Raw genomic sequence first — 57,671 nt, 5'->3', positions numbered from 1 at the left:
CTGGTGACTGCAAGTTGTCGTATCGCCTTTCGCTACTTGAGTCCCCAAAGGGACCAAGGACGAGAAATTGCGGAGAAAATAGCCTTGGCTAGCCAGCTTGCGCAGGCTGATCCTTACCGAGCAGCTACTCATAATAAAGGGATTTTTAACGGTATCGATGCCATTTTAATCGCCACGGGTAATGACTGGCGTGCCATCGAAGCTGGGGCCCATGCCTTTGCCAGTCGAGATGGACGCTATCAAGGTCTCAGTCAATGGACGCTGGACATGGAAAGAGAAGAATTGGTCGGTGAGATGACACTACCCATGCCGGTAGCGACCAAGGGTGGCTCAATCGGACTCAACCCACGTGTAGCCCTCAGTCATGAACTACTGGGAAATCCTTCAGCTAAGGAATTAGCTCAGATTATCGTGTCCATCGGTCTTGCCCAAAACTTTGCGGCCCTCAAAGCCTTGGTCAGTACGGGCATCCAGCAAGGCCACATGAAATTACAGGCCAAATCCTTAGCTCTCCTAGCAGGTGCTAGTGAGTCCGAGGTAGCTCCCCTCGTTGAGCGCCTCATCGCAGATAAAACCTTTAACTTAGAGACAGCCCAGCGCTATCTGAAAAGTTTACGATCATAAAAAACTCAGACGAATTCGTCTGAGTTTTCTTGTGTTTATACTCAATGAAAATCCAAAAGCAAACTAGGAAACTAGCCGCAGGCTGCTCAAAACACTGTTTTGAGGTTGCAGATGGAAGCTGACATGGTTTAAAGAGATTTTCGAAGAGTATTAAATACTTTTTCCTGGTAATAGGGTGACGGGTAAGAAGTAACCAGTTGTCGCTACTTCCTTGCCTTCAATCTTCTGCAAGAGGAGATCGACAGTGAGTTGGGCAATCTCTTTCATAGGTTGCTTAATCGTTGTCAGGTGAGGATAGTAGTTCTCGATAAAGTAAGTTCCATCATAGCCGATGACCTTGAGCTCATCAGGAACAGAAATTCCCAGCTCTTGAGCGATTTTGATCACTAGAATAGCTGTCAAATCATCCGAAGCAAAAATCGCATCTGGTTTCTGATGGGTCAAGATATTCTTGATTTCCATTTCTTTTCGGACGGGAGAAAAGTCACTCGAAACATTGATAATAGGCGCTTTTGGGAGTACAGAGGCAAATCCAGCATGGCGCAGTCCAGTCGGTGAGTTGGAATTGTCATTTCCTGTAATCATGATGATAGACCGAGCGCCTGTCTTGACCAAGGTTTGGGCTGCGAGGACCCCGCCACCGTAGTTATCAGAGGAGACGACAGGGATGTCTGGAGACAAGTTTCGGTCAAAGGAAATGATCGGTGCTGTCACACGATTGTAGTCTTCGATTCCCAAGTTGTGACTTCCAGAAATGATACCATCGACCTGGTTGGCCTCCAGCATTTCAATGTACTCCCGTTCTTTTTCAGAGTCATGTTCGCTGTTACAGATGATGGTCTTGTAGCCATTCTTGAAGAGTTGGTGTTCCAACTTGTCAATCAACTCCGCATAAAAGACATGACTGATGTTTGGAAAAATAAGTCCAATCAACTTGGCAGATTTTCCTTGGAGGCTTCGAGCCAGATTGTTGGGTTTGTAGCCCAATTCTCGCATGGCTTCATTAACCTTTTGGATGGTTTTCTCAGATAGATAACCCTTTTTATTGATGACCCGTGAGACGGTAGTGGGGCTGACGCCTGCAAGTTTTGCGACATCAGTTAGTTTTGCGACCATAATCTAATTCATAGTAAGTTCCAGTTGGGTTTCCAGACTTGATCAGGATACCATTTTGGTCTGCATGTGGGAAGACACGACCAGAAAATACTTTTTCTCCTTTATTGATGAAAATTTCAAAGACTGACTTGTCGATGAAGATAGTGGCAGTAGTAGCTTGGTTATCGATAGGGCAAGAACGAGTCGTACCAAATTCTTGGGCGTACTGTTCACCAGCCTGACTACGATCCACTGTCACCTGTCCATTGACAAGGTCAAAGTTGATTGAAAGCCCCTTGCCTTCTTTATCAGCAAGTAAGACAATCTCGCTTTGGCTATTGGCCTCCAAGTTGAGCTCGAGTTCATAGGTGTTATTGGTTTGAGTACGATTTGAGAAGACCTCTTCAGAAGCACGAAGTTCTTTGACGGCTGCGACAGGATATTGGTAGAGTTTGCCATCTTTGATAGTGAGTTCTTTGACCAATGAGAAGGTTCCTTGGTGGTCAAAACGGTCAGATGGGTAAGAAACATCTGGTAACCCAAGCCAACTTACTGCTAGTGCACGTCCATCTGGAGCGTTGAATGCTTGAGTTGCATAGGCTTCAAAGCCATAGTCTAGATTTTGCAATGGAGACACATCTACCATTTCGGCATTTTCAGGATCAAAGGAAGCACCGATTTTGTACATGTTTGGATAGATATTATCATAGTCTAGAACACCCTTATCCAATCCTTGTGGACAGTAGAGAAGGACAGGGTGCTCCCCTACAAAGACTAGATTTGGACATTCCATCATGTAGGCAGTGCGGTCATTAGCAAAGTCAAGGTCGCCAACTGCTTGCCAGTTTGTGTAATCATTGTCCACAGCCTTGTAGAGACGGACGAAGCCTTTTTTCTCTAAGTCCTGTCCACCGACGATAGCATAATATTGTCCCTTAAAGTTGAAAATTTGTGGGTCACGGAAGTGGTCAGTAGAGTCTGCTGGCTGGTCAATCAAGATCTTGTCAATCTTTGTAATCTTGCCATCCTTGTCCATCAAAGCGCCAATCTGGTATGGGTGACGGATCCAGTTTTCATCACGGACATTTCCTGTATAGAATAGGAACAACTGATCGCCAAACTGCATGGCAGAACCAGAGTAGGCACCGTGGCTATCAAATGGAGTATCTGGCAAAACTTTGACTCCAGTTTCTGTAAAGTGCACCAAATCATCACTTTCAAGCTGCACCCAAGACTTCAACCCATGGGCTGCACCAAAGGGGAAGTTCTGGTAAAAGAGAATCCATTTGCCATCAAAATAAGAAAAGCCATTTGGATCATTGAGAAGCCCCATTTTAGGCTCAACATGGTAACGAGTATGCCAAGGAGATTGTGCCATCTTTTCCTTGATTTGCTTGACTTCATCATTTGTCCAGTCTTCGTAGCGTCTGTAACGACGCTCAGTTGTCCATTCCATTTTATCTTTCCTCCATAAGTTCTATTCTATTATTAATAGTAAACGTTTTCGGCAAAAAAAGCAAGCCTTTTATGTTAAAAAAGAGAAAAATATGTCAAACGATTGCCAAAAATCAAGTAAAGGAAATCTGGCAAATTTTCACGAAAATATGAAAGAAAATGTAAATAAAAACCTTTATTCCTCAAGTATAAAGATATTTTTTTGAGGAAAAAGAGAATTTCCCTCAAAAACGAGCAAAAATAATCAGAGAAAAAAGAAAGGGTTTAAAAATTTCTGCAAAACGCTTGACATATTTTTGAAAGATGATAAAATAATACTCGTAGGGCGAGTAAAATCGCTTTCAAATAAGAACAAATTTTTTTATAAGGAGATTTTTGCAAATGACCAATACAGAAATTGCAAAAAAAGTCATCGAAGCCTTAGGTGGACGTGAGAACGTTAACAGTGTTGCGCACTGTGCGACTCGCCTCCGTGTGATGGTTAAAGATGAAGCGAAAATTAACAAAGATGCTATCGAGAACTTGGAAAAAGTTCAAGGTGCTTTCTTTAACTCAGGTCAATACCAAATCATCTTTGGTACTGGTACAGTAAACAAGATGTACGATGAAGTCGTAGCTCTTGGGTTGCCAACATCTTCTAAAGAAGATATGAAAGCAGAAGCTGCAAAACAAGGAAATTGGTTCCAACGTGCCATCCGTACTTTCGGTGACGTCTTCGTTCCAATCATTCCAGTTATCGTAGCAACTGGTCTCTTCATGGGTGTGCGTGGTCTCTTGACTGCTCTTGGAATGACACTTCCAGAAGATGTGACAACTTATACTCAGATCTTGACAGACACTGCCTTTATTATCTTGCCAGGTTTGGTTGTTTGGTCAACTTTCCGTGTATTCGGTGGTAACCCAGCTGTTGGTATCGTTCTTGGTATGATGCTCGTTTCTGATTCACTTCCAAATGCCTGGGCTGTTGCGTCTGGTGGTGAAGTAACTGCAATGCAGTTCTTCGGATTTATCCCAGTTGTAGGTTTGCAAGGTTCAGTTCTTCCAGCCTTCATCATCGGGGTTGTCGGAGCTAAGTTTGAAAAAGCAGTTCGTAAGGTTGTTCCAGATGTCTTGGATCTCTTGGTGACGCCATTCGTGACACTTTTGGTGATGTCTATCCTTGGACTCTTTGTCATCGGACCAGTCTTCCATGTTGTTGAGAACTACATCCTTATCGGTACAAAAGCGATTCTTGGCTTGCCATTTGGTCTTGGTGGTTTCTTGATTGGTGGGGTTCACCAATTGATTGTCGTATCAGGTGTACACCACATCTTCAACTTGCTTGAAGTGCAATTGCTTGCTGCCGATCATGCCAACCCATTCAACGCCATTATCACTGCAGCTATGACAGCTCAAGGGGCTGCAACTGTTGCCGTTGGTGTTAAAACGAAGAATCCTAAACTGAAAACACTTGCTTTCCCAGCTGCTCTTTCTGCCTTCCTCGGTATTACAGAGCCTGCTATCTTCGGGGTGAACTTGCGTTTCCGTAAACCATTCTTCCTTTCATTGATTGCTGGTGCTATCGGTGGTGGACTGGCTTCAATCCTTGGTCTTGCTGGTACTGGTAATGGTATCACCATCATCCCTGGTACAATGTTGTACATTGGTAACGGTCAATTATTCCAATACATCCTTATGGTAGCTGTATCATTCGTTCTTGGTTTTGCACTTACTTACATGTTTGGTTACGAGGACGAAGAAGAAGTTGCTAGTGAAGTAGCGACAGAACGTTTGGTTCAAGAAGAAACAACTGGTAACATTCCAGTAGCTCCTCAAAATGAAACAATCCAAACTCCAATCGTTGGGGACGTAGTTGCCCTTGAGAATGTTGATGACCCAGTCTTTTCAAGTGGTGCAATGGGACAAGGGATTGCAGTGAAACCAAGCCAAGGCGTGGTTTACGCACCAGCTGATGCAGAAGTATCAATCGCCTTTGCTACAGGACATGCTTACGGTTTGAAGACAGCAAACGGAGCTGAAATCTTGATCCACGTTGGTATCGACACGGTGACTATGAACGGTGAAGGCTTTGAACAAAAAGTTGCTCAAGGCGACAAGGTCAAAGCTGGTGATGTTCTCGGAACCTTTGACTCAAACAAAATCGCTGCTGCAGGTCTTGACGACACAACAATGGTTATCGTAACCAACACAGCAGACTACGCTTCTGTGACACCAGTCGCAAGCGGTTCAGTTGTCAAGGGTGACGCTATCATCGAAGTGAAAGCCTAGTCCTCTTCGAAAATCAGATTTAAAAATAAAACGAACAAATATTATGTTTGTTCGTTTTTACTTGGATGGTAAGATTTACAGAGGAAAATCTAAAATATTGAGAAATCTAGCCCTTTAAAATGTGCTATAATAGAGAAAACAAAGATAAGAGGTTTATCATGACAAAATTATATGGAAGCTTAGAAGCGGGCGGTACAAAGTTTGTCTGTGCTGTCGGTGATGAAAACTTTAATGTTGTGGAAAAAACACAATTTCCAACAACAACTCCTATCGAGACTATCGATAAAACCATCGAGTTCTTTTCAAAATTCGATAATCTTGCTGGTCTTGCTGTCGGTTCATTTGGTCCGATCGATATCGACAAAAACTCAAAAACCTATGGCTTTATCACAACGACTCCAAAACCTCACTGGGCAAATGTAGACCTACTTGGGGCTCTCCGTCGTGCCCTCAACGTACCCATGTATTTCACCACAGACGTAAATAGCTCTGCCTATGGTGAAGTCGTTGCCCGTAACAATGCTGGTGGCCGTATCGAAAACTTGGTTTACTACACGATCGGTACAGGGATCGGTGCAGGTGTTATCCAACGTGGTGAGTTTATCGGTGGTGTCGGTCACCCTGAGATGGGTCACTACTATGTGGCTAAACACCCAATGGATGTAGAAAAAGAATTTAACGGTGTTTGCCCTTTCCACAAGGGCTGTTTGGAAGGCTTTGCGGCTGGACCAAGTCTAGAAGCTCGTACAGGTGTTCGTGGCGAAAACATCGAACTCAACAGCTCTGTCTGGGATGTTCAAGCCTACTATATCGCTCAGGCTGCGGTCAATGCTACTGTGACTTTCCGCCCAGACGTCATCGTCTTTGGTGGTGGGGTTATGGCCCAACAACACATGCTGGACCGTGTACGTGAGAAATTCACTGCTCTTCTAAATGGTTACCTACCAGTACCAGACGTGCGTGACTATATCGTGACTCCAGCAGTCGCAGGCAATGGTTCTGCCACACTTGGGAACTTTGTCCTTGCTAAGAGTGTCGCAAAATAAAACAAAGAAAATATCCGCTTGGGCAACCAAACGGATGTTTTGTTTGAAGACAATTTTTTTGAGCCTTTCCTTAAGTGATTATGGACGGTAGCGACTTTCTTCGAAATTCCATATCGAAACTTTGAGCCTACTGTCTCAAAGTTTCCCAACACCTGAAACCATGAGATTTCAGGTGTTTTTATCACGGCGGAAAGGCTAGGTTAGTCCTCGATTCACTATCGAAAAGTTGGCATGATTTCCATACCAAAGTATATTTAGTATCAGGCTATTTTCTATTATCAAAACATCTGCCAGAAGAAATCAATAATATAGGTCAAACCATAAGTATAAACCACTAGGGTAAAGGGCTTGGTCAGAATGATGATAATCATATAGCGCTTGAAGGTCATCTTGGTCAGGGCAGCCAGCATACAGAGAAAGTCAGCTGGACTGACAGGCCAGATCATCATAAAGATAAAGAACCGCTCGAAACGATTGCCCTTATCTAGCCAACCGATATACTTGTCATAGGTGCGCTTGCTGACGACGGACTGGACAAAGGCAGCTCCATAGAGACGCACCAGGTAAAAGATAATGGCACAGCCAATCACGATGCCGATATAGTTATAGATGGTTCCGATGATGTGGCCGTAAATAAAGACCCCAGCCACTGAGGTCAAAGCTCCCGGAATGATCGGAACGACGGTTTGTAGGATCTGTAAAAAGATAAAGAGTGGTGGCCCCCAAACCCCAGCTTGCTGGATAAAGGCTGATAGGGTTTCCTTGGACTGTAAAACACCTGCTTGATAGGCCCAAATACAGAAAATCAAGGTGCCGACTCCCCCGACGATAGATGAGATATTGATGACTTGCTGTAGAAGGGGAGAAACAGCTTTCATTTGCTTATCCTGTGACATGTAAACTCCTCATAGATAGTATGATACTACTATATCATATTTTGGGAAGAAAAACTATCTGGATTATCTGACTGGTGAAATAAGTATGGTAAAATGAGAATAAGAAAGTGACGGTATAGAATGAGGGGTATCATGTTAGATTTAAACTTTAAAGGAAGCTGGCGCCAATATCAAAAACAGGTCTTGGATCGTTTTCAGGACTATCAAGCAGACGGTCATGTTCATCTAGTGGCTGCCCCAGGGTCTGGAAAGACCACCATTGGTATCGAGCTAATCGCTCGTTTTGGCAACCCAGCCCTCATCTTAGTTCCGACTGTCACCATTCGTGAACAATGGGTGGAGAGGATTCAAACAGCCTTTTTAGAGAACGAACAGAAGATTTCAGACCTCGTTTCCCAAAACTTAAAGGAGATGAGGCCCCTAACGATTGTGACCTATCAGGCTTTTCATAGTGCCATAAACCAATTACAATCACAAGAAGATGGTGAAGCAGAGGATTTCGTGGGGTTTGATTTGCTTGCAAGTCTAAGAGCTCAGAAAGTTGCGACTCTTTGCTTGGATGAATGCCACCATCTGCGCAATGAATGGTGGAAAAGTCTGGAAGCCTTTCGCAAGCAGTATGAACAGCTGCAAGTCATCTCCCTGACAGCCACACCACCATATGACAGCGAGCCAGAACTCTGGGAACGCTATATCCGAATGTGCGGGGAGATCGATCAAGAAATCACGGTACCCGAACTAGTCAAGGAAGACACTCTTTGCCCTCATCAGGATTTTGTCTATGTGTGTTCACCAACAGCTGAAGAGTCGGAACGTCTCAAGCGGTTTGAGGAGACTAAGTGGGACTATATTCATCACCTTATAGTTGATCCTGATTTTCAAACATTTGTAGTAGGTTCTAAGGTCCTCAAAGGGGATATTTCATCTGATTTTCTCTTAGAAGATCCCAAGTATTTGTCCGCTATGTTGATTTATATGCATTCTCAGGGATTAACGATTCCTTCCTCTTTGCAAAATTTACTGGGGACTCAGAAGCTTCCACCGTTGACCTCCTACTGGTTGGAGATACTATTGCAGAGCATGCTCTATCAGACACCAGATTGGTATGAGGATCTAGATGGATATAGGAAAAAGTTAGAGGCTGACTTGAAGGCGCGCGGGTTGGTGGAAAAACGTCAGGTTTATCTGGTTAAGTCTAAGGCTTCTGATCAGCTTTTAACTCAATCTCTGGGGAAATTGTCTGCCATCGCCGATATCTTCTGGACAGAGTATGAAAGTCTAGGTCAGGAACTGAGACAGTTAGTACTAGCTGACTATATTCGCAAGGATTTTGCTACTTATCTGGGAGATGATCAGGCGACCATTTCTCAGTTGGGGGTTCTCCCTTATTTTGAAAGCATTCGTCGAAAAGCTCAGGAGCAAGAGATACTGGTGTCTTTGGCTGTCTTGTCAGGTAGTGTCATTATTTTGCCTACCGATGTGGCATCAGAGTTGAAGGAGCTCTTGCCTCAGGTTCCTCTTAGTTTCTCATCTATTGGTCACTTAGATCAAAAAGATTATGTGCAGGTTGGTTTTCCAAGCTCAGCTAAGGGAATCGTAGCGACAGTGACGGAGCTTTTTCAACGAGGGCGGATTCAAGTCCTAGTCGGAACCAAATCTCTCCTCGGAGAGGGTTGGGATGCTCCTTGTGTTAATTCCCTAATCCTCGGAAGCTTTGTGGGGAGCTTTATGCTGAGTAACCAGATGCGCGGGCGTGCCATTCGTATCTGGCCGGGACATGCAGAAAAGACCAGTAACATCTGGCATCTGGTAGCCGTTCAAGCGCAAGCACTTATCACTCTTCCTGGTGAGGAGCCTAGACCAGAGAGCAATCAAGATCTGCAGACCTTGTCGAGACGGATGGAGCATTTTCTTGGATTGGCTTATAATCAGGAGAGTATTGAGACCGGTTTGGATCGCTTGGATTTTCCAAAGCCCCCTTTTAAGAAAAAGCAAATTAGTGAGTACAATGAGCGAGTTAAGAGTCTCTCCAAGGATCGAGCAGACTTGAGAAAAAAATGGCAGGAAGCTCTTGTCGTAGCGGATCAGTTCGAGATAGTTACAGAAGTCGCAACCCCCAAAAAGAAAATCCCAGTCATGCTCTTGCTTGATGCATTAAAATGGGTCCGCATGTCATTGCTCTTGTTAGCAGTGGATTTGTTGGTTTTGCTATTTAGAATGAGACTGATCGGTGTTTGGTGGCTTACGGCAGCCTGTCTCCTCTTTTTTGCCTTTGCATCTTGGCGTTACCTCTGCTATAAGAGTCCCTATAAACGATTGCAGTCTCTGGGTGAGCAGATCCGAAAGGCTCTGCTAGATTTGGGGCACCTAACGGACGATCAATCCTGTGTTCGGGTAGAGGAGGATAAGGAAAATTATATGATTTTTGCCTATCTCAAGGGAGGAAGCATGAGAGACAAGGAGTTGTTTGCTCAGACTGTGGGAGAGTTCTTTGCTCCAGTGGACAACCAGCGCTATCTCTTGAAGGCGGAGAAAGTCCGAGAAGGCCAGTCACCTTACTATGCTGTTCCTAGTCTTTTTGACAAGCGTAAGGAAGAAGCACAGAAATTCCTTGACTTTCTGATGCCAACTATTGGACGTTATCACCTCGTCTACACACGGACAGAGGCTGGACGGAAAATCCTTCTTGAAGCTCGTATCCAAGCTCTCTCTAACAAAAACGACCGTATCTTGACTAAGAAGAAGGTTAAAAGCCGGTTGGAGTAGGGGAGGTAGCTATTCGAAGTTTCGAAGACATAGACCTCCTAAAGTTTAGATGTATTCTAATCTTCGAATGATAAGAAATACATAAATTTATGAGTATTCTAAGCTTCGAATAGTCTATATGAGAAAGTTTTGAGGTCTTCGAACTTTCGAATAGCCGTCTTTCCTAAAGTTTATATGTATTCTAAAGCTAGAAAAGTTAAAATCTAAAAATAATAAGAGTCTCTATCTGATAGATGGGATGTGTGTCCAGTCAGATAGGGATTTTCTGTTTCTGAAATGATTGATTTATCCTGTAAAAGTAAGAAATATACTGAAAAAGTGCTGTTGGGATGATAAAGTAGACAGTTGAGCGGAAGTGGGACAAATCTTTTAAAGTAACTGTTAGAATGGATTTGTCAACTTAAAGAAAGAATTCCTTATTTAATGGAAATAGAAAGGTTATCAATATGATAAAAACATTTACCATCCGCCCGCTAAGCTACACCAATTTTACCAACCGTGAGTTTGAAAGTCTCATGGTAGATACGGGTCAACTACTAGAAGTCTTTGCCAAGACACATAAGGACGAGCCTATGTATGGCAGGCATCTCGATTCCTTCAAGAGCAAGCTAGCAGACTTTCAAGGCAAACTAGCTATTGTAGAAAAGAAAGAGGCGACGAACCTGACCGAAGTCGATCGCAATCGTGATAGTGCCCTAGTCGGTCTCTTTACTCTTCATCGAGGATTTGCTAAGATCAAGGAGACCAAACTCAAAGAAGCCCATGAGACCTTGAAACCAGTCTTTGCAAAGTACAAGGATATCACCAAGCATAGCAATGATGTGGAAACGGCAGAAATCAAGAGTCTGCTCAAAACTCTAAGCGAAGAACCCTACCAGACAGCAGTGACCAGTCTAGGACTGACACCTATGCTGACGGCAGTGATCAGTGCGCAGGAAGACTATGATCAGGTGGAAAGTCAGGCGCGTGCGCATAAGTCTGCCAAGGAAGTTGGCAAGACCAGACAAGTCCGTACCGAATTAACTAGTATCTACGACCTCTTTATGCGCTATACCGCAGCCAGTGCAGAAGCCTATCCTGAAAAGGAACACCTAACCAAACTCCTTAAAGACCTCAATACAATCCGAGATAGTAAACGACGATTGACTGGTTCAGGTAAGAAGGATAAGAAAGTTAAAGTAGAAGAAACTACACAAGTAGCAGGATAAAAACAAACGTCTTTAGATATATTATTATCTAAAGGCGTTTTTTGGTGGATTCGTGATATAATTTTTATAAAAGTAGGCGCTATGAAATATTTTGTTTTTTAGAAAGAAATACTATGGATGATAGATTTATTACATTAAAGCACATTGATACTTCAGTAGCAGCTAAAAATGTTGCTAAATTACTTGAAGAAAATAAAAATTATTTCTTAAATGGGAACTGGGGTTCTGGAAAAACAGAATTTCTAGTTGAAGTTGGTAAGAATACTAATAAAAAATTAGTTACGATAGACTTTTGGAGATTAAGCGATAACCGCTCAACGATTGAAATTGTTTTTTCAAAATTACACCCGTTTGTATATAGCTTTTTAAGGATTTTCATAGTTTTATGTGTCGCAGTTTCTATCTTAATGACTAATGTAGTTGATTTGGGTTTAAGTTCTTTTTTTGAATCTTTTTGTGTTAAATTAATTATTGGGAGTATTGTTTTATTAGTAGCAATCTATCAATTTTTTAAAATCAAATCAGATGGTTTTTACAGTTGTTTACTAACTTCTAAATGTCTGTCATTATCTCGGAAAGTATTAGTTATTGATGATTTTGATCGAATGTCTAACAAACAACAAGAGGAGAGTTATAAAATTTTTAGCTTGCTTAATGGCAAGATTCCAATTGTTTTTGTTGGAGATATTGAGAAAGTGCATCTTAACGACAATAATTTTCTTTCTAAAATAATTGATAGAAGGATAGAGCTACCATTTGTTCTTCACCCATCAAATATTTGGCAAGATTATTTTGAGTTGTTAAGTAAAAAACTCAATACGAGTTTGTCAGATGATTTTTGGAGAAGGTTTAGCTTTGAAAACAGAAACTTGCGAGATCGTAATCATTTTAATGACTATGTCAATCAAGAATTCTTTTCAAGGGAGAAGTTTGAACATGTTCAAGAAGAACAGCAACTTTGGATTATCTATGCTTATCTTTTTTATCCTGAATTATATAAACAACTATTAAAGAACGAAGAAATAAAAGTTAAGGATGATGAAGAAACAAGTTTTACAGAGATTTTCAAGTTTGGACGAAGCATACAGGAAATATTATCTGACATTCAGCAATCAGACCATAACCAATATCCACCGAACTATAAAAAGAATAAACCAGCCTATTTTCTCTATGAAGAACCTCTAAATCATACAAAAGAGGAATTTAATACATTACTTGAAACAGACAGTAATGAATTATCCAGAGAACTAAGAGGGGCAAACTATAACAAAGATTTTTATCAATATCTCTCAAGCGAATATAAATCTTTTTCTGAAATTCAGAAAGCTAAACTACTACGTATTACTATACAGGAATCTCTGAAATCTTATAATAGCTCTGCAATGGACTATATTGTTGAAGAAAAATTGAATGAAGAAATCCCTAGATATGAGAGAAATACTCCTTTAAGCAAGGAAACAATAGCTAGGATTGTAAATTTTTGGGAAACTATTCTTAGAAAAGAAGGTTTAGACCAGTCTGAAATCATTTATTTTATGGAAAAGCATAGAGTACTTAGCTTCCATGATTTGGGACTTCACTATACAAAATTAGAGATTAATAATGAAAATTTTGCCAAGCTAAATCGGAAAGATTTCTTCCTATTGACCTATCTAAGTGCGGTTAATAAATTTGGGCAATTTAAGACTTGGGATAGTAGTATATGGCATGCAATAGATAGTTTTGGAGATAAGGAATTTTTGTCATTTTGGAAATTTCAAAGCATTCTTTCTAGTGATGATAATTATTTTGATTTTGATATTGTTTCATCAAATAAGACCTATATTCTTTGGGTTGCTAGATATGAATTTGAACCTCCACATAAATTGGAGAATTATATGGAGGATGTTATTGAAAAGATTCGTCCGAAACTTGAGCAGCTGAAATCAAAAGGATTTACGTTTGTAGAAAAAATAGATGGAGAACATAGACGTAGAGATTAGGATTTTAAAATTTGGGAATTTTTTCTACTTCATTGCTTATTTTTATCGTTATACTAAAGTTAATTTTTAGTTGTGAAAATATGATAAAATAGAAAAGATAATACATTAATTAAGGAAAGTAAAAATGGCAAGTAAAGAAAATGCAGAACGCAAGGAGCTGCATCGTAAAATTTGGGCTATTGCGGACGATGTGCGTGGGGCTGTAGACGGTTGGGATTTTAAACAATATATCCTAGGAATTCTGTTCTATCGTTTTATTTCAGAGCATATGGCAGACTATTTTGACCATGCTGAGCATGAGGCTGGTGATTTAGAATTCCGTTATGCTGACTTAAGTGACCAAGAAGCTGAGCAAGATTTTAAACCGGGGACAGTTGAGGATAAGGGATTCTTTATCCTTCCGAGTCAACTATTTGAAAATGTTGTCGAGAACGCTTCACAAAATGAAAATTTAAACGAAGAATTGGCCAATATTTTCCAAGATATTGAGAAGTCAGCGATTGGATTTAAGTCAGAGGATGATATCAAAGGTCTGTTTGATAACTTGGATACACGAAGCAACATCCTTGGTGGAACTGTTCCAGAAAAAAATAAGCGGCTTTCTGATATCCTTAACGGTATCAATAGTATTAACTTTGGTAACTTTGAGGAAAATGATATCGATGCCTTTGGGGATGCTTATGAGTTCTTGATTTCCAACTATGCCAGTAACGCAGGGAAAAGCGGGGGTGAATTTTTCACACCACAGACAGTATCTAAACTGTTAGCTCGACTAGTCATGGTCGGTAAGGACAAGATTAATAAGGTCTATGACCCAACATGTGGTTCAGGCTCTCTCCTTCTTCAAATGAAAAAACAATACGAAGATCATATCCTAGAGGATGGATTCTTTGGTCAAGAAATCAACATGACCAACTATAACTTGGCTCGTATGAATATGTTCTTGCACAATATCAACTACAATAACTTTGATATTAAGCGAGGAGATACTCTTTTAAATCCTCAGCATTTGGAAGAAAAGCCTTTTGATGCAATCGTTTCTAACCCTCCGTATTCTGTCAAATGGGTGGGAGATGGAGATCCAACTCTGATAAACGATGACCGTTTTGCGCCAGCAGGGAAACTAGCTCCTAAGTCAAAAGCAGACTTTGCTTTTATCATGCATAGTCTCAATCATTTGTCCAATAAAGGTCGGGCAGCTATTGTGTGTTTCCCAGGCATTTTCTATCGTGGTGGTGCTGAAAAGACCATTCGTCAGTATCTAGTAGATAACAACTTTGTTGAAGCAGTAATTTCCCTTCCAGACAATCTCTTCTTTGGAACTTCTATTGCGACTACGATCTTAGTTCTGGCGAAGAATAAACTTGAAAATAAAACACTCTTTATTGATGCGAGTAAAGAATTCAAAAAAGAGACCAACAACAATGTCTTGACCGATAGCAATATCGAGCATATTGTTGAATTGTTCACTAATTATCAAAATGTTGACTATAAATCTACTCTTGTTGATAATGATGTGATTGGTTCAGAGCAAGATTATAACCTCTCTGTATCAACCTATGTCGAACAAGAAGACACGCGTGAGAAGATTGATATTGATGTGCTCAATAAAGAAATTGCAGAGACTGTTGCCAAGATTGACCACTTGCGTGCAGAGATAGACAAGATTGTAGAGGAACTTAGCCATGGCAAATGATGTGATTCTCTATAGAACAGATGATGGCAAATCCGCTATTGAGCTTCACTTGGATAATGGAACGGTCTGGCTGACCCAACAAGAACTAGCTGAGCTCTTTCAAACTTCCAAGCAAAACATTAGTAAACATATCAAGGCAATATTTGAGGATGGTGAATTAGATGAAACAGTGGTTGTCAACTATCAGTTGATAACCACTCGTCACGGTGCAATAGCTGGGAAAACTCAGTCGAAAAAAGTCGCCTACTATAATCTGGATATGATTTTGGCGATTGGCTACCGTGTGCGTTCCCCTCGTGGAATCCAGTTTAGACACTATGCTTCGACAGTCTTGAAAGAATATCTGATTAAGGGCTTCGCTATGGATGATGAGCGCTTGAAAAACTTGGGTGGAGGCTCTTACTTCAAAGAACTCCTTGAGAGAATCCGAGACATCCGCTCGAGTGAAAAAGTTTTTTATCGTCAGGTTTTAGATCTTTTCGCGACATCTAGTGACTACAATGCAAATTCACCAGAGGCAAAGAAATTTTTTGCGACAGTTCAAAACAAGATGCATTATGCCATTCACCACAATACTGCGAGTGAACTCATCTATAACCGTGTCGATAGCGAAAAGGAGTTTATGGGCTTGACCACTTTTAAGGGAGACCTTCCTACTCTATCTGAAGCAAAAGTTGCCAAGAACTATCTAACAGAAAAGGAACTCCGTGGGCTTAATCAGCTTGTATCAGGATATCTAGATTTTGCTGAAAGACAGGCACAGCGAGAAGAAGTCATGACCATGGCAGACTGGGTGACTCACGTAGATCGTATCCTTCAGGCTACTGGCGAAGATTTGCTGGACAATAGTGGTTCTATTTCTCGTGAACAGATGAAGCAGAAGGTGGATAAGGAGTATAAGGGCTACCAAGCCAAGACCCTCAGTCAAGTTGAAAAAGATTACCTCAAGGAAATCAAAAGCATTGAAAATCTAGCAAAGGAAGGAGGGAACTGATGAACATTCTAGAAGAAATCCAGAACTGTTCCGTTGAGTGGAAAGAGTTGGGGGAAGTGTGTGAAATTGTCAGGGGTGTGAGAATAACAAAAAAGGAACTTATAGAAAAAGGCTTTCCTGTCGTTAGTGGGGGCACTAGTTTTATGGGGTACACTAATAAGTACAACAGGGAAGCAAATACGATAACTATTGCTCAATATGGAACAGCTGGTTATGTTGATTGGCAGTCGGAAAAGTTCTGGGCAAATGATGTATGTTTCTCAGTTTATCCCCTAAAATCCATCTTGAATAGATTCTTGTATTATTTTTTAAAGAATAAACAGGATTATTTATATGAAATATCAAATAGAACAGCAGTCCCTTATTCAATTTCAAAAGAAAAAATATTAAGGATAAAAATTCCCATTCTCCCTCTAGAAATTCAAGAAAAAATCGTGCAAATACTTGACAAAATGACTGAATATGTTACAGAATTGACCTCAGAATTGACCTCACGTAAAAAGCAATATTCTTTTTATCGAGATAAACTCTTATCATTTGAGGATGAGGTTTATCAGGTTGAGTGGAAGAAGTTGAGCGAATGTCTTAAAAAAGGTAAAGGAACTAAAATTACAGCTAGTCAGATGAAATTACTTCATAAAGATGGTGCGCCAATCCGTATCTTTGCAGGAGGAAAGACTTACGCTGATGTGAACTATGGAGATATTCCTGATAAAGATATTCATACTGAAGAAGCAATTGTTGTAAAATCTCGAGGAATTATTGATTTTGAATACTGTACAAAACCATTTAGTTTTAAAAATGAATTTTGGTCATACAGTTCAGACAATGAAAATATCAATTTAAGATATATTTATCATTACTTAGTTCATAATAAAGAACATTTTCAAAACATCGCTAATAATATGCAGATGCCACAAATTTCTAGTAATGATACTGAAAAATTCAAAATCCCAGTTCCTTCTCTTGAAATCCAATCTCGTATTGTTCAAGTTCTGGATAACTTTGATATGGTTTGTAATGACCTCAACATCGGACTACCCAAGGAGATTGAACTACGCCAAAAACAGTACGAATATTTTAGAGAAAAACTCTTGACATTCGTCGCCGAAGGCGAGTACACTGAGAGTAGAGTAGAGGAGTGGGACAACTCCGCTCTTATCAAACTTTTACAGTGGGTATTTGCTCCAATTCGAGTGAAGTTGGGACAAGTTGTCAATTTACAACGCGGGAAACGTCTTGTGAGACAACAATTAGCTACTAAAGGAAGTTTTCCAGTTTATCAAAACAGTTTGGCGCCCTTAGGATATTATACTGAATCAAACAGAGTGAAAAATACTAGCTTTGTAATTTGTGCAGGGGCGGCTGGTGAAATTGGGTATAGCGCTATGGACTTTTGGGCAGCAGATGATGTCTACACATTAGAGACGTCAGATAATATTTCTGATAAATTTATGTACTATGTCTTGTTAAGTAAGCAAGATAGACTCAAATCACAGGTTCGAAAGGCCAGTATTCCGAGATTATCTAAGGATGCTATTGATAAAATTACTTTTTACTTACCATCCATTACAGAACAAGAAAGAATCGTCTATATTCTTGACAATTTTAACACCCTAACCAACTCTCTTTCTGAGGGCCTTCCAAAGGAAATTGAACTAAGACAGAAACAGTATGAATACTGGAGAGAACAATTATTAAACTTCACTAGATAAATTCTTGAAGCATTTTGAGAAAGAATCTCAATTAATACAATAAAAGGAAACATACTATGGTTGATTATTCAAAAATACATGAAGTAATTGCGGAAACAAATGAAGGGATTCTCTTGGCTGAGTATCAACCAGAGTATCGCACAGATAGAGAATATCAGTCTGAGGCAGACTTGGAAAATCAGCTGATATCTGATCTGGTTAATAGCCTAAACTATGAGCGACTAGATATTCATACGCCTGCCGAACTCTTAGCCAATGCCAAGGTGCAAATAGAAAAACTTAATAAGGTGACTTTTTCGGATGTTGAGTGGAATCGCTTTGTAATGGAGTATTTAGACTGTCCCAATGAAGGGTTAGTTGAAAAAACTCGAAAAATCCAAGAAAATCATATTTATGACTTTGTCTTTGATGATGGGCGAATTAAAAATATTTTCATCCTTGATAAGAAAAACATTCATAACAACAGCATGCAGGTCATCAACCAAGTGACCCAAGTGGGTAGCCACACTAACCGTTATGATGTTACTATTTTAGTGAATGGTCTTCCGTTAGTTCAGATTGAATTGAAAAGACGAGGGGTTAGTCTGCAAGAAGCCTTTAATCAGGTTCACCGTTATAGTAAGGAAAGCTTCAATAGCGAAAATTCTTTATACAAATACATTCAGATTTTTGTCATTTCTAATGGCACTTATACACGCTATTTTGCCAATACAACAGCTCAAAATAAAAATCATTATGAGTTCACCTGCGAATGGGCGGACCGCAAAAATAAAACAATCCACGACCTAGAAGACTTTACTGTTACATTTTTGAGCAAGCGAGTCCTTTTGGAAGTTTTGACCAAGTATTGTGTTTTTGATGCTGATAATACCTTGCTCATTATGCGCCCTTATCAGATAGCAGCAACTGAGAGTATCTTGCGCAAGATTCATTCTTCCAATGAAATGAAGAACTTTGGCACTATCAATGCTTGTGGCTATATCTGGCATACAACGGGGTCAGGAAAAACTTTGACCAGCTTTAAGACTGCGCGCTTGGCAACAGAGTTGGACTACATTGACAAAGTGATTTTTGTGGTTGATAGAAAAGACCTTGACTATCAGACCATGAAGGAGTATCAAAAATTCCAGCCAAATTCAGTCAATGGTAGCAATAATACAAAAGAACTCCAACGAAGTATCGAAGAAAAGGATGATCGAATCGTTGTCACAACCATTCAAAAGTTAAACAAGTTTATAACAGCAAATCCAAATCATGAAATCTATAATAAAAAATGTGTTTTAATCTTTGATGAATGTCACCGTTCCCAGTTTGGGAAGGCGCAAAAGCGGATTAAGAAGGCCTTTAAACAGTACGCCTTGTTTGGATTTACAGGAACACCGATTTTCCCAGAAAATAGCTTGACGGGTGAAACGACACAAGAAGTTTTTGGAGAACAACTTCATAACTACGTTATCACAGATGCTATTCGAGATAAAAAAGTATTGAAGTTCAAGGTTGACTATAACTATATCAAGCCTGAAATCAATAAATATAGAGAAGCAGAAAAAGCAGTTGGTCAAGAGCTTGATGAGAAGAAACTCAAAAAGATGGAGAAGGAACTACTTCTCCATCCAGAACGGATAGCAACCATCACAGAGTACCTGTTGAGAGTTTATAACGACAAGACGCGTCGGAGTAAATATTACACTCATAAACAAAAGAAGATGCAAGGTTTTAACGCCATGCTGGCTGTACAAAGTATTGAAGCAGCAAAGTTATACTATGACGAACTCCAGAGACAACAAGCAACTTTACCAGAAGCTAAACGCTTGAAAGTTGCAACCATCTTTAGCTTCGCACCCAATGAAGAACAGTCAGCTTATGGGGAAATTCAAGATGAAGAGCTCGAACTGCAAGATACAGCCATGCCTCAATCTTCTAAAGAGTTTCTGGAAAAAGCGATTGATGACTATAATCGAATGTTCAAGACTAATTTCTCAACTGATGGGAAAGAGTTCCAAAATTACTATCGAGACCTTTCTAAGAGAGTTAAGTCTAAAGAAGTGGATCTTCTGATTGTAGTGGGTATGTTCTTGACGGGATTTGATGCTCCAACCATGAATACTCTCTTTGTCGATAAAAACCTACGTTATCATGGTTTGATTCAGGCATTCTCGAGAACCAATCGAATTTTTAATAAGGTTAAACCTTTTGGGAATATTGTTTGTTTCCGTGATTTAGAAAAGGCTACGCAAGAAGCTATTAAAACTTTTGGGGATACCAACAAACTTGAAATCATCTTAGAAAAAAGCTTTAGTGAATACATGGATGGTTTCGTCGATCAAGTAACGGGTATCGAGGTCAAAGGATATACTGCGGTTTGTCAGGAAATTCTGGAAAAATTCCCAAATCCGCAGGAAATTGAAACAGAGCATGAGAAAAAAGAGTTTGTTAAGCTCTTTGGTGAGTTGCTGAAGCTTGATAATGTTCTTCGAAATTATGACGAATTCCAAGAAATAGACAAACCTATTTCTGAAGGTTATCTTCAGGATTTAAGAAGTGCTTATGTGGAAATTCGAGATGAATTTTTGAACCTTAAAAACTATGAAAAGACCAAAGATCTAGATGTTGACCTTTCAGATGTTGAATTTGAAATTGAATTACTAAAAACAGATGAGATTAACCTAGACTATATTTTGGCATTGATTGTTGAAAAATCGAAGAATTCTGAGTCTAAGGAAGTAATGAAAGCAGAAGTTAGTCGTGTGATTCGTTCTAGTATCGATATTCGTGCGAAAGAAGAGTTGGTTATTGGATTTATCAATGATACCGATTTGCAAAAATTGCAAGACCATGATGAGATTATCAATGCATTCTATGAATATGGTAAGGAGCGCAAGAAAATTGCGATTCACGACCTAGCTGAATCTGAGAAACTTGTAGCTGATTATCAATTATTCATCGACAAATCAATTCAACGAGGTTATGCTGAAAACAGTGGGACTGATTTGGATTCGATTATTCCACCAACTTCTCGTAGACAGGGAGCGCGTGAACGGAAAAAGCAAGAGGTTTTACGTAAGATTCAGTTGCTAGTAGAGACATATTCAGGTATTTAAGGATTGTCAAACAAGGTTTATTAGAAAAATCAGGCTCTACAAAAAACACTCTTTATTCGCTCATTTTTTAGATACAACTTTGTTTCCATATTTCTTGGAAACGGATAGAAAACAAGGAGAAACATGGAACAAACTAATCAAAAATCTCAGTGCCAGCAACTCTGGGCTAGGAACAAATACCTCGTTTTGAGTCATTCCAGCAATATTTACAATGAGATTCGCCAGTACTTGAAGAATGAACAAGTGGAGCTGAGTCTGGTTCAAGAGATGATTGACCGCGCCTGTCAAATCCCAGAACACAGGGGTCAGGTTTGCAATGCTTTTCAGCATATATGGGGCTATTTCAAAAAGAAAGCGACAGATGCTGAGCGCAGGGACTACATGCTCTTGCTGGATCGCTACCGCTTTGGTCAGGCTTCTAAGGAAGACTTAATCGCTAAGACCCGAGACTTGCTGGATCGCTATCCCAGTGCCTATTTGCAACATTCGACTTTACTGAAAGGAGACTCCCATGAGACTTTGGCATGAGGCTTTGATTTCACAACTTCCCCGTCCTCAACTCTTGGGGCAACATCGAGAGTGCTGTGCCCTGCGTGGCAATGGCTGGGGCAGAAAGCATGCGACAGTGGACTATGTCTTTACCCACTCGCCCTATCGTCTCTATGCCTACCATGACTTGATCATGAAGGAGATGGCTAACCGAGGCTACAATGTTAGTCCAGAATGGCTGGACAAGAACTACCGTGGGAAAATTTGCCCTGCTTATGAAGACTTAGCAGAGGAGAAGCTAGGCAAGCCTATCTATAGTGAGCATGATGCAGGATACTATGAGGAGTGCTTAGATAATCTCCGAGAGAAAGGCATTGAGCTGGAGTAAGAGTCAGGATTAGCTCCACATTATAACTCTTCTCGTAATTTTTTCGAATAATAAATTCGAATAATAAAGATGAGACTTTTAGAATGATTCTGAAGGTCTTTTTTTATGAGTGTTAAGATTTACTTTTAATAACTTTTGAGTTATAATGAAATTAGAAAGAGGTTGCTTGGTGCATACGATTTACTTCTATAAGGACAAAAATGGAAATGAGCCAGTCTTAGATTATATGAGAGAATTGGCTTGTCAGAAAAGTAAGGATAGCCGCATCAAACTCAATAAAGTAAACGACTATATCGAGTTGCTTAGTCAGCATGGTACGAGCGCTGGCCAACCCTATATCAAACATTTGGAAGATGAGATTTGGGAACTAAGACCTCTTAGGGATAGGATATTATTTGTGGCTTGGGTTGATGGGAGTTTTGTTCTTTTACATCATTTTGTTAAAAAGACTCAAAAGACTCCTAGAAGAGAAATTGAAAAAGCCAAGCGTGAACTGAAGGACTTAAAAGAAAGAGGGTTAAGTGATGAAGAATAGTGCCATTGGAAGTAATTGGAAGGATGTTCGGTCAGAACTCTTTACCAAGGAGGAAATCCTTGAAAGTGATATGCGAGTAGCTATCATGAGTGAGTTGATTGAAGCCAGACACGAGCAAGGAATTAGTCAGAAAAAGCTAGAAGAACTTAGTGGAGTCAGCCAGCCTGTTATAGCTAGGATGGAAACAGGCAAGACTAGCCCTCAATTGGATACGGTTTTAAAAGTTCTAGCCAGTTTGGGAAAGACACTAGCAGTCGTTCCACTTGAACAGGAAAAAAGTTGATTAAACTAATCTATAGTCTTTTCTAATAACAAGCCATAGTCACTTATAAGAATTATCAATAGCTCGTTTGAGTATTCTAACTAAAATATAGCTATAAAACAAGATATACAAAGGATTTGAGACACTAGTCTCAAGTCCTTTTCTTTTGTCTAAAAGAGTGATATAGTTTCAAACTATATCAAAGCCTAATTATTTACAATTATACAGGCGCTTTCTTTTCTGTTAAGATAGTTTCAACAACAAATTTTGGAGGACACATCATGTCAACTACGATCATCGGTTTCCCTCGTTTGGGCGAATTCCGCGAATTAAAATTTACAACTGAAAAATACTTTAGAAAAGAAATCTCAGAAGAAGAACTTTTGGCTGCGGCTAAAGAATTGCGCGCAAAACACTGGAATATTGTCAAAGAAAAAGGCATCACTGAAATCCCATCAAACGACTTTTCTCACTATGACAACTTCCTCGATGCGGCCTTCCTCTTCAACGTGGTGCCTGCATCCGTTCAAAACTTGGACTTGTCTGAGCTTGAGCGTTACTTCGCTTTGGGACGTGGTTACCAAGGAGAAAAAGGGGACGTTCGTGCCCTTCCGATGAAGAAATGGTTCAACACCAACTACCACTACATCGTGCCTAAATTTGAAAAAGACACTCAAGTCAAACTTGCAGGACACAAGATTTTTGATGAGTACCAAGAAGCAAAAGAACTTGGTCTTAACACTCGTCCTGTCCTTGTAGGTCCATTCACTTTCCTTCAATTGTCAGACTTTGAAGAAGGCGTGAAAGCAGAAGACTTCGTAGATAGCTTAGTAGCAGCCTACCAAGAAGTTTTTGCGAAATTGGCTGAACTTGGTGCGACACGTATCCAATTGGATGAAGCGGCTCTTGTCAAAGACTTGACAGCTGAAGAAAAAGCACTCTTCTTGAACATTTACAACAAACTTTTGGCTGACAAGAAAGGTCTTGAAGTCTTGCTTCAAACATACTTCGGAGACGTTCGTGACGTCTACGCTGACCTTGTAAACTTGCCAGTAGATGCCATCGGTCTTGACTTTGTCGAAGGTAAGAAAACTCTTGAACTCGTTAAAGGTGGCTTCCCAGCTGACAAGACTCTCTATGCAGGTATTGTTAACGGTAAGAACATCTGGCGCAATAACTACGAAAAGAGCTTGGCTGTTCTTGAACAAATTCCAGCTGAAAACATTGTCTTGACAAGCTCATGCTCACTTCTTCATGTGCCATTTACAACTGCTAATGAAGAATTTGAACCAGCTATCTTGAACCACTTTGCTTTCGCAGTTGAAAAATTGGATGAGATCCGTGATTTGGATGCTATCCGCAACGGCCAAGGTGCAGAAGCTCTTGCAGCCAACAAAGAACTCTTTGCAACTGAGCGTGTGGGTGAAAATGCGGAACTTCGTGCTCGTATCGCTGGCTTGACTGACGCAGACTACACTCGTTTGCCAGCCTTTGCAGAACGTGAAGCTATCCAAGAAGAGGCCTTCAAACTTCCAGCTCTTCCAACAACAACCATCGGTTCATTCCCTCAAACAAAAGAAGTCCGTGCCAAACGTTTGGCCTTCCGTAAGGGTGAATTGACTCAAGAAGAATACGATGCCTTTCTTGCTGAAACCATCGACGAATGGATCAAATGGCAAGAAGAAGTTGGATTTGACGTGCTTGTACACGGTGAATTTGAGCGTAATGACATGGTTGAGTACTTCGGTCAAAACTTGTCAGGTTACCTCTTCTCTAAGAATGGTTGGGTACAATCATACGGTATGCGTGGGGTGAAACCACCAATCATCTGGGGTGATGTCACTCGTCTCAACCCAATCACTGTCAAATGGTCTAGCTATGCACAAAGCCGCACTGACAAACCTGTTAAAGGGATGTTGACTGGTCCTGTTACCATCCTTAACTGGTCATTCCCACGTGAAGACATCTCTATCAAAGATTCTACTCTTCAAATCGCTCTTGCTATTAAGGATGAAGTTCTTGACCTTGAAGCTGCAGGCGTGAAAATCATCCAAATCGACGAGGCTGCTCTTCGTGAGAAATTGCCACTCCGTCGTAGCGACTGGTACGAAGACTACCTTGACTGGGCTATTCCAGCCTTCCGCTTGGTACACTCTACAGTAGCGCCAGACACACAAATTCACACTCACATGTGTTACTCAGAATTTACAGATATCATCCCAGCTATTGACAACATGGATGCGGACGTTATTTCCTTTGAAGCAAGCCGTTCAAACCTTGAAATCTTGGACGAACTCAAAGCGAAAAACTTCCAAACAGAAGTGGGACCTGGGGTTTACGATATCCACTCTCCTCGTGTGCCAAATGAAGGTGAAATCGACCACACAATCGAAGCTATTCTTGCTAAAGTACCAAGCAAGAAAGTTTGGATCAACCCTGACTGTGGTTTGAAAACACGTGGTATCCCAGAAACAAAAGAAAGCTTGATCCGCCTTGTAGAAGCTGCTAAAGCTGCACGTGAGAAATTGTAAGATTAGATTTCTCTCTATACAATGGTTGTTCAAAAAGAAATCAACTAGAAAAGGTTATTACATATGTCACGCCAAACACCGTCACTCTCATTTGAAGTGTTCCCTCCAAACCCAGCTGTGGGTAATGATAAGATTATTTCTGCTCTTCAAGATATGCAGGAGCTAGCACCGCACTTTATCAGTGTAACTGCCAGCAATAATAAATTTAATATCAAGGAAACGACGGTTCGTTTGGCTGACTTTATCCAGAATGACTTGGCGATTCCAACCATTGCCCACTTGCCAGCTATCTATTTGACTAAGGATAAGGTTGCTGAAACCATTGCGGACTTGGACAAGGTTGGGGTACAGAAAATCTTGGCCTTGCGTGGGGATATTATCCCTGATGTGGAACCACAAAAGGATTTCCGCTACGCAACGGACTTGATTGAGTTCATCAAGGAACAAGCCCCTCACTTTGATATTATTGGCGCTTGCTACCCAGAGGGGCATCCTGACTCGCCAAACCAGATCTCAGATATTCAAAATCTCAAGAAGAAAGTGGATGCAGGCTGTTCAAGCCTTGTAACGCAACTTTTCTTTGACAATGAGCGCTTCTACGATTTCCAAGACAAGTGTACCTTGGCAGGGATTGATGTTCCTATTCATGCGGGGATCATGCCCATTCTGAATCGAAATCAGGCTCTTCGTCTCTTGAAGACTTGTGAGAATATCCACCTTCCACGCAAATTCAAAGCCATCTTAGACAAGTATGAGCATGACCCTGAGTCGCTCAGAGCAGCAGGACTTGCCTATGCCGTGGATCAGATCGTGGACTTGGTAACTCAGGATGTCGCAGGTGTGCATCTCTACACCATGAACAATGCTGAAACAGCAAAATACATCCACCAAGCAACCCATGCCTTGTTTAACCATCAGTCTTTAGGATAATAAAAAGCAAACCATTCTTCTCAGGTGAGGGGAATGGTTCCTTTTTAATAGAAAAGCCCGCACTTTTTAAGAAAAATATGATAGAATAGACTCTGTACGTACTTGATACAAAGATGAGGGTATTAAGGTTTTAAGGATTTTTTAATAGTCGATTAATTTTTAATCAAAATCTAAAATTGATGTCTATAAAAATACGAACGAAGTGAGTGTTAAAAGATATTTCACGCCATAGTGGTATCCTAGAGAATAACCCTGTTATTTTCTAGGACGGAATTTTTGAGACTTCAGGCTTAAAAATTAGGGATGAAATTCCCTGGATTTCTAAAATCATCCACTGGATAATTTTACCTCCCGTCCGCACTGTTTCAGTGAAATGTCAAAAGGATTCATAATTGAATTCTGGTCTCATTTCTTAGGAAAAAAGATAAGCTTCCTAGCACTCATCGAGTGCGGCGTCACCTTCCTATTTTTCTATAGAAATGTTCGGCAAGCCGAACTGTCCAAAATATCTTGAGTAATTGAACACGGGCTAAATCCCTAGTGAAAAAGATAGATTGCCTGGTGTGCATGATACACTGCGTCAATCTCCTATTTTCATACGGGATTCTTCACGCCCTTGGTATCTTGATCTTTGTAGGCAAGACGTATAATTTTATCAATCCAAAGGGGATTAACATGACAAAACAAGTGTTTCAAACGGCTTTTGCGGGTCGTGAGTTGGTTGTAGAGACTGGTCAGGTTGCTAAGCAAGCAAATGGCTCTGTTGTCGTGCGTTACGGTGAGTCAACTGTCTTGACTGCAGCCGTGATGTCTAAGAAAATGGCAACTGGGGATTTCTTCCCACTCCAAGTCAACTACGAAGAAAAAATGTATGCAGCTGGGAAGTTTCCTGGTGGCTTCATGAAACGTGAAGGACGTCCTTCAACGGATGCGACCTTGACAGCGCGTTTGATTGACCGTCCAATCCGTCCCATGTTTGCGGAAGGTTTCCGTAATGAAGTACAAGTGATTAATACGGTCCTTTCTTATGATGAAAATGCCTCTGCACCAATGGCAGCTATGTTTGGTTCATCCTTGGCGCTTTCTATTTCAGATATTCCATTTGACGGGCCAATCGCTGGGGTACAAGTAGGCTATGTGGATGGTAAAATCATCATCAACCCTACGCAAGAACAAGCAGAGCAATCTCTCCTTGAATTGACAGTAGCTGGTACTAAGCACGCCATCAACATGGTAGAGTCTGGTGCCAAAGAATTGTCTGAAGAAATCATGTTGGAAGCCCTTTTTAAAGGGCACGAAGCAGTCAAAGAATTGATTGCCTTCCAAGAAGAAATCGTTGCTGCTGTCGGTAAAGAAAAAGCAGAAGTGGAATTGCTTCATGTGGATGCTGACTTACAGGCTGAAATCATCGCAGCCTATAACAGCGACCTTCAAAAAGCGGTTCAAGTAGAAGAAAAATTGGCTCGTGAAGCTGCAACTCAAGCAGTTAAAGACCAAGTGACTGCTGTTTACGAAGAAAAATATGCAGACCACGAAGAATTTGACCGTATCATGCGTGATGTGGCTGAAATCTTGGAACAAATGGAACATGCTGAAGTGCGCCGTTTGATCACAGAAGACAAGGTTCGTCCTGACGGTCGTAAGGTCGATGAAATCCGTCCTTTGGATGCGGTTGTTGACTTCCTTCCTCGTGTGCATGGTTCCGGTCTCTTCACTCGTGGACAAACTCAGGCTCTTTCAGTTTTGACCTTGGCTCCGATGGGAGAAACGCAAATCATCGATGGTTTGGACCCAGAGTACAAGAAACGCTTTATGCACCACTATAACTTCCCTCAATACTCTGTAGGGGAAACAGGTCGTTACGGTGCGCCAGGTCGTCGTGAAATCGGTCACGGTGCTCTCGGTGAGCGTGCTCTTGCTCAAGTCTTGCCAAGCTTGGAAGAATTCCCATACGCTATCCGCTTGGTAGCAGAAGTATTAGAATCAAACGGTTCTTCATCTCAAGCCTCTATCTGTGCCGGCACTCTTGCCCTTATGGCTGGTGGTGTGCCAATCAAGGCGCCAGTAGCAGGGATTGCCATGGGTCTCATCTCAGATGGAAATAACTATACAGTTTTGACAGATATCCAAGGTTTGGAAGACCACTTTGGCGACATGGACTTTAAGGTTGCGGGTACTCGTGACGGGATTACAGCCCTTCAAATGGATATCAAGATCCAAGGAATCACTGCAGAAATCTTAACAGAAGCTCTTGCCCAAGCCAAGAAAGCTCGTTTTGAAATCCTTGATGTGATCGAAGCAACGATTCCAGAAGTTCGTCCAGAATTGGCTCCAACTGCACCGAAAATTGATACTATTAAGATCGATGTGGACAAGATCAAGATTGTTATCGGTAAGGGTGGAGAAACCATCGACAAGATCATCGCTGAAACAGGCGTTAAGATTGATATCGACGAAGAAGGAAATGTGTCTATCTACTCTAGCGACCAAGATGCCATTAATCGTGCCAAAGAAATCATTGCTGGCTTGGTTCGTGAGGCTAAAGTGGATGAAGTTTACCATGCCAAGGTTGTTCGTATCGAGAAATTTGGTGCTTTTGTCAACCTCTTTGACAAGACAGATGCCCTCGTTCACATCTCAGAAATGGCTTGGACTCGTACCAACAATGTAGAAGATTTGGTATCCATTGGTGATGAAGTCGATGTTAAGGTTATCAAGATTGATGAAAAAGGCCGTATCGATGCCTCTATGAAGGTTCTTCTTCCTCGCCCGCCAAAACCTGAGCATGATGAAAAAGGTGAAAAGTCTGAGCGACCTCATCGTCCACGTCACCACAAGGACCACAGACCTAAGAAAGAAGTTACAGAAACACCAAAAGATTCAGAATAAGAAAAGGAGAAATGTATGGGATGGTGGCGCGAAACCATTGATATCGTAAAAGAAAATGATCCAGCGGCACGCAACAGTTTGGAAGTTTTGCTGACTTATCCAGGTGTTAAGGCCTTAGCTGCCCACCGTCTCTCGCATTTTCTCTGGAAGAACGGCTTCAAACTCCTAGCTCGGATGCACAGTCAGTTTTGGCGCTTTTGGACCCAAATCGAGATCCATCCGGGTGCCCAGATTGACTCAGGTGTTTTTATCGACCATGGCTCAGGTCTGGTGATTGGAGAGACCGCGATTGTTGAAAAAGGCGTTCTTCTCTATCACGGAGTGACTCTTGGTGGGACAGGGAAGGATGTAGGGAAACGCCATCCGACTGTGCGTAAAGGAGCTCTCATATCAGCCCATGCCCAAGTCATCGGACCGGTAGAAATCGGTGAAAATGCCAAAGTTGGTGCTGCTGCAGTAGTCGTGGCGGATGTGCCTAGTGATGTGACCGTAGTTGGAATCCCTGCCAAGATTGTGCGCGTCCACGGTCAGAAAGACGAGCCGACCATCCACGAGGTGGAAGAACAGCGAGAATATTATCTGGACAAGCTGGAGCATGCCCGCGAAGCCAGTCACAGATCGTCGGGGTTGTAGAGGATACCTATATGATTCAAGCAAGAAATAAGTTGAGCCAAGAAGAGTTATTTGAAGCGAAAAAACTAATTAACTGTTGCCAAAAATATGACGGTACTTACCGTGAACCCTATCTTTCTAACATGCTTAATTTTGACCCAAACATGCCCGCCTTTTTTCTTTATTACAAAAAAAGTGAACTTGTTGGTTTATTAACTGTCTATGCTGATGACCAAGATGTGGAAGTAGCGATACTGGTTCATCCAAATCATCGCCGTCAGGGAATTGCGCGTGCTTTGTTTACGAGTTTTGAGAAAGAAACGGCTTCTTTCCCTATTCGTTCAGTTACTTTTCAGACAGAACGTATTTTTCTAGAGCGTCATCCTGATTTTGTCAGCAACTGGGGATTGGTCGAGGATGAAGAGACAGAAACCTGGTTAGGTAAGGATAGAAGACCTTATCAGTTAGTAACTGTTTCTAATCTTGAAGTTTTGTTAGCAGATAGTTCGTATCAGGAGCAAATTAGCCAGTTAAAATTTCAGGCATTTTCAGAGGAACATGAATCGAGAGAAGTTGTGGATAGATATGTCGCTGAAGCTCTGAAGGATCCAGAAAGTCGCTTATATATTTTGTTAAAAAACGATCAGGTCATTGGAACTTGCACGATTGATTTATCGAGCGATACGAATTACTTCTACGGTTTAGCAATATCGGAACCTGAACGTGGAAAAGGCTATGGAAGCTATTTAGCAAAATCCCTTGTCAACCAACTAATTGAGCAAAATGATAAGGAATTTCAGATTGCCGTGGAAGATAGCAACGTAGGTGCCAAGCGCTTGTATGAAAAAATCGGCTTTGTCAAACAGACACAGGTAGTTTATCTGAATGAGAAAGAATAGAAAAATGCTATTAGAAGAATTCGAAAATGTACCTGCTGTTATCGAACCAACTGATCGAAGTATTCGTGGTGGTGGAGAAATCTGTGACACGATTATTTTATCTTTTAATGGAGAAATCGTTGAACGAGTAAAGCAGTTTGTAGATGTTTACGAAGGTGGCTATCTAACCAATCTAAATGGTAGATTTCCATGGTATATCTATGAAAAAGATGGGAGTAAGGTAGCAGTTGCTATAGCTACGATTGGAGCCCCGATGGTTGTTGGACTCTTAGAAGAACTCAAAGCAAGAGGATTTAAGAACTTTATTGTTTTGGGTTCTTGCGGAGTTCTAGATCAGTCTATTCAGGCAGATAAGATTATCCTACCAAGTTCAGCTCTACGTGATGAAGGTACAAGTTACCATTACGCTCCTCCAAGTGATGAGATAGCTTATGACGAAACTTTGCTCTTAACCATGGAAGAAGCTTTGAACAAATCTGGCATTGAGCACATTCGAACAAAGGCTTGGACGACCGATGCCTTTTATCGGGAAACGCCTGATAAGGTCAAGCGTCGCTTGGCTGCTGGAGCCAAAGTGGTGGACATGGAAGCTTCAGCTATCATGGCTTGGAGTCAATTTCGCAAGAGTAAAGTCTATCAGTTCTTCTACACGGCTGACTATGTGGACCATCATAACCGAACCTGGGATGCCCGCTATGAAGAGCGGACAGCTGATGCCATGTCTTTTTTCACTATCGCTTTGATAATAGCCAAGGAACTAGAAAGGTAACTACAAGAATGGCAGTATATTTTTACGGCTGTATCACCATGGATGGCTACTTGGCAGACAGCCAGCACAGGATAGACTGGCTGCATCAACTTGGTTCTGTAGAGGATACAGGCTATGATGACTTTTACAGGCAAATGGATATCACCATCATGGGCAAGCGAACCTTTGAGGAAATCCAAGATTTGCAAGATGTAGAAAGTTTTTATCAAGCTACGGAAAACTATGTCTTTACGCATGATAGGCACCTGCCTGTCAGCAATTACCAGCCAGTAGCTGGGGATGTGGTGGACTTTGTTCAGCAGATTGACAAAGGAAAAAATGTCTTTGTGATTGGTGGTAATTCCTTGGTAGGACCGCTCTTGGATGCGGATCTTTTCGACCACCTCATTATTCAGATAGCGCCCCTTATCCTAGGAAAGGGGGTTCCCCTTTTTACCCAAGAGGAAGGGCAGCGCTTTTACCAACTAGATAGCCTCAGACAATTTGGCCCTTTTGCAGAGCTGGTTTTCAGCCGAAAAAGTCAGAAATAGAGAAGGGAGTGGACCGCATGATTAAAATTTACGACACCATGTCTCGTGATTTGCGAGAATTTGTCCCGATAGAGGACGGCAAGGTCAAGATGTATGTTTGTGGGCCAACGGTATATAACTATATCCACGTGGGGAATGCCCGTTCAACGGTGGCTTTTGATACCATTCGTCGTTATTTTGAGTACCGTGGGTACGAGGTTGCCTATATTTCCAATTTTACAGATGTAGATGATAAGATTATCAATCGCGCCAAGGAAGAAGGCATCACACCTCAGGAGGTTGCGGACAAGTACATAGCTGCCTTTCGTGAGGATGTGACGGCCTTGGGTGTCAAACCTGCGACTCGCCATCCACGTGTGGTGGAGTTTATGGCTGACATTATCTGCTTTGTGAAAGACTTGATTGAAAAAGGCTTTGCCTATGAGAGTCAAGGGGATGTTTACTTCCGTGTGGAAAAATCTCACAACTATGCTAAATTAGCCAATAAAACCTTGGAAGATTTGGAGCTGGGTGCTTCAGGTCGTACAGATGAAGAAACGGCACGTAAGGAAAATCCTGTGGACTTTGCCCTTTGGAAAGCTGCAAAACCAGGCGAGATTTCTTGGAACAGTCCTTGGGGACCTGGTCGTCCGGGTTGGCATATCGAGTGTTCGGTCATGTCGACAGAGATTTTGGGCGATACCATTGATATTCACGGTGGTGGAGCCGATCTGGAGTTTCCGCATCACACCAATGAAATTGCCCAGTCAGAAGCCAAAACAGGCAAGACTTTCGCCAATTACTGGATGCACAATGGCTTTGTCAATATCGATAATGTCAAGATGTCCAAGTCCTTGGGCAACTTTATAACCGTACACGATGCCCTTAAAACTCTTGATGGGCAAGTGTTGCGTTTCTTCTTTGCCACTCAGCATTACCGTAAGCCTATCAACTTTACGGAAAAAGCAGTGCGTGATGCCGAGACCAATCTTAAGTATCTAAAAAACACTTATGAGCAACCATTTTCTGGGACTGTAGATGCTCAAGAGTTACAGGCTTTTAAAGATAAGTTTGTTGCCGCTATGGATGAGGATTTCAACTCTGCAAATGGTATCACAGTTGTCTTTGAAATGGCCAAATGGATCAACTCTAGCAACTATGATGCAAGTGTTAAAGAAGCTCTTGCGGCTATGTTAGAGGTCTTTGGGATTGTCTTTGTTGAGGAAGTTTTGGATGCAGACATTGAAGCCTTGATCCAAAAGCGCCAAGAAGCGCGTGCCAATCGTGACTTTGCGACAGCAGACCAAATCCGTGACCAATTGGCTGCTCAAGGAATTAAGCTCCTTGACACCAAGGATGGAGTGAGGTGGACTCGTGATTGATGTCAATCTCATTAACGGGATTGCGCTTGCCTTCGAAGGAGATGCAGTTTATTCCATGTATATCCGTCGCCATCTCATCCTTAAAGGCATGACCAAGCCCAATAAACTCCACCAAGAGGCGACCAAGTATGTATCTGCCAAGGCTCAGGCTCACTTGATTGCCCTCATGTTGGAGGAGCAAGTCCTGACGGAAAAAGAAGAAGAAATCTATAAACGTGGTCGCAATACCAATAGTCATACAAAGGCTAAAAATGCTGATGTCGTGACTTATCGCATGTCTACAGGTTTTGAAGCAGTCATGGGCTATCTCCATCTGACTGAAAATGTGGAGCGTCTAGAGACCATAATTTCTTGGTGCATCCAAAAAGTGGAGGGCTAGGATATGATTGCAAAGGAATTACAAGACTGGTTTCCTGAAGCTCAGATTTCAGATCAGCCAGTAGAGAAACCAGGCTATCTTACTCTTCCTTTAGCTTCTCAGCAGTGGATTTTGCTGGAGGAAGCTGGTCTCAGTGAGCGTGAAAAGCAGTTGGTTGCCCTTTTGACCCAGCAAGAGCAGGCTCGTTCACTCAATCCTTGGTATCCCTATCTGATCGAGGGGAAGGGGCAGGCACCGCAAACTTTCAAAAAGATTCAGCTGGTTTATTGCCATCTTTCCTATTTCCAACAGGAAAATCTATCCTCTTGGCTAGATATGATGCAAACTCTCTTTCCCAACTGCCGGACAGTATTGCAGGTCGGGGCTCAGGATTATGTATTTGTGCTTCAACAAGATAAGTATACCTCTGTTCGCTCAATCTTATCTGATACGATGGAAGCGGTTGAGTATGACTTTGGCCTTCGTCTGTCTATCATGTTGGGGCAGGTGTGGTCTCAGACAGGCTATCAAGCCCTATCAGACTTGATCAAAGCGGAGCGGGATTTGTTTAAGACTTGGTGGCGTCAGGGTCACCAAGGTGTACACACCTTTTCACAACTCTATCTTTGGAGTATGGGAGAAAGACTAGTGGACCTGAAGGTAATCAAGGAATGCCTGCACCAGATGATCTTGGATCAGGATCAGATTCAGGAAATCATTCTCTCTCTTTGGGAAAACAGTGCTGTTCTGACTAAAACAGCCCAGCAACTCTATCTGCATCGCAATTCTCTCCAATACAAGATTGATAGATGGGAAGAATTGACAGGGCTACAGTTGAAGGAATTGACCGACCTGACCTTGTGTTATCAGTTGATTTTACCAGATATTCTCTAAAGTTTTGTGCAAGTTGCACAGAACTTTTTTGTTTTTTTGGTCACCTTGCCATAGAAAAGTAAAGCGTTTTCATCTATAATAAAACTATCAAAAGACAAAAGGAGTTTACCTCATGGTAGAATTGAATCTTAAAAATATTTACAAAAAATATCCAAACAGCGAACACTACTCAGTTGAAGACTTCAACTTGGACATCAAAGATAAGGAATTTATCGTTTTCGTAGGTCCTTCAGGATGTGGTAAATCAACAACTCTTCGTATGATTGCTGGTCTTGAAGACATTACAGAAGGTACTGCATCTATCGATGGTGTGGTTGTCAACGACGTAGCTCCAAAAGACCGTGACATCGCTATGGTATTCCAAAACTACGCTCTTTACCCACACATGACTGTATATGACAACATGGCTTTCGGTTTGAAATTGCGTAAATACAGCAAAGAAGACATCGACAAACGTGTACAAGAAGCTGCAGCAATCCTTGGTTTGAAGGAATTCTTGGATCGTAAACCTGCTGACCTCTCAGGTGGTCAACGTCAACGTGTTGCCATGGGGCGTGCCATCGTCCGTGATGCAAAAGTGTTCTTGATGGACGAACCTTTGTCAAACTTGGATGCCAAACTTCGTGTATCGATGCGTGCTGAAATTGCGAAGATTCACCGTCGTATCGGTGCTACAACTATCTACGTAACCCACGACCAAACAGAAGCGATGACACTTGCGGACCGTATCGTTATCATGTCAGCAACTAAGAACCCTGCTGGTACAGGTACTATCGGACGTGTAGAACAAATCGGTACTCCTCAAGAAGTTTACAAAAATCCAGTTAACAAATTTGTAGCAGGATTTATCGGAAGCCCAGCTATGAACTTCATCAATGTGAAATTAGAAGGCAATGAAATTGTTTCTGACGGTTTCCGCTTGAAAGTTCCAGAAGGTGCTTTGAAAGTTCTTCGTGAAAAAGGCTACGAAGGTAAAGAATTAATCTTCGGTATCCGTCCAGAAGATGTGAATGCAGAACCTGCTTTCCTTGAAACATTCCCAGAATCAGTTGTCAAAGCAACTATCTCTGTATCAGAATTGCTTGGTTCAGAATCTCACCTTTACTGCCAAGTTGGTAAAGATGAATTTGTTGCCAAAGTGGACGCTCGTGACTACTTGCAAACAGGTGCAACAGTTGAACTTGGATTTGACTTGAACAAAGCACACTTCTTTGATGTAGAAACTGAAAAAACAGTTTACTAAGATAAATAAAATAACAAAACACTGCTAGAGAAATCTAGCAGTGTTTTTAGTGGTTAAAAAGAAGCAGGACGAGTCTCGTCTTGCTTCTATTGTTGTTATTCTTCCCTTTTCTTGAGAGAAAGCCCAAACACGGCTAGAATGATACCTAGGAAGGTTAGGATAGAAGTTTTCTCACCTGTATTTGGTAAGGTAGTAGCTACTGGATTATTGGTGCTTGGTAAAATAATAGTTTGGCCACCGTTTGAAAGAGTGATTGCATCGCTTTGATTTTGTCCCTGCGTATCTTGGACTTGGTGGTGATTTGTTTCTGCAGGTTCAGCCTTAGGCTCTACATAGAGAAGGCGGTATTCGCCGAATCCTTCTTGGTCGGAGCTTGCTAGATATTGAATGTCACCGTCTGTACCGACCAAGTCTTTGGCCTTATCAGTCGTCAAGAAACGAACATCCAGACCTTTTATGCTATCTGTGAAGTGCCAGTTTTTATCTGCACTTGGGTTGATATTTTTCACATCGAGGATATAGTTGATGATAACCTGGCGATTTTCAAGTCCGAGTAGACGATTGAGGCTAGCATCACGAACACCAGGAAATTTACCATTTGCGCGATAGTTGTTGGTTACCACGATGAATTCCTGATCAGGAGCTACATCTTTTCCTTGGTATTTAAGATTGCGGACACGACTAGCATCTGGGTGAATCAACTTGCCTTCGCGGTCGTATTTATTTGGTTGGGTGACATCGTACTCATAGGTTACACCGTCAATCACATCAAAGTTATAAGTGCGGTAGCTTGGATTGATTAGCTGTTGCGCTTCTTTTTTAGTTGGATCGATGGTGTTGAACTGACCAGAGGACATTTCCAACCATTCTTTGAGTTGAGCTCCTGTGACTTTTAGAATGGCCGTGACATTGTCATAGAGATAGAGATCCGCTACGTTTTTGATGGCGATTGGACCAGCAGGAATATCTGTATAGGCAGTAGCATCCCCACGAGTCCCCGCCTTAAATGGTGCAGCAGCCGAGAGAATAGGAAGATTTCCTTCAGGAGTACCTGCTAGTTCTTTCTTAGCATACCAGATTTGCGCGTTATTGACGATTTGGACAGATGGATCATCCTTGACAAGGGCAAAATAACTCGTGATTGGTGCGGTTGTTGTTCCGACTTGTTGGCGAACGTACTGGATGGTTCCTTCATGGGCTGTTTTGGCAATTTCTTTGATTCGTTCATCAGCGTCTTTGGACTTAGTATGAATCTTGCGGATAGAGCCTTTGCTGTTGGCAACAGTCCATTTTCCCTTTTTGTAAACAAGGTTGAGATCGATAATGCCGAGGTGATCACCGTATTTTCCAGCCATGGTTACAGGAGTACCGTTGATTTTACCATTTACGCCATCAACACCAGCATATTTTTCATAAAAGCCTGTACCATTTCCACTTGGAAATTCAGCGTGCGAATGCCCTGTTACGACTGCATCAACACCAGGTAGACTTGCGATTTGATAGCCTTCGTTTTCTTCCCCTTTTTCGTACTTATCATCTCCGATACCTGAGTGAGAGAGTACGAGAGTGATGTCTGCACCTGCTTTACGCATTTCAGGGATAATCTTTTGGATAGCTTCTACAGAGTCGTTGACCTGAATCTTTCCTTCGAGGTTGGCCTTATCCCAGCTGAGAATTTGAGGAGGAACGATTCCAGTCACTCCAATTTTGACGGTCGTTTTGCGACCATTTTTATCAACAAAGGTTTTGTTGATGATTTTATAGGGGTCATAGACATAAGCACCAGTTTTAGGATCAACAACATTGGCATTGACAATCGGCATTCCAGCTGTATCAATAACACGTTTGAGATAGTCTAAGCCGTAGTTAAACTCATGATTTCCAAGTGTTCCAGCTTCAAAACCAAGCTTTTGAAGTGCTGCATACATAGGGTGCTGTTCCCCTTCTTTGACAGGGTTAACGATGGCCTTGTAAGTTCCAAGTGGCGTTCCTTGGATTGTATCTCCATTATCTACGAGAAGTGTATTGCTATTTTCTTTTTTAGCTTCTTCGATGAGAACAGCTGTCTTTGCTAGCCCAACATTCTCAGCGGGTTTGTCTTGGTAATAATCATAGTTGACTAGATTGGTGTGGAGGTCGGTTGTTGCAAGGATGCGGACATCAACTTCCTGTCCTTCTGTTGGTTGAAGGGCCTTGTCGTCCGCAAGGCTTCCCTCTTTAGAAGAGGTTGTTTCTGTAGAAGGCTTTGTATTAGTGCTTGTTACTGGTGTAGCATTTTCATCTTGCTTAGTAGGAGCGTCTGTTTTTTCAGATGCTGTTCCCTTTTCATTTCCAGTAGGTGCAACGGATTTCTCTGATTGATTTGCTACTGGTGTAGATGTTGTGCTAGCATCTGGATTTGTAACTTTTTCATCTGCTTGTGCAGTAGAAGCCGCAAATACAGCTGCAGTCAGACCTATAAGGGCTGCTTGTTTACGAAATGATGACATAATAATCTCCTCAAAAATAGTTTCCCTCTATTATACAGGATAGAAGGAGAATAATCAAGTTAATTACGAATGTTTTTATAAAATTCATAAAAAATGATAGGAAATAGAGGGTTTGTTTATAAAATTTACTGATTAATTATAGAAATAATAAAATCGCTTTTAATTTATTGCTTTTCTTGAGATCATCGTAAGAGATGGAAGCAAATTATAGGATTGTAGAGCTTTTCTAGTTTTCATATCCTTAAAAAAGTGATAAAATGGTAGGAAGAATTGGAGAGAATAGATGCCGAAAGAAGTGAATTTGACGGGCGATGAGGTTGTCGCTTTAACGCAAAAATATTTATCGAAAGAAGATGTTGCTTTTGTACATAAAGCCTTGGTTTACGCAGTTGAATGCCATAGTGGTCAATATCGTAAATCTGGCGAGCCCTATATTATTCATCCCATTCAGGTGGCAGGGATTTTAGCTAAGCTCAAGCTAGATGCCGTTACAGTTGCCTGTGGTTTTTTGCATGACGTAGTTGAGGATACGGATACGACCTTGGATGATTTAGAGCAAGAGTTTGGTCATGATGTTCGCATTATTGTTGATGGGGTGACTAAGCTGGGTAAGGTCGAGTACAAATCGATCGAGGAGCAATTAGCGGAAAATCACCGCAAGATGCTCATGGCCATGTCTGAGGATATTCGCGTTATCTTGGTTAAACTGTCTGATCGCTTGCATAACATGAGAACGCTTAACCACCTACGAAAAGACAAGCAGGAACGTATTTCCAGAGAAACCATGGAAATCTATGCACCGCTTGCTCATCGTCTGGGGATTTCCAGTGTCAAGTGGGAGTTGGAAGATTTATCTTTCCGTTACCTCAATCCAACTGAGTTTTACAAGATCACTCACAAGATGAAGGAAAAACGCAGAGAACGTGAGGCTTTGGTCGATGAAGTCGTGACAAAGTTAGAGGAGTACACTTCCGAACGCAATCTCAAAGGAAAAATCTATGGTCGTCCTAAGCATATCTATTCAATCTATCGCAAGATGCAGGATAAGAAGAAACGCTTTGAGGAAATTTATGACCTGATTGCCATTCGCTGTATCTTAGAGACTCATAGTGATGTCTATGCCATGCTGGGCTATGTGCATGAGCTGTGGAAACCCATGCCAGGGCGTTTTAAAGACTACATTGCCAACCGTAAGGCCAATGGTTACCAGTCTATCCATACGACTGTCTATGGACCAAAAGGTCCGATTGAATTCCAGATTCGGACCAAGGAAATGCACGAGGTGGCTGAGTACGGGGTAGCGGCTCACTGGGCATATAAGAAAGGCATTAAAGGTCAGGTCAACAGCAAGGAATCTGCTATTGGGATGAACTGGATCAAGGAGATGATGGAGCTCCAAGATCAGGCTGATGATGCCAAGGAATTTGTGGACTCTGTCAAGGCAAACTATCTGGCTGAGGAGATTTACGTCTTTACCCCAGATGGTGCGGTTCGCTCCCTTCCAAAAGATTCAGGCCCGATTGACTTTGCCTATGAGATCCATACCAAAGTCGGTGAAAAAGCAACTGGTGCCAAGGTCAATGGCCGTATGGTTCCACTGACAACCAAGCTCAAGACAGGGGATCAGGTTGAAATTATCACCAACCCCAACTCGTTTGGTCCGAGTCGTGACTGGCTCAACATGGTCAAGACCAGCAAGGCGCGCAACAAGATTCGTCAATTCTTTAAAAACCAAGACAAGGAATTATCCGTCAACAAGGGCCGTGAAATGCTGATAGCTCAGTTCCAAGAAAATGGCTATGTAGCCAATAAATTCATGGACAAGCGTCACATGGACCAAGTCCTTCAAAAGACCAGCTACAAGACAGAAGAATCTCTCTTTGCAGCCATTGGTTTTGGAGAAATTGGCGCTATTACTGTCTTTAACCGTTTGACTGAAAAGGAACGTCGTGAGGAAGAACGTGCCAAGGCCAAGGCGGAAGCAGAAGAGCTTGTCAAAGGTGGCGAGGTTAAGGTTGAAAACAAAGAAACCCTCAAGGTCAAGCATGAGGGGGGTGTGGTGATTGAAGGTGCCTCAGGTCTCCTCGTTCGGATTGCCAAGTGTTGCAATCCAGTACCGGGTGACGATATTGTTGGCTACATCACCAAGGGGCGAGGCGTGGCTATTCACCGCGTGGACTGTATGAACCTCCGTGCCCAAGAAAACTACGAGCAACGTCTCCTTGATGTGGAATGGGAAGACCAATACTCAAGCAAGGAATACACTGCCCACATCGATATCTACGGCCTCAACCGTACAGGTCTCTTAAATGATGTTCTGCAAGTTCTTTCCAATACAACTAAGAATATCTCAACTGTTAATGCTCAACCAACCAAGGATATGAAATTTGCCAATATCCATGTGTCTTTTGGAATTTCAAACCTTTCTACGCTGACAACGGTCGTTGACAAAATCAAGAGTGTGCCAGAGGTATACTCTGTCAAACGTACCAACGGATAATTGAATAGAAAGGCGCTTATGAAAATCATCATTCAACGGGTTAAGAAAGCCCAAGTGAGTATCGAAGGTCAGGTTCAGGGGCAGATAGATCAAGGTTTACTGTTATTAGTTGGTGTAGGCCCAGAGGACCAAGAGGAAGATCTGGATTATGCTGTGAGAAAACTGATCAACATGCGTATCTTTTCAGATGCAGAAGGCAAGATGAATCTGTCTGTTAAGAATATTGAGGGGGAAATCCTTTCGATTTCTCAGTTTACCCTCTTTGCAGATACCAAGAAAGGCAATCGTCCAGCTTTTATAGGTGCAGCCAAGCCGGATATGGCAGCTACCTTCTATGAGGCTTTCAACCAAAAGCTAGCTCAGGAAGTGCCCGTTCAGACAGGTATCTTTGGAGCGGATATGCAGGTGGAGCTGGTCAATGACGGACCAGTCACCATCATTCTTGATACTAAAAATAGATAAGAAAACCAAGCCCAGCTGGCTTGGTTTTTGTTTATAGACACTCCCATAAAGAGGTATGTCTGTTGTAAAAGTCTGGATAGTTTTCTCTTAGGTGGCTAGCCGTTATATAGTATAAAGTAGAATGACAGGAAGTAAAGACTGGAGTAAGAGAGTAGAAATATTGAGGACCAGTGATCGCTAAAAAGACAAATAATAGAAAGTCAACGGAGAGAATCCCTAAGTAGTAGAGGCGAACTTTTTTGTTCATCTGAGGATAAATCTCAGAGAAATGTTTTTTGAGTCGGAAGACTAAGCGAGACAGCAGTAGTCCCTGAGCGAGGATGAAAATGAAGCAAAAGATCAGACCTCTCTCCAAAGAAAGTTCGTATCGGGGTCTGAAATTTACCAACAGTAGCAAATCGGAGACTGCAACGGCTGCGAAATGTATTCTAAAGAGCTTTTTCATAAGATGACCTCCCTCTTTTATCTAGCTTCATTCTACACCAAACGAATGGGTGTTACAACTAAAACGATAAAAAATCCCTGAAAGAAGTTTCTTTCAGGAATAAGGGGTTAGTTGATTTTTTCGACATAGAGTTGTTTGGCAATATCCATACTAACTTGGAGGTCTTCACCTTTGTTGACCAGAGTAAAGCTATTGGAAAAGCCATCAAATTGCTTAACTTGGAGTCGGTCACCGATATGAATTTCATGCTTTTCTAAGTATTTGAGCAGATCAAAGCTATCGTGAACCCGAGTCAGGAGGTAGGTTCCAACTTCCTTGGTCTCTGCTAGTGGTAAGTTATTGATTTCGACCAAGAGCTCTCCCTCGGCTGGTATGGTTCCACCGTGGGGACAGGTTTTAGGGAAGCCCAGTAGTTTATCCAGTCTCTTTACAAATAGGTCAGAGACAGTGTGCTCTAGGACCTCAGCTTCTTCGTGGATCTGATCGCTAGTATAGTCGAGATGGTGAACTAGAAAGACTTCAATCAACCGGTGTTTGCGATAGAGTTCTGAGACCAGTTTGAGGCCAATATCTGTCAATAGATAGCCGTTCTCCTTATCCTTGAGGATGAGATTTTCACTTTTCATGCGTTTGATCATCTCTGTTACGGCAGGTGGAGAGACCTGCATACGGGCAGCAATTTCCTTATTGGTGATTTTCTGCATCTCCGTACCGATTTCATAAATACATTTTAGGTAGTCTTCTTTATTTGGAGTCATTCGTTTCCTCTTGTTCCTTCTCTCCATCTAGTATACCAAAAAAAGCTAGATTTCTCTAGCTTTCTGCCATAATGCTTGTGATTTTAGTCTAGTTCTTTAACTGCAGCAATAGCAGCTTCAAAGTTTGGCTCCGTGTTGATATTGTCAACGTATTCTACATAACGGATGATATTGTCAGCATCGAGAACAAAGACGGCACGTGCAAGGAGATGCCACTCGTTGATCAAGAGGGCATAATCACGTCCGAAAGAATGGTCAAAATAGTCTGAAAGCATGATGGCATTGTCAAGGCCTTCAGCCCCACACCAGCGTCCTTGGGCAAATGGTAGGTCCATCGAAACAGTAAGAACGACGGTATTGTCAAGGTTGGATAGTTCTTGGTTGAAGCGACGCGTTTGCGTTGAGCAGATACCAGTATCGATAGAAGGGACAACACTCAAGACCTTTTTCTTTCCATCAAAGTCGGCAAGACTTTTTTTAGAGAGATCGGTTGTAGTGAGGGAAAAGTCGAGCGCCTTGTCTCCGACTTGCAGTTGTTTACCTGTAAAGGTTACAGGGTTTCCTAGAAAAGTGGTCATGAAACTACTCCATTCTTTTTTTCTTTCATTTTACCGAGAATTGTCAGATTTTTCCAATGATTTGACCGGAAAGTGTAAAAAAACGTCAATTCCGTGAGAATGACGTTTTTTAATGGATTACTTAGACAAACCTTCAGCAATCTTATCAAGGTTGTATTTCATCATGTTGTAGTAGCTGTCGCCTTCTTTCCCTTCTTCAGCGATTGAGTCAGTAAAGATTTGTGCGTAGATTGGGATATTTGTGTCTTGTGAAACAGTCTTCATTGGACGGTCATCGACACTTGATTCAACAAAGAGTGATGGAACTTTTGTTTGGCGAAGTTTTTCAACCAAGGTCTTGATTTGTTCAGGTGTTCCTTCTTCTTCTGTGTTGATTTCCCAGATGTAGGCACTTGGGACTCCGTAAGCTTTAGAGAAGTATTTGAAGCATCCTTCGCTGGTTACGATGAGTTTTTTCTCAGCAGGGATATTGTTAAATTTCTCTTTGGCTTCCTTGTCTAGTTTGTCTAGTTTTTCAGTATAGTCTTTAAGATTTTTTTCGTAGAATTCCTTGTTGCTAGGATCTTTTGCAATGAGCTGTTTAGCGATGTTTTTTGCATAAATCATCCCATTTTCAAGGTTAAGCCAAGCGTGTGGGTCTTCTTTGCCTTTCTCGTTTTGGCCTTCAAGGTAGATAACATCAACGCCTTCGCTAACTGCAAAGTAGTCTTTGTTTTCAGTTTTCTTGGCATTTTCGACCAATTTGGTAAACCAAGCATTGCCACCTGTTTCAAGGTTGATACCGTTATAGAAAATCAAGTCAGCTTGAGAAGTTTTCTTTACGTCTTCAGGAAGTGGTTCGTACTCGTGTGGGTCTTGACCAACAGGAACGATACTGTGAAGATCAATCTTGTCACCAGCAATATTTTTGGTAATATCAGCGATGATTGAGTTAGTAGCAACAACTTTTAGTTTTTGACCAGAAGTAGCATCTTTTTTTCCGCTAGCACATGCTACAAGAGCAATGACGGAAAGAAAGAGTACAAGCAATGTACCTAATTTTTTCATTAGATTCCTCCAGAAGGGTTTCCCCGTTATTTAATGATTTTTTTGTTTTTCAGTTTCAAGTATCGTTGCTTAGGAGAGATAAAGAAACTGATTAGAAAGAAGCTGGCGGATGTGAGCACGATGCTCGATCCTGCTGCGAGATTGAGACTATAGCCGATAAAGAGCCCTACAACAGAAGCCAGAGCTCCTAGGCCTGATGAAAGAAAAATCATGCTCTTTAGGCTATTAGCATAAAGGTAAGCCGTCGCAGCTGGGGTGATCAACATGGCCACGATAAGAATGGTTCCAACACTTTGCATGGCGGTGACTGACACAAGGGTCAAGAGCACCATGAGTAGATAGTGGTAGAAATTAACGGGCATTCCCATTGCTTTAGCCAGGAGCTCGTCAAAGGATGTAATCAATAGTTGTTTAAAGAAAATCCCAATAATCAAGAGAATCAATGCCCCCACACCAATGGTAATCCACATGTCCGTATCTTGGACAGCGAGGATATTCCCAAAAAGGATATGGAAGAGGTCTGTCGAACTCTTGGCAACACTAATCAAGATGACACCTAAGGCTAAGAAAGATGAAAAGGTAATACCAATGGCGGTGTCACTCTTGATGATAGAGTTTCCCTTGATGTAGGTAATGATGATGGAAGCCATCAAACCAAAGATGATCGCTCCAATAAAGAAATCAATTCCCAGGATAAAGGAAAGGGCTACGCCGGGCAAAACTGCGTGAGAGATAGCATCTCCCATGAGAGACATCCCACGTAGGATGATAAAACATCCCACAGCTCCAGCAACAACTCCGATGACAATAGCTGTTATCAAGGCGTTTTGTAGGAAATGGAAATGTTGCAATCCATCGATAAATTCTGCTATCATAGGTCACCTCCATTGAAAAAGAGTTTGCTACCGTAGGCCTTTTTAAGATTGGCTTCGGTAAAGGTTTCTATAGTCGGACCAAGGTCTATTAATTCTCGATTGAGAAGCAAAACTTGGTCGAAATAATGGGGGACTTTGCTGAGGTCATGATGGACGATGAGAACTGTTTTACCAGATTTTTTTAGGTCTCTCAGCGTGTTCATGATAATCTCTTCACTAACCGAGTCAATCCCGACAAAAGGCTCATCTAAAAAGATGTAGTCAGCTTCCTGCACAAGGCAGCGGGCAATCAACACACGTTGGAATTGTCCTCCTGAGAGCTGGCTGATTTGGCGATCAGCATAGTCTGAAAGTCCAACGATTTCAAGAGCCTCTGCCACTTTTTTCCAGTGGCTGGCCTTTAAAGTGTGAAAAAGCGGGATAGATGGATAGAGTCCCAGTGAGACACATTCCTTGACCTTGATAGGGAAATTGTAGTCGATATGGATTTTTTGCTCGACATAGGCAACTCGATGTAAAGATTTCTTGACTTCTTTGTCGTCGAGAAAGGCCTGACCTTCATGTGGGATAATTCCCAACATACCTTTTAATAAAGTTGATTTTCCAGCACCATTTGGACCAATAATTCCGGTAATCGTTGGTCCTTGGAGCACTAGTGAAATATCCTTTAGTGCCAACGTTTCTTTGTAGGAGACACTGAGGTTTTCGATACGTATCATACAGTTGTATTCCTCCTGCCTTTTAATATACCTTAAAAAAAAAATTAAGTCAAGTTAATTTTTGAAAAATTTAAAATAATAACTGAAAAACGAAGAAAAAAGAGAAACCATTTTTAATTGCATTCCCAAGTGTTTTTTGCTAAGCTAAGAATAAGTGAAAAATGAAAGCGAGAACAAGATGACACGTTATCAAGATGATTTTTATGATGCTATTAATGGCGAATGGGAAAAAACAGCTGTCATTCCAGCTGATAAATCTCGAACAGGTGGTTTTATTGACCTTGATGAGGAAATTGAAGAGTTGATGCTGGCAACAACGGACAAGTGGCTGGAAGGAGAGGATGTCCCAGAGGATGCTATCCTCGCAAACTTTGTTAAGTACCATCGCATGGTACGCGATTTTGATAAGAGAGAAGCAGATGGGATCAAGCCCGTCCTTCCTCTGCTCAAGGAATATCAGGATTTGGAGAGTTTTGCAGATTTTACCAGCAAACTGGCAGAGTTCGAACTAGCTGGTAAACCAAACTTCCTTCCATTTGGTGTATCGCCAGACTTTATGGATGCCAGAACCAATGTTCTTTGGGCCAGTGCTCCAGGAACAATCTTGCCAGATACAACCTACTATGCTGAAGACCATCCGCAACGCGAAAAGCTCTTGACTTTATGGAAAGAAAAAAATCGCAACCTCCTCAGAGTTTATGGTTTTTCAGAGGATGAGATTTCAGATTTACAAGAGAAACGATTGGAGCTGGACCGTCGAGTTGCAGCTGTGGTACTTTCTAATGAAGAAAGCTCAGAATATGCCAAACTGTACCATCCATACGCTTATGAAGACTTCAAGAAATTCGCCCCTGCCCTATCTCTAGATGACTTCTTCCAAGCTATTCTTGGGCAAGTTCCTGACAAGGTTATTGTAGATGAAGAACGTTTCTGGCAAGCAGCAGACCAATTCTATAGTGAAGAAGCATGGCCTTTGCTCAAGGCAGCCTTGATTTTGGCTGTGGTCAATCTTTCAACCAGTTATTTGACAGATGAGATTCGTGTTTTGTCAGGTGCCTACGCGCGAGCTCTTTCAGGTGTTCCAGAAGCTCAGGACAAGGTAAAGGCGGCTTACCACTTGGCCCAAGGTCCTTTCAAGCAAGCCCTAGGTCTCTGGTATGCGCATGAAAAATTCTCCCCAGAAGCAAAAGTAGACGTAGAGAAAAAAGTAGCGACTATGATTGACGTTTATAAGAAACGTTTGGCTAAGAATGACTGGCTCACTCCTGAAACGCGTGATAAGGCCATCGTCAAACTCAATGTCATCAAACCTTATATCGGTTATCCGGAGGAGTTGCCAGCCCGCTATAAGGACAAGGTAGTGGATGAAACAGCCAGCCTCTTTGAGAATGCCCTAGCCTTTGCGCGTGTGGAAATCAAGCACAGCTGGAGCAAGTGGAACCAACCTGTTGACTACAAGGAGTGGGGCATGCCAGCACATATGGTCAATGCCTACTACAATCCTCAGAAGAACTTGATTGTCTTCCCGGCTGCTATTTTACAGGCTCCATTCTATGACTTGCATCAGTCGTCTTCTGCCAACTACGGTGGTATTGGGGCAGTTATTGCCCATGAAATTTCCCACGCCTTTGATACAAATGGTGCTTCTTTTGATGAAAATGGTAGCCTCAAAGACTGGTGGACAGAAAGTGACTATGCTGCCTTCAAAGAAAAAACACAGAAAGTTATCGACCAGTTTGATGGACTGGAGTCCTACGGCGCAAGAATCAACGGAAAACTAACTGTATCAGAAAACGTTGCTGACCTTGGAGGAATTGCTGCAGCCCTTGAAGCTGCCAAGAGAGAGCCAGACTTTTCTGCTGAAGAATTCTTCCACAATTTTGCTCGTATCTGGCGTATGAAAGGCCGTCCGGAGTTGATGAAACTCATGGCCAGTGTCGATGTTCACGCACCTGCTAAACTCCGTGTCAATGTGCAAGTGCCAAACTTCGATGACTTCTTTACAACATATGATGTCAAAGAAGGTGATGGCATGTGGCGTGCACCAGAGGATCGTGTGATTATTTGGTAAGAGTGTTCTATTAAGAGATTCCGTTAAACAAGGATTCAGAAAGTACATGCTAAAGTGTACTTTCTGATTTTTTGAGTAAATTGCTAATTTTAGAATACTTAAAATGAAAATAATGAGGGAAACATGAAGAAATATTGGATGATGATGATCGTAGCTCTTTGCCTTCCAATTTTGGCATCTTGTGGAGGGAATCAAAGTAGGGAAAATGTAGAGACGTCAACTACAGCAACCACTTCAGCTAAAGAAGTTCAAAAGGATATAGCTACAAAATCAGATAGCGAAGCTAGCATAAGCTCTTCCAAAACGGCACCATCAACTACGGTTGAAAGGGAAAATGATACGGGACAGGACCTATATAAAGAAGTTCTCGAACGATATAAGCGCTATGTATCACTTTTAAATCAAGGTAAGAGAGAAGAGTTGCAAAAAGATCTGAAGGAGAATAAAGTTTCCCCAGAGGAGTTTGGCTATATTTTCACATTAAGCACCTATGAAAAACCAGTGGCTCCAGAATATGTTTTTTCAGATTTGAACAAAGATGGACAGGATGAATTGCTAATTGGGAATGGCCAAAATCTTACAGCAGTCTATTATTTGGAAAATCAAAAGCCCACATTGCTTCATACAGGTTATGCAGCATCTGCGGGTGGTTTTCGATCTAGTTTAAGTCTCTATGAAAATGGTCAAGTTAGCTATGCAAATTGGCATTCGACTTCTCCAGAAATGAACCTAACTCTTTATTCTTTGAATAACAAAGGCGTAAAGATAGTGAAAGAAATGACTCTTAAAATTGGTGGAAATGAAAAAGTTGCTCAAGTTTTAGAGGTTTCTTCTGAAGAGGTTGATCTGACTAAATTTGATTGGAAAGCCTTTGAGCTAGTGAATTAGTTTTAGATCCACTTATTCGCCCATCTTTGATTTGGCAGAGTGAGTCTTGATACAGAAAAATTAACCAAGGATTTTATCCTTGGTTGTTTGCTTGCTAGAAAAAAGGATTAAAGGTCTTTTCGTGAGCGATGGTCGTAGCTGGACCATGCCCTGGATAGACATCGTAGTTAGGGAGGGTAAAGAGTTGAGTCTGAATACCATGAAGAAGCTGTTCCATACTACCTGTAGGAAGGTCTGTCCGTCCGATGGTTTCGCGGAATAGAGCATCTCCCGTCAAGACTAGATGGGCATCAGGGAAAACTAGGGAAACCCCACCGATAGAGTGACCAGGAGTTGGTAGGGCAGTAAAACGGAATTCCTCGATCTGGTATTCTTCATGAAAGACATAGGTGTGTTCAGCTGGTTTGCAGACGACATTAGCCATATCATCATGACGAGGTAGGCCAGAGAGATTGTCAACGGGAGTATAGAGCCAAGAAGCTTCACTCTCTGCTACATAAACTGGGGGATTTTCAAAAGTATCTCTGACTAAGTCAAGACTCATAATATGGTCGTAGTGGGTGTGGGTCAGGAGAATCGCACAGACGGGTTTGTTGATTTTCTCGATGGTCTTGCGAATGGCTTCCCAATGGCTACCAGGATCGACCACAATCAGGTGTTGATCTCCTTCTAGATAATAAGTGTTTTCATAGGCAACGGGATTCACGGTTTTATGGATTTTCATACTGGCTCCAATCTCAAAGAATGTACTAAACTAGTATAGCATAGAAGAGAGAAATAAAGTGAAAAGAAAGTCCCTCTTTTGTGTAAGAGGGACAACGGTCTTATTTAAACTTGAAACCTTCGTAAATGAGTTTTGCTTTGGGATTCTTTTTCTTGATTTGCTTAGCAAGGGACTTCATCATAGGAAGAGGGCCACACATATAGACTGTAGTCTGGGTAGGGATTTCTTCTTGATCTAAAGTCAGGTATCCTTTTTCATTGCTATCGACTAGCTGCAGGTCAAAGTTAGCATTTTGATGGGCGTAGTCTCGAAGTAGATCTAGGTAGACAGCATTTTCCTCTCCACGGAAACTATAGTAGAAGCGGACGTTCCTGTCTAGGATAGGATGCTCACGGATATAAGAGATGAAAGGTGTAATTCCAATTCCACCAGCGATCCAGATTTGCTGCTTTGGACCGTGTTCCATAGTCATATGTCCATAAGCGCGATCAACTGCAACTTTGCTACCAACTTGAAGATTGTCATAGATATTCTTGGTGTGGTCACCAGAGTTTTTTATCGTAAAATAAAGAGTTCGTCCTTGTCCTCCAGAGATGGAGAAAGGATGTGGAGCAGTCTCAAAACCTTTTTGGAAAATTTTTAGAAAGGCAAATTGTCCATATTCGTAGGTGAAAGGATGACTGAGTTCTATTTCAATTTCAGCCGTATCGTGGTTGAGGCGTTTGATCCCTACGATTTTTCCAAGATAGGTGAAACCGACTTTTTGGTAAAGGAAAATAATATAAAAACCTGCCAGCAAGCCTAAAAGAGAATAGATTCCAAAGATAAGACCTAGGAAACTAAAGGAGAGGAGACGATTTCCCATGATCATCAAAACATGAAAAAGGCCAAAGATATAGGCTAGATAAACCAATCGATGAATCCATCTCCATGCCTCATACTGGATGTATTGTCCCAGATAGGCAACCAGAACGATGCTGATAAAGATATAGATAGCGATATTTCCAAACTGTGCAGCCAAATGTGAACCCCAGAGACCGCCCATGCTAAAGTTGTGTAGGGTTAGTAGGAGAATGGATAGAAAAGCGGTGAATTTATGAGCTAGATACATCTTTTCAAGTCCGTTAAACCAAGATTCAAGCAGGGGTAAACGGCTAGCTAGTATAAAAGTAAGTGAGAGGGTAGTGAGAGCTAAACCAGGGATTAGAAACTGACTAGCACCTGAACTGAGCCAAGCTAGAATAGTCAGAAGCATGCTAAGCCCGATAAATAAAATACCTTTTAATGATTTCATAGTAGAAGTCCTTTCATAGATTATCCTATGTTAAATGTAATAAAATTTGTTACATTTTAACAAAAAAAGAATCTCTCGTCAGGGTTCGTGTTTTAAACTAACTTTTCTGACCTTTTTTCTAAAAAAGCCAAGGAATCGGGTGATTCATTGACTTTCTTATCTTAACAATTTTTCCAAGCTTGGTAGCGGGTATCAATCAAGAGTTGGGTTAAGCGTCCTATGGTCTCTCCTTCTTCGGGAGTGAGGGATTGGGCTTGGATAAAGAGATGGTGAATGTGTTCAATGACCTTGAAGGAAGAAAGGTCGTTGATAGAAGAGATGCCTGCATCGAGAATGACTCCAAAAAGAGGTCAAAGTAGAGCTGCAGTTCCTCGCCAGGAACTGTTTCAACCCATTCCTTGAAGGTAGTATCGACTTGCTGGCTGTCACTATTGGTCTCGTCCAGTTGGGCAAAGTGTTTGCCTTCAACCTAAAAAACCTTGATAATGTACTGACCCCAAAAGTTAGATTTTTTCTGTCTAACTTTTGGGGTGTAGTTCAAGACTGAACTTTTTGATTTTTAAATCCTTAGTTCTACTAGTTAATCACTACTGAGCAGAAAAGAGTAGCAAAAAAATGAGCTGTCTCCAAATATTAGAATTGTCTGTTTAATTTTTTTTTGAAGAGTACCTCTAAGATTTTTCCTGTTAAAAATTCCTTTTAACGAAGATTCGGAATTGTTTTTAGGGTCCTATATACAAAAAGAGAACAGTAAATGTTCTCTCTCCGGCTAATATTGTTATTAGATAAATTAACTTTTAGTCTTATTTTTCGTCTTTGTGAAGCATGTTTTTAACACCTTCAATAGCGCCTTCAACAGCGTCTTTAGCATCTTCGGCAACTTCTTTTACTTTAGATACTACTTTCTCAGCTGCACCTTCTTTTTCCATTTTTTCATCGCCGATCATTTTGCCGACACCTTCTTTAATGGAACCTTTTGCTTGATTTAATTTTTCTTCTGTTGACATGATTCTGCCTCCTTTAAATTGATTGATTTAGACCAGATTAATTAGTGTACGCGAGCTTTTTCATTTGTTTCGCCCTTAACGGCTTCAACACCTTCGCCTACTTTTTCTTGAACAGCAGCAACACCTGAACCGATACCAGATTTCACTTTTTCAAATTGTTCTGAAGCAAATTCTCCTGTTGAAGAAGCCACGTCAGTTACTCTGTCTTGGAGGCTAACTGAATCTGCTTCATGCTGTTCCTTCGTTTTGATATCAACAACATTCACATTGACTTCAACAACTTCTAGATCAGTCATTTTTGTAACTTGTGATACTACAACATCTTTGATTTCTTTGTACAAAGCAGGAACATTCTTTTGGTATTCAACAACAACGTTCAAGTCAACTGCAACTTGTTCTTTACCAACTTCAACATTGACACCGCGTGTTACGTTATCAGTATTGATAATTTTTTCTGTTAGATTAGAGAAAAATCCTCCATCAACATCCAAAAGTCCAGGTACTTTTTCAAGTGAAAGACCAATGATTTTTTGGATTACTTTATCTTCATAAGTTAGTTCCCCTTTAACATCTTGAGAAACAACGGCAATATCTTTTTTTTCTACATTTTTATCTACGTTTGACATACGAGACTCCTTTATTTATTTAAATATTTTTCCTTAACATAATATCCAGCAAATGCTCCTAAGCCTCCACAGATTAACACAAAGAGTGTTTTGAAAAAGCCAAAGGATAAGATAAAGAAAGCGAGAATGACACCTACTAAACCTGCAATAATTGGATACTGATATTTTTTAAACCATTCCATTTTTACTTCCTTACTTTACACGACTAACAGTCTTTTTGGTCGTTTTTTGAGGTTCAACTTCTTTTACTTTAACTTCAAGTTTTACCTCACGTTCAATACCAAAGAACTGCTTTAATCCATGAGTTATTTCATGCTGAATCACTTGACACCTGTTTGAGATGTTGTTTGAAGGAAGAATTGTACCTTCTACAGTAACGAAACATTTATTTTTGCGACTATTTACATGGACCTTAGGATCTTTCATAAATCTATGGTCAATCACTAAGCAGCGAACAAAGCTTTCGATAGCCGAATTTCTAAGTTTTAACGTATCTTTTTTTTCTGCTAGCTGAATTTCTAAATATTGTTTAGGATAAAAGAGTATCCCTAACATTGAAATTAAAACTAAAACAGATAGGACAAGTGTCCCCCAAAATATATATCTAGAAATTACGAATTCAAGATAGAGCTGTCTCCAGCTAAATAATTGAATTCCTAAATCACTGACTTCATGATAATCTATGAGAATAGGAAGGAAAATAGTCAAGATTAAAATACAGAAAATAAGTAGTAGTATTTTCTTTGAGTTTGACATATTAAATCCTTTCAAAAAAAGTTTTAAACTATAATCTTACCCGTCTACAGTATTCAAAATTATGGCTTATCACTTTTAATTTCTTATTAGGTAATGCTTATTTTTTACCAAATAAGAATGAAACGACTGCAACAACAATCACTGCACCTACGATTGATGGAATAATAGCCATTCCAGCCAATGAAGGTCCCCAGCTTCCGAGAAGAGATTGTCCTACAGATGAACCGATAAGACCTGCAAAGATATTTGCAATCATTCCCATTGAACCACCTTTTTTAGTGATTGCACCTGCGATGAGACCAATAAGACCTCCTACAATAATGGACCACAACATAGTGTATCCTCCTTTTCTATTTCTAAATCAAAGAACCAATTTCTTTGATTAAATTAATTATATAATATTTTAATTTAGAAAGATAATAGTTCGTCTTAAATCCCTTACTGTAAATATGTACCCTAAATACAGATAAATAATAAAAGCTTGATTTTACTGAGTTTTCAGCAACTAGGCTAGTGATTTTATAACAAGCAAAAGTCGCTGTAAGAGGATTAATACGCTTTGCTTTATTATATGGTATAATTGCATGAAGATTGAAAGACAATCGTTTAGTTTATTATAAAGAGAGAAAAGCTATTCATGAGAGATTTATTATCTAAAAAAAGTCACAGACAATTAGAATTGTTAGAATTACTATTTGAAAACAAACGCTGGTTTCATATTTCGGAACTAGCAGAATTATTGCATTGTACAGAACGTACTGTAAAAGATGACTTATCCCATGTCAGATTTTCTTTTCCTGACTTGATATTTCATTCCTCGACAAATGGTATCCGTATCATAAATACTGATGATAGTGATATTGAAATGGTCTATCACCATTTTTTTAAGCATTCAACTCACTTTTCAATTTTAGAATTTGTCTTCTTCAATGAAGGATGTGATGCAGAGAATATTTGCAAAGAGTTTTATATCAGTTCTTCCTCTCTTTACCGTATCATCCGTCATATTAATAAAATCATTAAGAAACAATATCGTTTTGAAATTAGCCTCAATCCAGTTCGAATCACTGGAAATGAGATTGATATCCGTTACTTTTTTGCCCAGTATTTTTCAGAGAAATATTATTTCCTCGAATGGCCATTTGAAGATTTTTCAGTAGAACCCTTGTGTAAGATGTTAGCACTGGTCTATAAAGAAACTGCATTCCCTGTCAATTTCGCAACTCAAAGAATGTTAAAATTGCTTCTGGTTACAAATTTATATCGCATAAAGCTTGGTCATTTCATGGAAGTTGAGAGAGATTCTTTTAGTAATCAATTGTTGGAATCGTTCATGCAGGCAGAAGAAATCGAGGACATTGTAGCGAGCTTTGATTCTGAATATCAGATCTCTCTGAATAAAGAAGTGCTAGGTCAACTATTTGTCTCCTATTTTCAAAAAATGTTTTTCATAGATGAAAAAGTATTTCTGAACTATGCAAAAAAAGAAAGCTATGTAAAAAAATCATATCAATTATTGGGAGATTTAGTGGATCAGGTATCAAGAGACTATAATCTTCAAGTAGACAATAAAGACAATCTGATTTGGCATCTGCATAATACGGCACATCTGCATCGTCAGGAATTATCTACAGAGTTTATCCTATTTGATCAAAAAGGTAATACAATCAAAAACTTTCAAAATATTTTCCCTCGATTTGTTTCAGAGGTGAAGGAAAGGATTGAACATTATCTAGAGACTTTGGATATGGATCGTAATTCAATGAAGGTCAATCATTTGACCTATACTTTTATCACTCATAGCAAACACTTAGTGTTAGATCTTTTACAAAATCAACCTAAATTAAAGGTTTTGGTCATGAGTAATTTTGATCAGTACCATGCAAAATCAGTAGCAGAGACACTTACTTATTATTGCAGTAATAATTTTGAACTGGAGGTTTGGGGTGAATTAGAGTTATCCCTTGATGCTCTAAAAGAATCACCTTACGACATTATTATTTCTAATTTTATTATTCCGCCTATTGAAAATAAGAGACTGATCTATTCCAATAATGTCAATACAGTCGCCCTCATCTCTTTGCTTAACGCAATGATGTTTATTCGATTAGATGAGTGAGTACAAATTTACACTAAAAAAGCCTTGGTTCCCAAAGCTTTTTTATGTTATAAACTCATTAAAATAACTCCCAGTTAGATTTGGAATATTTTTTATTCTGTGTCACATAAAAATAAATAAAATGAATGGCTATAGCTAGAGCTAAAATGGTTGTTATACTCACTACTATTATAGGATTAGAAGCAAAGATTAAAGAGAGAATCAAGGCAGCCAGATAGAGTGTCGCTTGGACACAGTAGTAACTTTTCGAATAGCGAAGATAGTGTTTGTTATGGGGCCCATTTACTAGGACAGCAGCTTGAAAGAGGCCAAATCCGATATAAGAGAAGCTGGTTGCAAAGAGACGATTAGCTTCAGGATTCTGAAGAAATCCCATCGATACAGTCATCATCATAAGTCCAATGAAAATAGGATAGTGACTGTAAATTAGAAATAGCCCCTTTTGATTAGATTTTTCATCAATAGCATGGTCGAATTGACCAAAATAAAACAAGAACAGAGAAATCATAATAATGAAATAAAGAACCGAATAAATCGAGAAATTCTCGATTGTAAAGAAGTTAGCTAGCTCCGTAATCATCTCTCCAAACATAATAATGACAAGAAGGGAGATGCGCTCGATTAAATGGGGGAGATTTACCTGGTAATGCTTATCTTTATTAAGCAAGATACTTGGCATAATAAATGTTAGCAGAATACTAGCAAATAAGATATAGACTCTAAGGTAAATAGGAAGAAGAGCTGCTAGATAGAATCCTAAACTTCCTAGACCTGTTATCCATAGAAAACCTTTGATACTTTCCCGATTAGCATCATCGGTTGATTTTCTAAAAAATTCAACCAAATATTGAAAAAATAAGGTAAGGGTTAATGTACCAATAGCCCAACAGAGATAATGAAAATATTGTTGCCAATCAGGTCCAATCATATTGGCTATAAAGAGTAAAATTCCCATTTTGATAAACATGATTACTATGTTAAATAAAGAGTTCTTTCCATAGCGATTGGTATAATCGGTTTGAATCATCCAGGAATCGATGAGAAACAAAGTAGCAATGAGAAAATCAAGGAAAGAATTCCAAGTCAAAATACCGTTATGAAGATGGTCAATTAAAGTAGTTACTTTTGAAATTGCAAAAACAAAAACTAAGTCATAAAAAAGTTCTGAAAATTCTACACGTTTATGTTTAATAAGAGTTGTCATCTTAAGTCCTTTCTATTCTAGAAGTACAATTTATTATAACAGAAAATGGTAATGAGAGAAAAGGATATGCTTAAATAACTTCATGTGACGCGAATGAACTGCGCCACAAAAGTTAGGTTTTTTCTGTCTAACTTTTGGGGTGCAGTTCAGAAGGGGTGTTTTTTCTATCGTTTTTTAGTGCTAAGACTACACAAAAAAGCCTAGTAAATCAAGGCTTTTTCCTGTTGTATTTAGATGCCCCCTACAGGGATTTGGAAAGGACTTTCATATTGAGAGCAATTAAAAATATTGAAATATAAGTGATTTTAGGTATTTTCAATGTCATGATTTAAAAATGGGACAAAAGTGGGGCAAAAACCATACAGATTCTAAACTGTATGGTTCTTTTTTTATCTAACCAAGAAAGGTTAAAACTTATTAAAACAAATGCAATCAACTGTTGAAAACTTTTTAGTCCGTGTAATATAAAAACAAGTAAAAAGTTGAACTATAGGGAATATTGTGTCATAATAGGTAATAGATGAATAATTAATAGATTGGAAATAATGCTTTCTTACCTTAACAAGTTGAATTGGTTATACATTTTTTCGTCGCAATTGTGTCTATCTCTCGAGTTTAGCTAGTTTTTATAAGCTCTGGTTTCTAATCAATATAACAAATTTTAGAAGTGCATAAGACAAGATGGTGACATTACTACAGTCATTTCTAGTCACCATATGTTGCTGGCACAGGCTGTTTGTAGTGTTGGCTATTTACTAGTCAGTTTAATCGGAGTGTTTAATTTTTATTGTTGAAAGGTTTTTATATGGCGAAAATTCTATCTTTAGGTCTGACAGGTAAGAAATTACTTGCTCAGGGGTTCTTGTTTGTTCTGCTAGGTCTCATCTTGATGGTCACGGGGACTTGGTTGCCAGTAACAGTTATTCGCCTGGTTCTGTTTTTAGCTTGGATAGCAACGGTCGTAGATTTGCTATTAAGAGTTTTCAAAAAAAGCCAGTCAACGGATACCTTGGGAGTTGCACTGGTTAAATTGTTAGTGCTGGGATATTTGCTAGGTTCTAATCTTGCGACTGATATACCGATTTATGTTCTGGCTCTTGTGATTGGAGTTTATCAGATTTTTAGGGCCACGATTAATCTTGTCACCTATGTTCTCTACCGTAAAAATAATATTCGACCTCGTTTTCGTCTCTTACTAGATGGTATTCTACTAGTTTTTCTTGGTGGAGCTAGTCTTTTGTCCTCTACGGGAAATTCTGTCTTTCAACTCTTTGTTTTAGGGGCTTATTTTTTCCTTTATGGTCTGTCCAATATCCGTGACGGTTTCTTATTTGAAGGGGAAATTGGGAAAAACCATCTCAAACGTCGCATTAGAATTAGCTTACCTATTGTCCTAGCCGCTCTCATCCCTGCAAGAACTTTAGCAAAAATTAACAAATTTATGCTGGAAAATGCTGATGAGGAAGAAGATATCCATCTTGGAATAGTGAAGTCTGGTAAGACAGCAGAGCTAGAAATTTTTGTTCATACAGCTGAGACCTCCCTGTTTTCGGCAATTGGTCATGTGGATATC

At 40.6% G+C, this 57,671-nt stretch carries 48 protein-coding genes and 2 pseudogenes (1 of these 50 running past the window's edge); 31 read left to right on the top strand and 19 right to left on the bottom strand.

Annotation, left to right across the window (positions count from 1 at the left end; genetic code table 11):
* Window positions 1–624: the 3' end of a hydroxymethylglutaryl-CoA reductase, degradative gene (locus DF216_RS05160; protein WP_129326182.1), read on the top strand. The gene continues 651 nt to the left of window position 1, outside the view; 624 of the gene's 1,275 nt are visible here — the last part of the coding sequence; its start codon lies off the left edge, out of view; it ends in the stop codon at window positions 622–624.
* Window positions 625–774: 150 nt separating this feature from the next.
* Here the strand turns inward: DF216_RS05160 and DF216_RS05155 are convergent, their stop codons facing one another.
* Both DF216_RS05155 and DF216_RS05150 read right to left on the bottom strand, forming a co-directional pair.
* Complete coding sequence (locus DF216_RS05155) at window positions 775–1,740, bottom strand: LacI family DNA-binding transcriptional regulator (RefSeq protein ID WP_049484301.1); 966 nt, start codon at window positions 1,738–1,740, stop codon at window positions 775–777.
* Entirely contained in the window at window positions 1,721–3,175 is a 1,455-nt protein-coding gene (locus DF216_RS05150; protein WP_044021231.1) for a sucrose-6-phosphate hydrolase, read from the bottom strand. Before DF216_RS05150 ends, DF216_RS05155 begins: the two co-directional genes overlap by 20 nt.
* Window positions 3,176–3,555: 380 nt before the next feature.
* Between DF216_RS05150 and DF216_RS05145 the strand changes: the two genes are divergently transcribed.
* Window positions 3,556–5,442, top strand: coding sequence for a sucrose-specific PTS transporter subunit IIBC (locus tag DF216_RS05145; RefSeq protein WP_044021230.1), 1,887 nt, complete (start codon window positions 3,556–3,558; stop codon window positions 5,440–5,442).
* Window positions 5,443–5,600: 158 nt separating this feature from the next.
* Complete coding sequence (gene scrK, locus DF216_RS05140) at window positions 5,601–6,488, top strand: fructokinase ScrK (RefSeq protein ID WP_000164292.1); 888 nt, start codon at window positions 5,601–5,603, stop codon at window positions 6,486–6,488.
* Window positions 6,489–6,766: 278 nt separating this feature from the next.
* Here the strand turns inward: scrK and DF216_RS05135 are convergent, their stop codons facing one another.
* Entirely contained in the window at window positions 6,767–7,384 is a 618-nt protein-coding gene (locus tag DF216_RS05135; RefSeq protein ID WP_000076176.1) for a TVP38/TMEM64 family protein, read from the bottom strand.
* 132 nt (window positions 7,385–7,516) lie between these two features.
* Between DF216_RS05135 and DF216_RS05130 the strand changes: the two genes are divergently transcribed.
* The 22 genes from DF216_RS05130 (at window position 7,517) to DF216_RS05025 (ending at window position 35,536) form a co-directional block, all read left to right on the top strand.
* Complete coding sequence (locus tag DF216_RS05130; RefSeq protein ID WP_129326181.1) at window positions 7,517–10,150, top strand: DEAD/DEAH box helicase family protein; 2,634 nt, start codon at window positions 7,517–7,519, stop codon at window positions 10,148–10,150.
* Between the two features lie 446 nt (window positions 10,151–10,596).
* Window positions 10,597–11,358 carry a DUF6261 family protein gene (locus DF216_RS10825; RefSeq protein WP_061454293.1) on the top strand — a complete coding sequence of 254 codons (762 nt, stop codon included), beginning with the start codon at window positions 10,597–10,599 and terminating at the stop codon, window positions 11,356–11,358.
* Window positions 11,359–11,471: 113 nt separating this feature from the next.
* Window positions 11,472–13,340 (top strand): P-loop NTPase fold protein, encoded by a 1,869-nt coding sequence (locus DF216_RS05120; RefSeq protein WP_129326180.1) that lies wholly within the window; start codon window positions 11,472–11,474, stop codon window positions 13,338–13,340.
* A 124-nt stretch (window positions 13,341–13,464) separates the two neighbouring features.
* Window positions 13,465–15,036: a type I restriction-modification system subunit M gene (locus DF216_RS05115; RefSeq protein ID WP_129326179.1), complete on the top strand. Its 1,572-nt coding sequence runs from the start codon at window positions 13,465–13,467 to the stop codon at window positions 15,034–15,036.
* Entirely contained in the window at window positions 15,026–16,030 is a 1,005-nt protein-coding gene (locus DF216_RS05110; protein WP_129326178.1) for a virulence RhuM family protein, read from the top strand. The genes DF216_RS05115 and DF216_RS05110 overlap by 11 nt, the downstream gene beginning before the upstream one ends.
* A complete protein-coding gene (locus DF216_RS05105) occupies window positions 16,030–17,745 on the top strand; it encodes a restriction endonuclease subunit S (RefSeq protein WP_129326177.1) in 1,716 nt (571 codons plus the stop codon). Before DF216_RS05110 ends, DF216_RS05105 begins: the two co-directional genes overlap by 1 nt.
* Window positions 17,746–17,801: 56 nt before the next feature.
* Window positions 17,802–20,846 carry a type I restriction endonuclease subunit R gene (locus DF216_RS05100; RefSeq protein ID WP_129326176.1) on the top strand — a complete coding sequence of 1,015 codons (3,045 nt, stop codon included), beginning with the start codon at window positions 17,802–17,804 and terminating at the stop codon, window positions 20,844–20,846.
* Window positions 20,847–20,969: 123 nt separating this feature from the next.
* A complete protein-coding gene (locus DF216_RS05095; RefSeq protein WP_129326175.1) occupies window positions 20,970–21,374 on the top strand; it encodes a YbgA family protein in 405 nt (134 codons plus the stop codon).
* On the top strand, window positions 21,358–21,723 hold the full coding sequence (locus tag DF216_RS05090; RefSeq protein WP_129326174.1) for a TIGR02328 family protein: 366 nt from the start codon (window positions 21,358–21,360) through the stop codon (window positions 21,721–21,723). The genes DF216_RS05095 and DF216_RS05090 overlap by 17 nt, the downstream gene beginning before the upstream one ends.
* A gap of 169 nt (window positions 21,724–21,892) precedes the next feature.
* On the top strand, window positions 21,893–22,258 hold the full coding sequence (locus DF216_RS05085; protein ID WP_061454300.1) for a type II toxin-antitoxin system RelE/ParE family toxin: 366 nt from the start codon (window positions 21,893–21,895) through the stop codon (window positions 22,256–22,258).
* The gene (locus DF216_RS05080) at window positions 22,248–22,541 is read left to right on the top strand and encodes a helix-turn-helix domain-containing protein (RefSeq protein WP_061454301.1); all 294 of its coding nucleotides are present in this window, start codon (window positions 22,248–22,250) and stop codon (window positions 22,539–22,541) included. The genes DF216_RS05085 and DF216_RS05080 overlap by 11 nt, the downstream gene beginning before the upstream one ends.
* 260 nt (window positions 22,542–22,801) lie before the next feature.
* Complete coding sequence (metE, locus tag DF216_RS05075; RefSeq protein WP_129326173.1) at window positions 22,802–25,051, top strand: 5-methyltetrahydropteroyltriglutamate--homocysteine S-methyltransferase; 2,250 nt, start codon at window positions 22,802–22,804, stop codon at window positions 25,049–25,051.
* 63 nt (window positions 25,052–25,114) lie between these two features.
* Window positions 25,115–25,981: a methylenetetrahydrofolate reductase [NAD(P)H] gene (gene metF, locus DF216_RS05070; RefSeq protein ID WP_129326172.1), complete on the top strand. Its 867-nt coding sequence runs from the start codon at window positions 25,115–25,117 to the stop codon at window positions 25,979–25,981.
* 675 nt (window positions 25,982–26,656) lie between these two features.
* Window positions 26,657–28,870, top strand: a complete 2,214-nt coding sequence (gene pnp, locus DF216_RS05065) for a polyribonucleotide nucleotidyltransferase (RefSeq protein ID WP_129326171.1) — start codon at window positions 26,657–26,659, stop codon at window positions 28,868–28,870.
* 15 nt (window positions 28,871–28,885) lie between these two features.
* Window positions 28,886–29,503: a serine O-acetyltransferase gene (cysE, locus tag DF216_RS05060; protein WP_129326170.1), complete on the top strand. Its 618-nt coding sequence runs from the start codon at window positions 28,886–28,888 to the stop codon at window positions 29,501–29,503.
* Window positions 29,504–29,514: 11 nt separating this feature from the next.
* Entirely contained in the window at window positions 29,515–30,381 is an 867-nt protein-coding gene (locus tag DF216_RS05055) for a GNAT family N-acetyltransferase (RefSeq protein WP_129326169.1), read from the top strand.
* Window positions 30,382–30,385: 4 nt separating this feature from the next.
* Window positions 30,386–31,150, top strand: a complete 765-nt coding sequence (locus DF216_RS05050) for a nucleoside phosphorylase (RefSeq protein WP_129326217.1) — start codon at window positions 30,386–30,388, stop codon at window positions 31,148–31,150.
* A gap of 8 nt (window positions 31,151–31,158) precedes the next feature.
* Complete coding sequence (locus tag DF216_RS05045; protein ID WP_000301980.1) at window positions 31,159–31,680, top strand: dihydrofolate reductase family protein; 522 nt, start codon at window positions 31,159–31,161, stop codon at window positions 31,678–31,680.
* A 17-nt stretch (window positions 31,681–31,697) separates the two neighbouring features.
* Window positions 31,698–33,041 (top strand): cysteine--tRNA ligase, encoded by a 1,344-nt coding sequence (cysS, locus tag DF216_RS05040; RefSeq protein ID WP_129326168.1) that lies wholly within the window; start codon window positions 31,698–31,700, stop codon window positions 33,039–33,041.
* Entirely contained in the window at window positions 33,034–33,420 is a 387-nt protein-coding gene (locus DF216_RS05035) for a Mini-ribonuclease 3 (RefSeq protein ID WP_000567904.1), read from the top strand. Before cysS ends, DF216_RS05035 begins: the two co-directional genes overlap by 8 nt.
* Window positions 33,421–33,423: 3 nt before the next feature.
* Complete coding sequence (locus DF216_RS05030; RefSeq protein ID WP_129326167.1) at window positions 33,424–34,293, top strand: helix-turn-helix domain-containing protein; 870 nt, start codon at window positions 33,424–33,426, stop codon at window positions 34,291–34,293.
* 112 nt (window positions 34,294–34,405) lie between these two features.
* A complete protein-coding gene (locus DF216_RS05025; protein WP_000229937.1) occupies window positions 34,406–35,536 on the top strand; it encodes an ABC transporter ATP-binding protein in 1,131 nt (376 codons plus the stop codon).
* Between the two features lie 95 nt (window positions 35,537–35,631).
* Here DF216_RS05025 and DF216_RS05020 read toward each other — a convergent pair whose 3' ends face one another.
* Window positions 35,632–38,025 carry a bifunctional 2',3'-cyclic-nucleotide 2'-phosphodiesterase/3'-nucleotidase gene (locus tag DF216_RS05020; RefSeq protein WP_129326166.1) on the bottom strand — a complete coding sequence of 798 codons (2,394 nt, stop codon included), beginning with the start codon at window positions 38,023–38,025 and terminating at the stop codon, window positions 35,632–35,634.
* A gap of 283 nt (window positions 38,026–38,308) precedes the next feature.
* On the opposite strand from DF216_RS05020, the gene DF216_RS05015 reads away from it, so the two are divergent.
* The gene (locus tag DF216_RS05015) at window positions 38,309–40,525 is read left to right on the top strand and encodes a RelA/SpoT family protein (protein ID WP_129326165.1); all 2,217 of its coding nucleotides are present in this window, start codon (window positions 38,309–38,311) and stop codon (window positions 40,523–40,525) included.
* Window positions 40,526–40,543: 18 nt separating this feature from the next.
* Window positions 40,544–40,987, top strand: a complete 444-nt coding sequence (gene dtd / locus DF216_RS05010; protein ID WP_129326164.1) for a D-aminoacyl-tRNA deacylase — start codon at window positions 40,544–40,546, stop codon at window positions 40,985–40,987.
* Between the two features lie 31 nt (window positions 40,988–41,018).
* On the opposite strand, the gene DF216_RS10940 is transcribed toward dtd, so the two are convergent.
* From DF216_RS10940 to DF216_RS04980, 6 genes are all read right to left on the bottom strand, one after another.
* Window positions 41,019–41,432 carry a hypothetical protein gene (locus DF216_RS10940; RefSeq protein ID WP_129326163.1) on the bottom strand — a complete coding sequence of 138 codons (414 nt, stop codon included), beginning with the start codon at window positions 41,430–41,432 and terminating at the stop codon, window positions 41,019–41,021.
* A gap of 107 nt (window positions 41,433–41,539) precedes the next feature.
* Window positions 41,540–42,190, bottom strand: a complete 651-nt coding sequence (locus tag DF216_RS05000; RefSeq protein WP_129326162.1) for a metal-dependent transcriptional regulator — start codon at window positions 42,188–42,190, stop codon at window positions 41,540–41,542.
* 83 nt (window positions 42,191–42,273) lie between these two features.
* A complete protein-coding gene (gene tpx / locus DF216_RS04995) occupies window positions 42,274–42,768 on the bottom strand; it encodes a thiol peroxidase (RefSeq protein ID WP_084945369.1) in 495 nt (164 codons plus the stop codon).
* 117 nt (window positions 42,769–42,885) lie between these two features.
* A complete protein-coding gene (locus tag DF216_RS04990) occupies window positions 42,886–43,815 on the bottom strand; it encodes a metal ABC transporter substrate-binding protein (protein WP_000733082.1) in 930 nt (309 codons plus the stop codon).
* Window positions 43,816–43,841: 26 nt separating this feature from the next.
* Window positions 43,842–44,690: a metal ABC transporter permease gene (locus DF216_RS04985; protein WP_129326161.1), complete on the bottom strand. Its 849-nt coding sequence runs from the start codon at window positions 44,688–44,690 to the stop codon at window positions 43,842–43,844.
* The gene (locus tag DF216_RS04980; protein WP_049477396.1) at window positions 44,687–45,409 is read right to left on the bottom strand and encodes a metal ABC transporter ATP-binding protein; all 723 of its coding nucleotides are present in this window, start codon (window positions 45,407–45,409) and stop codon (window positions 44,687–44,689) included. The genes DF216_RS04985 and DF216_RS04980 overlap by 4 nt, the downstream gene beginning before the upstream one ends.
* Window positions 45,410–45,587: 178 nt before the next feature.
* On the opposite strand from DF216_RS04980, the gene DF216_RS04975 reads away from it, so the two are divergent.
* A complete protein-coding gene (locus DF216_RS04975; RefSeq protein ID WP_129326160.1) occupies window positions 45,588–47,480 on the top strand; it encodes a M13 family metallopeptidase in 1,893 nt (630 codons plus the stop codon).
* Window positions 47,481–47,603: 123 nt separating this feature from the next.
* Window positions 47,604–48,368 carry a hypothetical protein gene (locus tag DF216_RS04970; RefSeq protein ID WP_129326159.1) on the top strand — a complete coding sequence of 255 codons (765 nt, stop codon included), beginning with the start codon at window positions 47,604–47,606 and terminating at the stop codon, window positions 48,366–48,368.
* Between the two features lie 94 nt (window positions 48,369–48,462).
* Here the strand turns inward: DF216_RS04970 and DF216_RS04965 are convergent, their stop codons facing one another.
* From DF216_RS04965 to DF216_RS04925, 8 genes and pseudogenes are all read right to left on the bottom strand, one after another.
* Window positions 48,463–49,092, bottom strand: coding sequence for an MBL fold metallo-hydrolase (locus DF216_RS04965; RefSeq protein WP_129326158.1), 630 nt, complete (start codon window positions 49,090–49,092; stop codon window positions 48,463–48,465).
* Between the two features lie 100 nt (window positions 49,093–49,192).
* Window positions 49,193–50,386 carry a ferredoxin reductase family protein gene (locus tag DF216_RS04960; protein WP_129326157.1) on the bottom strand — a complete coding sequence of 398 codons (1,194 nt, stop codon included), beginning with the start codon at window positions 50,384–50,386 and terminating at the stop codon, window positions 49,193–49,195.
* Window positions 50,387–50,547: 161 nt separating this feature from the next.
* Window positions 50,548–50,855, bottom strand: a pseudogene (locus DF216_RS04955) (Mbeg1-like protein); the annotation flags it as partial.
* 334 nt (window positions 50,856–51,189) lie between these two features.
* Window positions 51,190–51,393 carry a CsbD family protein gene (locus tag DF216_RS04945; RefSeq protein WP_000102420.1) on the bottom strand — a complete coding sequence of 68 codons (204 nt, stop codon included), beginning with the start codon at window positions 51,391–51,393 and terminating at the stop codon, window positions 51,190–51,192.
* A 41-nt stretch (window positions 51,394–51,434) separates the two neighbouring features.
* Complete coding sequence (locus DF216_RS04940; protein WP_129326156.1) at window positions 51,435–52,019, bottom strand: Asp23/Gls24 family envelope stress response protein; 585 nt, start codon at window positions 52,017–52,019, stop codon at window positions 51,435–51,437.
* Between the two features lie 11 nt (window positions 52,020–52,030).
* A complete protein-coding gene (locus DF216_RS04935) occupies window positions 52,031–52,201 on the bottom strand; it encodes a DUF2273 domain-containing protein (protein ID WP_129326155.1) in 171 nt (56 codons plus the stop codon).
* A gap of 10 nt (window positions 52,202–52,211) precedes the next feature.
* A complete protein-coding gene (gene amaP, locus DF216_RS04930; protein WP_129326154.1) occupies window positions 52,212–52,775 on the bottom strand; it encodes an alkaline shock response membrane anchor protein AmaP in 564 nt (187 codons plus the stop codon).
* Window positions 52,776–52,872: 97 nt separating this feature from the next.
* Window positions 52,873–53,109 carry a GlsB/YeaQ/YmgE family stress response membrane protein gene (locus tag DF216_RS04925; RefSeq protein ID WP_061454319.1) on the bottom strand — a complete coding sequence of 79 codons (237 nt, stop codon included), beginning with the start codon at window positions 53,107–53,109 and terminating at the stop codon, window positions 52,873–52,875.
* Window positions 53,110–53,412: 303 nt separating this feature from the next.
* Between DF216_RS04925 and DF216_RS04920 the strand changes: the two genes are divergently transcribed.
* On the top strand, window positions 53,413–54,894 hold the full coding sequence (locus DF216_RS04920; protein WP_129326153.1) for a M protein trans-acting positive regulator PRD domain-containing protein: 1,482 nt from the start codon (window positions 53,413–53,415) through the stop codon (window positions 54,892–54,894).
* A 58-nt stretch (window positions 54,895–54,952) separates the two neighbouring features.
* Here the strand turns inward: DF216_RS04920 and DF216_RS04915 are convergent, their stop codons facing one another.
* Window positions 54,953–56,098, bottom strand: a complete 1,146-nt coding sequence (locus tag DF216_RS04915; RefSeq protein WP_000209253.1) for a low temperature requirement protein A — start codon at window positions 56,096–56,098, stop codon at window positions 54,953–54,955.
* Between the two features lie 805 nt (window positions 56,099–56,903).
* Here DF216_RS04915 and DF216_RS04905 point away from each other — a divergent pair.
* Window positions 56,904–57,671, top strand: a pseudogene (locus DF216_RS04905) (DUF308 domain-containing protein); the annotation flags it as partial.

The sequence above is a fragment of the Streptococcus oralis genome, assembly GCF_004127215.1.
Lineage (GTDB): Bacteria > Bacillota > Bacilli > Lactobacillales > Streptococcaceae > Streptococcus > Streptococcus oralis_BD.
The sequence above is the reverse complement of the archived record's forward strand: the minus strand, read 5'-3'. Positions and strand labels throughout refer to the sequence as shown.

What these genes read in the sequence shown, in the direction of transcription:
- DF216_RS05120 (WP_129326180.1), top strand. Translation starts at nt 11,472, where the DNA reads ATGGATGATAGATTTATTACATTAAAGCACATTGATACTTCAGTAGCA.
- DF216_RS10825 (WP_061454293.1), top strand. Translation starts at nt 10,597, where the DNA reads ATGATAAAAACATTTACCATCCGCCCGCTAAGCTACACCAATTTTACC.
- DF216_RS05145 (WP_044021230.1), top strand. Translation starts at nt 3,556, where the DNA reads ATGACCAATACAGAAATTGCAAAAAAAGTCATCGAAGCCTTAGGTGGA.
- DF216_RS04960 (WP_129326157.1), bottom strand. Translation starts at nt 50,386, where the DNA reads ATGAAATCATTAAAAGGTATTTTATTTATCGGGCTTAGCATGCTTCTG.
- DF216_RS05025 (WP_000229937.1), top strand. Translation starts at nt 34,406, where the DNA reads ATGGTAGAATTGAATCTTAAAAATATTTACAAAAAATATCCAAACAGC.
- DF216_RS05155 (WP_049484301.1), bottom strand. Translation starts at nt 1,740, where the DNA reads ATGGTCGCAAAACTAACTGATGTCGCAAAACTTGCAGGCGTCAGCCCC.
- amaP (WP_129326154.1), bottom strand. Translation starts at nt 52,775, where the DNA reads ATGTCAAACTCAAAGAAAATACTACTACTTATTTTCTGTATTTTAATC.
- DF216_RS04915 (WP_000209253.1), bottom strand. Translation starts at nt 56,098, where the DNA reads ATGACAACTCTTATTAAACATAAACGTGTAGAATTTTCAGAACTTTTT.
- cysE (WP_129326170.1), top strand. Translation starts at nt 28,886, where the DNA reads ATGGGATGGTGGCGCGAAACCATTGATATCGTAAAAGAAAATGATCCA.
- DF216_RS05055 (WP_129326169.1), top strand. Translation starts at nt 29,515, where the DNA reads ATGATTCAAGCAAGAAATAAGTTGAGCCAAGAAGAGTTATTTGAAGCG.
- DF216_RS05130 (WP_129326181.1), top strand. Translation starts at nt 7,517, where the DNA reads ATGTTAGATTTAAACTTTAAAGGAAGCTGGCGCCAATATCAAAAACAG.
- DF216_RS04925 (WP_061454319.1), bottom strand. Translation starts at nt 53,109, where the DNA reads ATGTTGTGGTCCATTATTGTAGGAGGTCTTATTGGTCTCATCGCAGGT.
- tpx (WP_084945369.1), bottom strand. Translation starts at nt 42,768, where the DNA reads ATGACCACTTTTCTAGGAAACCCTGTAACCTTTACAGGTAAACAACTG.
- DF216_RS04945 (WP_000102420.1), bottom strand. Translation starts at nt 51,393, where the DNA reads ATGTCAACAGAAGAAAAATTAAATCAAGCAAAAGGTTCCATTAAAGAA.
- DF216_RS04980 (WP_049477396.1), bottom strand. Translation starts at nt 45,409, where the DNA reads ATGATACGTATCGAAAACCTCAGTGTCTCCTACAAAGAAACGTTGGCA.
- DF216_RS05020 (WP_129326166.1), bottom strand. Translation starts at nt 38,025, where the DNA reads ATGTCATCATTTCGTAAACAAGCAGCCCTTATAGGTCTGACTGCAGCT.
- DF216_RS05050 (WP_129326217.1), top strand. Translation starts at nt 30,386, where the DNA reads ATGCTATTAGAAGAATTCGAAAATGTACCTGCTGTTATCGAACCAACT.
- DF216_RS05080 (WP_061454301.1), top strand. Translation starts at nt 22,248, where the DNA reads ATGAAGAATAGTGCCATTGGAAGTAATTGGAAGGATGTTCGGTCAGAA.
- DF216_RS05135 (WP_000076176.1), bottom strand. Translation starts at nt 7,384, where the DNA reads ATGTCACAGGATAAGCAAATGAAAGCTGTTTCTCCCCTTCTACAGCAA.
- DF216_RS04975 (WP_129326160.1), top strand. Translation starts at nt 45,588, where the DNA reads ATGACACGTTATCAAGATGATTTTTATGATGCTATTAATGGCGAATGG.
- DF216_RS04920 (WP_129326153.1), top strand. Translation starts at nt 53,413, where the DNA reads ATGAGAGATTTATTATCTAAAAAAAGTCACAGACAATTAGAATTGTTA.
- scrK (WP_000164292.1), top strand. Translation starts at nt 5,601, where the DNA reads ATGACAAAATTATATGGAAGCTTAGAAGCGGGCGGTACAAAGTTTGTC.
- cysS (WP_129326168.1), top strand. Translation starts at nt 31,698, where the DNA reads ATGATTAAAATTTACGACACCATGTCTCGTGATTTGCGAGAATTTGTC.
- DF216_RS05095 (WP_129326175.1), top strand. Translation starts at nt 20,970, where the DNA reads ATGGAACAAACTAATCAAAAATCTCAGTGCCAGCAACTCTGGGCTAGG.
- DF216_RS05030 (WP_129326167.1), top strand. Translation starts at nt 33,424, where the DNA reads ATGATTGCAAAGGAATTACAAGACTGGTTTCCTGAAGCTCAGATTTCA.
- DF216_RS05150 (WP_044021231.1), bottom strand. Translation starts at nt 3,175, where the DNA reads ATGGAATGGACAACTGAGCGTCGTTACAGACGCTACGAAGACTGGACA.
- DF216_RS04940 (WP_129326156.1), bottom strand. Translation starts at nt 52,019, where the DNA reads ATGTCAAACGTAGATAAAAATGTAGAAAAAAAAGATATTGCCGTTGTT.
- DF216_RS05090 (WP_129326174.1), top strand. Translation starts at nt 21,358, where the DNA reads ATGAGACTTTGGCATGAGGCTTTGATTTCACAACTTCCCCGTCCTCAA.
- pnp (WP_129326171.1), top strand. Translation starts at nt 26,657, where the DNA reads ATGACAAAACAAGTGTTTCAAACGGCTTTTGCGGGTCGTGAGTTGGTT.
- DF216_RS04935 (WP_129326155.1), bottom strand. Translation starts at nt 52,201, where the DNA reads ATGGAATGGTTTAAAAAATATCAGTATCCAATTATTGCAGGTTTAGTA.
- DF216_RS04985 (WP_129326161.1), bottom strand. Translation starts at nt 44,690, where the DNA reads ATGATAGCAGAATTTATCGATGGATTGCAACATTTCCATTTCCTACAA.
- DF216_RS05015 (WP_129326165.1), top strand. Translation starts at nt 38,309, where the DNA reads ATGCCGAAAGAAGTGAATTTGACGGGCGATGAGGTTGTCGCTTTAACG.
- DF216_RS05110 (WP_129326178.1), top strand. Translation starts at nt 15,026, where the DNA reads ATGGCAAATGATGTGATTCTCTATAGAACAGATGATGGCAAATCCGCT.
- DF216_RS05115 (WP_129326179.1), top strand. Translation starts at nt 13,465, where the DNA reads ATGGCAAGTAAAGAAAATGCAGAACGCAAGGAGCTGCATCGTAAAATT.
- dtd (WP_129326164.1), top strand. Translation starts at nt 40,544, where the DNA reads ATGAAAATCATCATTCAACGGGTTAAGAAAGCCCAAGTGAGTATCGAA.
- DF216_RS05105 (WP_129326177.1), top strand. Translation starts at nt 16,030, where the DNA reads ATGAACATTCTAGAAGAAATCCAGAACTGTTCCGTTGAGTGGAAAGAG.
- DF216_RS05100 (WP_129326176.1), top strand. Translation starts at nt 17,802, where the DNA reads ATGGTTGATTATTCAAAAATACATGAAGTAATTGCGGAAACAAATGAA.
- DF216_RS05045 (WP_000301980.1), top strand. Translation starts at nt 31,159, where the DNA reads ATGGCAGTATATTTTTACGGCTGTATCACCATGGATGGCTACTTGGCA.
- DF216_RS05000 (WP_129326162.1), bottom strand. Translation starts at nt 42,190, where the DNA reads ATGACTCCAAATAAAGAAGACTACCTAAAATGTATTTATGAAATCGGT.
- DF216_RS04970 (WP_129326159.1), top strand. Translation starts at nt 47,604, where the DNA reads ATGAAGAAATATTGGATGATGATGATCGTAGCTCTTTGCCTTCCAATT.
- DF216_RS04990 (WP_000733082.1), bottom strand. Translation starts at nt 43,815, where the DNA reads ATGAAAAAATTAGGTACATTGCTTGTACTCTTTCTTTCCGTCATTGCT.
- DF216_RS10940 (WP_129326163.1), bottom strand. Translation starts at nt 41,432, where the DNA reads ATGAAAAAGCTCTTTAGAATACATTTCGCAGCCGTTGCAGTCTCCGAT.
- metF (WP_129326172.1), top strand. Translation starts at nt 25,115, where the DNA reads ATGTCACGCCAAACACCGTCACTCTCATTTGAAGTGTTCCCTCCAAAC.
- DF216_RS04965 (WP_129326158.1), bottom strand. Translation starts at nt 49,092, where the DNA reads ATGAAAATCCATAAAACCGTGAATCCCGTTGCCTATGAAAACACTTAT.
- metE (WP_129326173.1), top strand. Translation starts at nt 22,802, where the DNA reads ATGTCAACTACGATCATCGGTTTCCCTCGTTTGGGCGAATTCCGCGAA.